Origin of the sequence: Fervidicoccus sp., assembly GCF_049967375.1 — an archaeon.
GTDB classification, from domain to species: domain Archaea; phylum Thermoproteota; class Thermoprotei_A; order Sulfolobales; family Fervidicoccaceae; genus Fervidicoccus; species Fervidicoccus fontis.
This window is the reverse complement of sequence record NZ_JBMFSV010000007.1, coordinates 1-47,743: the sequence shown is the minus strand read 5'-3', so window position 1 is coordinate 47,743 and position 47,743 is coordinate 1. Positions and strand designations below refer to the sequence as shown.

Below are 47,743 nucleotides of genomic sequence, written 5' to 3'. Positions count from 1 at the left end.
GCAACTTTTAACAAATGTCTAATTATGATTGGCGCTGTGCATCCAGCGCACATCGAATGCCCGCCGACAAAGAGCTCTTCCCTTGGTATATCAAATATATTTTTCAGCTGTTTACTTTCAGAACTCAATTCCTTTCACCCCGTAGAAGATTGATTCTTCGTAGAATTTTTTCTCATTCATATTCTTTACGAGCATTCTATATAGCTTGACGAAATCCTCGATAAGCATCCTTCTTTGTCCAATACCTGCAATTATGCTCTGGATAATAGGCTTGTCTTTCTTATATTGCAGAGCTGAAGCGATATCATTTGCAATTGGACCGCTTGGCTTTTGTCCAAAAGCTATTGCTCTGTCAATTACGCCCAATACCTGCAAATCCTTTATCATTGAATAGAGCTCTTCCCTTGGGAAAGGTCTGAAGACTCTTAGCTTTATAGTACCCACCTTTAGACCCTCTTTCCTTGCAAGATCTGTTGCAACTTTCAGATTTGTATAATATGAGCTTGTAGCAAGAAGGGCTACTTCAGCATCTTCTATTTTGTAACCTTCTATTATGCCATAGCTTCTTCCATATAATCTTTCAAATTCTTCATCTGCATTTTTTATAACACTTAATGATTCTTCAAGCGCCCTTTCTTGAGCATATTTAAATTCGTAGTAGTATTCCGGAGACGTTATTGTCCCCATAGTTATAGGGTCTTTTACATTAAGCGTATTCCATGTCACTTTTTTAGGTATATATTCTTCGACTACTGATTTGCCTACAGTTTCAACCCTTTCAATAGTGTGGCTGAGAACATATCCATCGTAAGAGACCATAACGGGCAGTAAGACCTTCGGATTTTCCGCAATTTTGTACGCCTGTAAAATAGAATCATATGCTTCTTGTGCGCTTGAAGCTATTATTGTTATCCATCCAGTATTCCTTTGATTCATTATATCACTTTGGTCATTGAATATGCTAATTGGCGCTGATAAAGCTCTCATGGCAACGCTCATTACAACGGGCAATCTCAACCCGCTTGTTATATGAAGAACTTCATGCATTAGCGCTAAACCTTGGCTAGCAGTTGCAGTGAAAACTCTCGCTCCTACTGCTGATGCGCCTATAACTGCGCTTAATGCGCTATGTTCACTTTCAACATGTATCATTTCAGCATTGAGTTCTCCATTTCCTATCAGCTCGGCCAGAGTCTCCACAACTATAGTCTGTGGGGTTATTGGGTATGCCGCTACAACGTCTACATCAGCATCCTTCACAGCTTCTGCAACAGCTTCGTTTGAATTTAACGGTTTGACTTCTCCTTTTCTTTGTTTGCTATTTAACTTTTTCTCGGAAATCATTTAATAGACACCTCCTCAGGGACCATTTGTATAGCTTTTACCGGACATTCATTTGCGCAGATTCCGCATCCCTTGCAGTGCTGGTAATCTACAGCATATGTCACCTTGTATACTCTCCCAGAAGAAGTTTTGTACTCTTTATCAAGCTCAAGTATTGCTCCTTCAGGGCAATATGTCCAGCAGATCCTACACCTGACACACTTTTCTAAGTCTATTATTGGTCTTTCGCTCCTCCAACCGCTCATGTCATTTTCTATAGAATTACCAGGGTCTTTAATATTCCCTCCAAGCGGAAAATCGCTCCATTTTTCCAATTTCATATTAGGCATAATACTTTTACCTCCAATTTATTTTTTAAAAAAATGCTTATAACCTTCTTCAATAACTTGCGCATTCAGATCTCCTAGCTTTCCCTTAAAAGTCTCTCTTACAGACTCCAGCACTGTTTCCAGCTTTACAATCGGAACTATTGCTATAAATGCCCCGACCATTACCGTGTTATATATAGGCCTTCCTAGTATCCTCATTACTATGCTTTTTGCATCAATGATAAAAAAGTTCTCTTCCTTAACTTTTATTCCCATTACTTTTATGGCCTCATCTTTCGATAGTTGGGTGTTTGCAATCACAACTCCATCATCTTTGAGATCAATATAGTTTTTAGCTTTCGATAACAAGCTGGGATCCAGAAGGACGAATATGTCTGGATTAACAATTGGAGTCTTATGTATTTCTTTCAGCTCTTTAGAAACTCTCGTATAAGCTCTAACTGGAACTCCTCTCCTTTCAGCGCCGAATTCTGGAATCGCTATCGCATTTTTCCCCTCCTTTATTGCAGACATAGCGACTAGCTCAGATGCTGTGACTGCTCCTTGTCCTCCCCTTCCTAGCCATGTCACCTCAATTATATCTTTATTTAGAAGCTCCTCTTGAAAAGGATACATTATTAGTTCGTTTTTACTCAATGTTTTTTCACCAGATTAACACTCTCAAACATTTAAAATTTATTGCTAATTTCATTATAAATGTTTAATAATTACTAAAAATAAATTGAGATTATAACTGTTTGTATATACTTGCATCCATTATGTTTTCTCTTAATTACTTATTACTTAATAGCCTATTTTTTTGAGTTTTCAGAAATCTTAAAAGTTAAAACTATAAAATGCCCTAATTCTTTAAATATTAATAGAAGAAGAGGTGAAATAGCAAATGTTGCTATTCTTAATTTCTCCGTATTTCTTCTTTGGAATGTTGATTGCATCACTACTTACTGCTGGAATTATAGGGATTCTTGCCGTATCAGCAGATAAAATAGTGAGAGGTCCTCCGAAGTCGTTAACAGGACTGAAGACATCCATGGCAGTTACAGCAATAGTGACATTTTTAGGAAGTATATCTCTAATTTATTTGGTAGGAGTGTACTTTTTGGGATATGGCTTTTCCTGGCTGTACTTCACTGTAGGACTGGTAGCAATTTTTATGATTTTACAGTGGCTGCTTTCTCCATACATGATTAAAGCTGTATATAGAGCATCTGAGCCGAAGCCAGAAGAATCATGGGTATCAGAAATGGTTACTAAGATGGCAAAAGATGCAGGTTTAAAAAGCATTCCAAAGGCTGTTATAGCCGAAGTCCCTGCACCGAATGCATTTGCGTTTGGAAGTCCAATTGCTGGTAATTATGTAGCCATAACCAGAGGTCTTCTCCAGCTATTTCCAAAAGAAGAAATCGAGGCAGTTGTCGGACATGAACTAGGACATCTTAAACATAGAGATGTCGCTACTCTTCTCGCAATAAGTTTACTGCCATCAGCAATTTACTTTATAGGAAGAATGTTGTTGGCTTGGGGCTGGCTTGCAGGGGATAGTAGGGAGAGGGGAGGAGGAGCAATGTTTTACGTGTTGATCGGAGCAATACTTTTCGTAGCTGGCTTCCTTTTCCAGTTCTTAGTGACACACTTCAGCAGACTAAGGGAGTACTTTGCAGACTATCACAGCGCAAAACTTACAGGAAATCCAAGAATGTTGCAGAGAGCTTTGGCGAGGTTGACTTTGATCTACGAGTCTAATCCAAATGTGTCAAACCAAATTAACAAATCAGCTGCTATGCTCTTCATTGTCAATTACTTTGTCAGCATGTCTGGAGGGATGGCCTATGAAAATATAGACTACTGGTTCCCTTACTCAAAGAAGCCATACATTCCGAAGGACATTAATATAGATGAGGCAGTTGAAAAAATTATGAACAGAAAAGAAAGCGCGTTTCTCGAGCTTTTCAGCACTCATCCATCAACTCCAAAAAGGCTTAGGTTCCTTGAAAATTTGAGAAATAAAGTCCCCTATTGAGTTAAGGTTCAAGAGTTCTGCATGCATTTTTTGTATATTTTCAGCTTTCCCTTTAAATAATCAATAATAATAGTTCTGGCAGCTTCATCAATTATCGGTTCTTTACTTTTTCTCTCTATCCATCCCCTCTTTTTAGCAAGGGCTTCTAAGAAGGAATAGGGATCTCCGCTCCATTCGATCTTATAAATTTTTGATAGTGCATTCTTAGAGATATTACTGGCTTTTTGTATTAACTCAATAGCTATAGATACAGGATCTTTTAACTTCTCAGGTGGGCTTGATCGTATTGTTTTTTCTATATAATCTCTCGCATCAGGAAAGACACCTGGCGTGTCATATATGTAAATCCCTGAAGATATCTTATATATAGAAGTGGATTTTGTATAGCCGGGCTTTCCCGGCAATGGGCTTATATTGGCGGAGTCCTTCTTTTTCAGCATATTGATAACGCTAGACTTTCCAGTTTTAGGTACCCCTGCTATCATTCCAACAATTTTTTCCTTTCCAAGTTTTTCTTTAATTTCTAAAAGAAAATTGACTACTTCTCCCCTTCCTATGTTCTTTTCTGCGGAAATTGGTATCACAATAATACCTTTGTCTTTAAAGTACTTAATGCATTCGGCGACAACTTCCGCTGGAACTATGTCTATTTTATTGAGTAAGATGGCAAACTGCTTATTCAATTGAAATGCAAGCTTTTCTAACTTAATCGACCTTGTCCCTAGAGAGTTTCTAGCATCTACAGTCTCTAAAACAAAGTCGCTTTCTCTGATCATTTCGAGCATTTTCTCCTTTCTTAGGAACTTCATTGAATCTTTCATATTTACCACAAACTATTATGTATTATTTTTTCTTTTTATGAAAAATTTTTATCATCAAATAAAAAAATCATGATAGAAAAATCCTTCTTTATAATTTTCTTGTATATATTATTTAGTGAATAAATTTGAAAGGTCCTTATTCGACTATACCTTTCACCTCTCTTGGTGGTGGAAGGGACAGGCTCAAGGATAAAAGGTTGGTCCATAAATTGGAGGGGGAAAAAGAGATGCTCAATTGGGAAAGAGATGATTATACTTTCTGAATTTAAAGATATAAATTTTTCTTTTTCTTTTAATTGAACAAAGCCAAATAATTTTTATATATGTAATTATTATATTTTTAAATTGAGTAGATAAAATATGCGAGTAATAGATGAGGCTTTTTTCTTAAAACGTTATGACGTTAATTTGTTAATTGAGCAGATAATGAGGACAGATCCTCCTATAAGGATTTCAAAGATAGCTGAGGATTTGAATGAACCAATTTCTCGAATTCGAAGAAAAATTTCAAAGTTATACAATTTAGGATATGGATTTAAAGGTGATTTTGATTTAAGAAGAATAGGGCTTTCCACGCTTGTATTGGGTTTTAATGAACCAATTGATGATGTTATTAAAAAATTACCGAGAAATCTTTCACAATATCTACCTTTTCTTAGAAGATGGCAGGGAGAAACTTTTTCTCCTAAGCATCTTAGTATTGCTTTAATGTATATTCCATATAATTACGATGTTTTAGCTAATGCTTATGGAATTTTGGAAAAAGCAAATATATCTTTAGAAATTAAACCATTTATAGCTGACATTTCTATTATAGGCAAACCAAGAACAAAGTATTTTGGTTTACCTGACTATTTAACAAATTGGGAACTTCTTTATAATGACCTCAAAAAAGAAGAAGACGAAGAGAATATTAAAGAAATTTTAAAAATAGATCCTATAAATCTTGACCTTATAGATGTTCTGATTTTAGCATCTTACCAAAAAGATGCTTTTACGCCAGTTAGCAAGATCGCATCACATCTAAAACTCTCTATATCAAAAATAAATAGACACCTTAAAACACATATAGAAAAAAGAAAAATATTTAATGGTTGCTCAATTAAACAACTGATTTCAAAATTAGATATTCAAAATAGAATTATGATGTTGCTTATTGGAAAAAATGAAGATTTAAGCACTCTGCTCGAATTTATATCTATTGTGAAAAATTCGCCTGAATTTTATTCGGCACTGGTTGACAGCAACAACAATATGTATATGATGTTATTTAGCATAATGTTTTCCGAAATAGACCTATTTTCAAAATTCATCAAAAATGTGAAAGAATATTTAGGCGAATATAACATATTTATTTTAAATCCTTCTACTATAAAATCCTATACTATTCCGTTTTTAGCATACAATAGAGAAATTAAAAATTGGGACTTTAAAATCTCTGTAATCGATATAATGAAAGAAAAACTTGAAGCCTTGCTAAAAGCCTAAGTTTCTGCGGTCTCCTTTTTTGTTACGATGTTGTCTTCTAGAATAGAGCTTCCTTTTTCGCTCAATTTATAAACTTTGTGTGATCCCTTGCTATATATAAGCTCAACGTATCCAAGCTCCTTTAATATCTGAAATGCTGCTAATACATAATATCTCGGCAGTCCAGTTATTGAAGCTATCTCGCCAGGGTTAGCGGTTCCCTTCTCATCAAGTGTTTTTAACAGCTTTTTTATCGTTCCATCAGCTATATCTTCGCTCATTTTTTCACCTGATTATTTCTTTAATGGAAAATTACCTTTTTAAAAAGAAGAGCACGGGTAAGTCATATTTAAAAAAGCACTTTTAGATAGAAAATTTAAGGGAAAAATATTTAATTTGTTAGGATCTAATCATACGTTAAAGTAAAAATTAATTTAATTTTTAAATATTCAATATAAGTTTATATAAAACAGAAATATCAAAATCAAATAAGAAAAAGTTAACTAATAATGAATGGAGGGTTAAAGATGTCTGAACAGATTAAAAAAATAGTAAAAAATGCCAAAAGCAGCGGGAGAAAGAAGCTTTTAGAGCACGAATCTCTTGCAGTTCTTGAGGCCTATAATATACCAGTCGCGCCATACTTTTTTGCAAAAGATGAAAATGAAGCTCAAAGGAACATCGATAAAATTGGATTTCCTGTGGTTGTTAAAATAGTGTCGCCAGATATAGTTCACAAATCAGATGTTGGAGGAGTAATAGTTAACGTAAATTCAAAGGACGAGCTGGTAAATGCCATAAAAAGTATAAGATCAAACGTTCAAAAAAATGCACCAAGTGCTGAAGTTACAGGCTTTCTTGTACAAAAGATGATGCCAAAGGGAGGACTTGAGGTCATAGTTGGAGGTATAAGGGATCCTGTATTTGATGCAACCGTCATGTTCGGTCTTGGCGGTATATTTGTAGAAGTATTAAAAGACGTCTCATTCAGAATTGCTCCAATTACTAAAGAAGAAGCCTTAGAAATGATAAATGAGATAAAGGCAAGGAAGATTTTAGAAGGATATAGAGGAGAGGCTCCAAGAGATAAAGAAGCAATAGCTGATATAATAGTTAAGGTGTCAAAACTACTGTATGAAAATCAAGAGCTTAAAGAAATGGACGTAAACCCAGTTATCGTTTATGAAAAGGGAGCATATGCCGTTGATGCAAGATTTATCCTCTAGCCGATTCAGAAACTGAAGGTGCATAAATTAGATGGGAGATAGTGTAGGGGAGACTCTCGAAAAGATTAGCGAGGATATATATAATCTTAAGCAGGAAATAGCAACGCTAAAAGAAGAAAGGATAGGACTGATAGAGGATCTCAAAAAAATTAAAGAAGAAAAAAGAAATCTGATAGAGAGTAGCAAATCTGTATTTGAGGAGATAAATAAGAAGAAAGATGAAAAGAATGCAATACTTGAGGAGATAAAAAAGCTCAAGAGCGAAAAGGATGAAATTGCAAAGAAAATTGAAGAGTTAAAACTAGTCATAAAGAGATATGAGGAACTGATCAATAAAACTCCAAATGGTCAGTCGCTTTCCTCTTTGAAAAAAAGGATCGAGCAGCTGACTTGGAAGCAACAGACTACACCTATGAGCATAGATGAAGAAAAGAAACTGATGCAGGAAATAGATAGATTGACGCAACTCTACAATAGATTGAAGGACGCGAGGGATGCAGAGAGCAAATTAATGGAGGCCAAAGCAGAGTATACAAGTCTTAAGATAAAGTTTAAGGATATAAAAAATAGTATGCAAGAAAAGATCAAAAAGTTTGAATCTATTAAAAAAGAAATAAGCTCTCTAAGGGAGAAGATAAACGGAATATCGCAAAAAATCGATCAAGCAAACAAGGAAATTACTGAAATCAGCAATAGACTGAACCAGCTGAAGGCGTCTATCGATGAAAAATACGAGCATCTTAAAAAGCTTCAAGAGGAATCTGCGAAGATAAAAGAAGAAGAAAGCAAGAAAAAAGAGAGTGAAATACTCGAAAAGAAGAAGAAAATTGCCGAAGAAAAGCTTAAGAAAAAGGAAAGGCTAACTTTTGAGGATCTTCTAGCATTATATGGCGAAGAGAAAGATTCTGAAGGATAAAAGTTTTTGATTTTCTTTTTAAACTACTATTTTTAACATATACTTGCTTATTATTATCTGAGGGGTCAAGGTTTGAGTGAAGAAAATAAACTACTTTCTCCAGGAATCTATGTAAGGATAAAAACAAAAGATGGTGCAATAATAGAAGGCTTAATAGTACAGAGATACGAGATTTTCGATCCAGGATTTATAACTTTAAAGCTGAAAAATGGATACAATATTGGTATTTCCATTAAAAAAATTGAGTCGGTTGAACTTTTAAACAAAGAGATAGAGATGAGGAGAGGAGAAGGCGAAATAGTACCAATATTTGAAAAAACAGAATCGAAAGGAAAAGAAATTCACATCATATCTACAGGTGGAACTATTGCAAGCAAAATCGATTACCAGACAGGTGGAGTGAAACCGGTTTTAACTGCCGATGAACTAATTGAAATGATACCGGAGCTCAACAGCATAGCGAAGTTCAAAAGCGAAATACTTATGAGCATTTTCAGCGAGAACATGAATCCTAAATATTGGGAAAAAATAGCAGAAAGAGTTGCAGAAGTTCTAGTGAAAGAACCGGATACAGGAGTCATTATAACTCATGGAACAGACACTTTGGCATATACGTCTTCTGCCCTCAGTTTCGCTTTAAGAAATATCGGATCACCTATAGCTCTTGTCGGGTCTCAAAGAAGCAGCGATAGACCGAGCAGCGATTCTCCATTCAACCTGATTGCGGCATCAATCTATGCGACAAGCGATATATGCGAACCTGCAGTAGTTATGCACGGAGAAACTAGCGACAGCTATGCTTTAGCTCACAGAGGGACAAGGGTAAGAAAAATGCACACAAGCAGGAGAGACGCCTTTCAAAGTATCTCATCTCTACCATTGGCGAAGATATTTCCAGCTGAGAAAAAGATCGAAGTGATAAGAAAAGATGCAAAAATATGCAGTAAAAGCGGAAATCTGGAAGCATATACGAAGTTTTCTGAAAATGTATCTTTGCTTAAATACTACCCTGGCATGCCTGGATGGATTTTTGAAATTCTTGCAGAAAAAGGAATTAAAGGAATCGTTATAGAAGGAAGTGGGTTAGGACACGTATCTACTGAAATTATAGACAGCATAAAAAATGTGATAGATCGAGGTACGATAGTTGTCATGACATCGCAGTGCATCTTTGGGAGGGTCAACATGAATGTTTACAGCACAGGCAGGCTTTTAAAGAAGATCGGCATCATAAGTGGAGAAAATATGCTTTCTGAAACAGCGTTTGTTAAGCTTTCTTGGCTTTTAGGCAATTTTAAAGATGAAGAGGAGATTACAAGGCTCTTTGCTACAAATATTGCGGGAGAATATGAAGGAAGAGAACTATTAAACTACTATCCGAGGTGGAATCATGGAGAGCAGTAATAATGAAATAGACTTTAGGAAAATAGGATTGAAAGTCGGCCTCGAAATTCACCAGCAGTTAAAAACAGAGAGGAAGCTTTTCTGTAACTGTCCAATAAGTTCAGAAGAAGGAAGAGAAGAACTGTTTGAAAGATCTCTTCGTCCAACAACCAGCGAATTTGGAGAAGTCGACATAGCGGCCTATTTTGAATGGAAAAAGGGAAGAAGGTATAGATATCATGCTCCTCATCCTTCAAGCTGTCTAGTTGAGGCTGATGAGGAACCTCCACATGAAATAAATAGAGAAGCGCTGGAAGTAGTCATAGGTATCTCAAAAGCTTTAGGATCTATTCCAGTTGACGAAGTTCATGTGATGAGGAAGATTGTTATAGATGGTTCAAACACATCAGGCTTTCAGAGGACAATGCTTGTATCCATTGGAGGAAGGATTGAAGTTGAGGGAAAAAGCTATAGGATACAAACCATTTGCCTAGAGGAAGATGCGGCAAGGAAAGGAGAAGATGAAGGAAACATATCTCATTATATTATAGATAGACTTGGAATACCGCTTATAGAGATAGCTACAGCACCTGACATCGAAACTCCTGAGGAAGCCCAGAAGGTCGCTTTATATATTGGGCAGCTACTCAGACTCAGCGGAAAAGTGAAAAGAGGCATAGGTACAATAAGACAGGATCTGAATATTTCAATAGAGGGAGGAGAAAAGGTAGAGATAAAAGGGGTTCAGGAGCTGAAAATACTCGCAAAGACAGTTGAGCTCGAAGCTATGAGGCAGTTAAGACTTCTTGAAATTAGGGAGGAGCTCAAGAAAAGAGGGCTTTCAGAACAAGATGTTAAGTTATCTCCTATTGATGTCACTGATATACTGAAAAGGAGTCAGAGCAAAATTGTGAGGGCAAATCTATCAAAGCCAAAAGGAAAGGCATTAGCTCAGATATTGCACAGGTTTAAAGGGATCTTAGGTACCGAGGTTCAACCGAACAGAAGATTCGGTACAGAACTGGCTGATTATGCAAGGTTTTATGGTGATGTAAGGGGACTATTTCACAGCGATGAGTTGCCTAATTACGGAATATCAAAAGAAGAAGTTGAAATGATTTACAATGCGCTAGGGGCAGATAGGGAAAAAGATGCATTTGTGTTAATAGTAGACGAGGAGAGCAAGGCGCTGAAATCTATGGAAGCGGTTATTAATAGAGTGAAATATGCCTTTAAGGGTATTCCAAAAGAAACGAGAGTTGCCATGCCTGATGGAACTACAAAGTTTTTGAGGCCCCAGCCAGGGGCGGCAAGGATGTACCCAGAGACTGATATACCGCCGATAATAATTACAGAGGAAATTATGAAAAGCTCTGAAAAGTACACACCCCAGACTCCTGAAAAGAAAAAGGAATACTACATAAAGGAGTTGGGATTAAGCAAAGCTCTAGCAGAACAAATGGTAATGAACGAATCCTTCGACTTTTTCGATGAGCTTGTCGAAGAGTTCAAAGGATCAATTGAGCCAACTACAATAGCCTCGATTATGCTAGTAACAATGCCGGCATTAAAAAGAGAAGGATTAAATGTAGAATTAATACCTGAACGAAGCATCAGAGAGATATTCTTGTTATTTGCAAGAAGGATGATTACTAGAGAAGGGATTGAGGAGCTTTTGAAGCAACTGAGCAAAAAACCTGAGGAAAAGCCGGAAAAAATCGCAAAAGAGCTTGGTCTTCTTTCGCTAGGAGAGGAAGAGGTAAGAAAAATAATAGAAAAAGTCGTTGAAGAAAACATGAATGTGATAAGAGAAAAAGGAGAAAAGGCTGAAGGAATTTTAATGGGTAAGGCAATGCAAATACTTAGGGGAAAAGCTCCTGGTAGCTTAGTATCAAAATTAATAAGAGAAAAGCTCAGCGAGATTCTTTCGAAAAGCTAGAGTGTCAGATAAATGCCTTTTCTTCATTTTTAGTTCCGTATACGGATCGTCATCATCCATATATAATTTTGTCAGAAAGATAAATATAAGTTAATATACTCACTTTTTAAAAATATCAATTAGTTTACGGAAAAGTATTGAAGGCTGATATATGATGAAGAAATATTTAACACAGCATATAGTAGGTGCCTTTCTGATTGATGAGAAAGGAGAGGTCATAAAGAAAAGCTTTTCAAATAAGGATATTGATGAAAACGTAGAGGAAATGCTCCAATTTGAAAGTGGCAATCTTACAAAGCAAATCATAGGCTTGATAGAAGACATTTCCAGCGGAGATACCGTAGTTGTAGAAACAGATGCTCTGTCTAGAGCCCTTCTCAAGCAGAAGCCCTCTCTCAATGTGGTAGTTGAGAAAAATGCCGAAGTTTTCAGGACATTTAGAGGAAAAATAAGAGAAATAGCAATAAGCGGAGGATTCTTTAAAGGAGAAGACGAATTTCAAATGTATATTCATCAGTTCAATATGGAGTATACTAGGAGAAAACTAAGAAAGGCTGCTCAAAAGAGGGATCAGTTAGCTGCCCAGGCTATAAGAGCTATCGACGACCTTGATAAGACTTATAACCTATTTGTGATTAGATTGAGAGAGTGGTACAGTGTTCATTTTCCAGAATTGGACAATTTGGTTCCTAATCATGAGCAGTATGTAAGATTAGTAGCAGAGCTTGGACACAGAGACAATTTTGAAGTTTCATCTATTGTGAATTTAGGATTTTCTCAGGATAAAGCTGAAAAGCTGACTGATGCTGCAAAGAAAAGCATAGGGGCAGATCTAAGCGATTTTGACATTAAGCCAATTCAAACGCTAGCTAGAATGGCTTGGGATACTTATGTTTTGAGGGAAGACTTGGCAGGATATATCGAGAGCGTCATGAAAGAGGTGGCGCCTAATATAACCGCACTTGTTGGAAGCCTACTTGGTGCGAGGCTTATTAGCCTTGCAGGAAGCTTAGAAAATCTTGCAAAGTTGCCGGCAAGCACTATACAAGTTTTAGGTGCAGAAAAAGCCTTATTTAGGGCATTGAAAACAGGAAGCAGACCTCCAAAGCATGGTATAATCTTTCAGTACCCCGAAATTCATAAGGCTCCAAGATGGCAAAGAGGCAAAATGGCAAGAACTCTCGCTGCAAAATTGGCAATTGCAGCAAAAGTAGATGCATTTACTGGAAGATGGATTGGCGATAAGTTGGTAGAAGACTTGCAGAAGAGGTTAGAAGAAATTAAAAAGATATATGCGAAGCCCCCTGCAAAAAAGCCTACTGAAGCCGTTCAACAGCAGACAAGACCTGAAGCGAAGAGGAGGGAATTTCCAAAGCAAAAAAAGATGAAAGGAAAGAAAAGAGGATTTGGAGGTAAGAGAGAATGAGTGAACCTATTAAAGTAAAACCACTAGAGTTGAATGAAAGGATATTTGAAATAGAATTTGATGACGGTTCAAAAAAGCTTGCAACTATAAATTTAGTCCCAGGCAAAAAAGTCTATGGAGAAAGGCTTTACAGGATAGCAGGTACGGAATATAGAGAGTGGATCCCATATAGAAGCAAATTGGCAGGAGCAATTATGAAAGGAATAAAAGCTGTTCCTATTAAAGAGGGAGAAAAGGTCCTATATTTAGGAGCTGCATCAGGAACTACTCCGAGCCATATAAGTGATATTGTAGGAGAAAAAGGGATTATTTATTCTGTAGAATTTGCGCCAAGAGTAATGAGAGAATTTTTGCTAGTCGCCTCAGATAGGAAGAACCTCATACCGATAATGTCTGATGCTAGAAAGCCTCAGCTATACTCTCATATTGTAGAGCTCGTAGACATTATCTATGCTGATGTTGCTCAACCAGAACAAGCATCAATTGTTGTTGAAAATGCTAAGTGGTTCTTAAAGTCAAGAGGTAAGATATTCCTTGCTATAAAAGCTAGGAGCATAGATGTGACAAAAGAGCCGACAGAGGTATATAAAAAGGAAATATCGATACTTCAGGAGAATAGATTTGAAATAATAGATGTGGTTCATCTAGACCCATATGATAAAGATCATGCGATGGTCTTAGCGAGCTATGAGCCAGGAAAATAATATTGCAGAGACTCTAAGAAAAAAAGTCATCCTTGACTTGTCGGCTATAAATGACCCTGTAGAGGAATATGTTAGACTGAACGAAGTTGGAAACGAAGACGTGCTTTTAAAAACAAAAAGTAAGAGCTTTTTTATTTTAAAAAAAGATGACATCGCAAAGTTGAAAGAAAATCTTCCGAGTTACTTTCATGAAATGCTCGCTCTTCCAATAGAGATAAATATCTTAGTAACGCCAAACAATAAAATTTATATGCTGAATGAAGATTTATGGCAGAGAAGGGCTGTTAGATATATACTCAATAAAAAGCTTGAGTATGAGCCTAAAAAGTATATAACCAATGATGAATTAAATACGCTGATTTCGCTGATGCCTAGTGTATTTAAACTAAAAATTAAAGTAGAGTGGTAAGTATGAAGAACGAGAGCTCTTGGGTAAATGATTACCTACAAGAGCTTTTAGAGTCCACAGTAAAAAACATCATAAAAAGCGGATTTGAGTTTGTAAAAATAGATAGGCCAGATAATTTTAACGAAAGAAGCATTGATATATTAGCATGGTCAAAAGATGAAAAGAAAAAGAAGATACATCTGAAAATCACTCTAGATACAAGCTTTTTGAGCAAAGAAGAAATAAGGGATCTTATAGGTATTACAAAAAGCGCATCGTCCAGACCAATAATAGTAAGCGAATACGATAAAAAAATAGATATTCAGGATGAGGTAATTTATCTAAAGGAAAATGTCCCTACAGTAAATGTTACTACACTACCTAAGCTTCTTTCATGCTCTAAAGATTTATACATCTTTCTAAAAAAGGGAGAATTTGTTGTTAGAATTTCAGGAGAGAAAATGAGAGAAAGGAGGGAAAAGCTGGGATTAAGCCTTGGAGAGCTAGCAAACAGACTTGGCGTGACAAGGAAATCCATATATGAATATGAAAAGAATACTTTTGACGTAAGAATAGATTATGCTGATAAGCTTTTTGACACTTTGGGAGAAGAAATAGTCTCTCCATATAATATATTTTCGGACGAAGTAGTTGAAATGGTTAAGATGAAAAAAGAAGAAATCCCTGACAACCTATTCGAGGAAAAAATCTTCAATATTTTAAATGAGAAGAATATGTTCTTCTATCATGCTAGGAAGACATTTGTAGATATAATTGCAAAAAAAGGAGAAGAAATATTTTTTATTGCTATAGATCATGAGCATATGCCACTTACTTTGGAAGAAAAAGCAGAACAGCTTTCAAAAATCAAGAAGCTTAAAGATGTTGAGAAAATGATAGTCGCCAAAAAGGAGAAGGCCAAAGAATTAAAAAAGGAATATAGCGATGAGATAAGAATAATTCCCGATGACAAGATAAACACCATAAGCAGGATTTTAGATGAAAGAAAATAGGGAATCTGTTAGGATTTTCCTTACTGGTCATCCTGGCATAGGGAAAACAACTCTAGTATTAAAACTAGCAAGTATTCTTACTTTAGAAAAGGTAAAGTTTGCCGGATTTGCAACTCCTGAGAAAAGAGGAAAAAGCGGGAGAGAGGGGTTTGAATTAATTATTTTTCCTTCTAATGAGGTCCATGAGCTTGCATCAAAAAGCATAGAAAAAGGATACAAAATGAAGCTTGGAAGCTATTATGTTAATGAGAACATGGGAGCTATTATCTTAAAAATTATAAATGAATATCTCAATGATGATTCCTTCAAATTTTTTATTGGCGATGAAGTAGGACCTATGGAGTTGATGATACCTGGTATACGTGAAGGAATTTTGAAGTTGCTCAAAGCGGAAGAAAAAAGCATGCTAATGTCCTTCCACATCAACCTGAAACAAAAAGACCCAGAAATTTACGATTTGATTTCAAAAGGAGATGTGTACGTTTTAAGCACTGAGAATAGAAATCAGATATTAAATGATATCATTAACAAGATAAGAAGGAAAATAATCTGAAGGTGGATAGCGTATTGGAAAATATTGAGCTAAAAGAAGGCAGGGCAAAATTTTTCTTGCCAATGTCTAATGAATTTTTTAGGTCTGATGGAAAGCTAGAGCCTGCATGGCTACCTATCTTTTACAATCCTTATTCATCAATTAATAGAGATTTAACTGTTTTAGGGATTAAAGCCTTTTCTTCTTTGTTTAGAAAAATTGAAAATTTTATAGAACCTTTGGCGGGAAGTTGCGTACGCACAATTAGAGTCGTCTTGGAAAATGACGATATTGAAATAAACGGATACGCTAATGATATAAGCAAAGATGCCGTTGAATATTGCGTAAAAAACATTTCTTTAAATGGGTTAGAGGAAAAAATAAAGGTAATGAATGAAGAGGCTAACTTCTTTCTGCATTTTCTACTAAAAAAAGGCATAAAACAGGATGCTGTGGATATTGATCCTTATGGGAGTCCGATAAATTTTCTTGATTCCGCATCCAAAGCGATTTCAAATAATGGTTTATTATTTGTTACGGCTACGGATATAGGAACTCTTATGGGAAAGTACAAGGATACTTCTTTGAGGAGATACGGCTCACATGTATATAAAACAGATTACGGTAGGGAGATCGCAGCTAGAGTATTAATATACTCTGTCATAAGAGCTTTTTCATCGAATGAGAAGAACGCTTATCCTCTATTCACCTATTATCATGAACATTTCTTAAAAACAGGATTTTTAATAAAAAAAGAGAAACAAGCGAACAAAATAGGTTTTTTATGCATTGATTCAAATAGCGGTTATCCTTTTGACAAAGTAATTCTAGGTAAAGATGGCTTTAAAAGTGAATGTAGCAACTATATCGGCCCTATATGGCTTGGCGAGCTTTGGAATAGAGATTTTCTTCTAAAGGTTGAAGATTTCTATAGAAAAGGAAAAGAAAATTATAGCATTAAGCTTGAGAAAGATATTAATACTATGCTTGCAGAGTCAGAAATAGAAAATCCCTTTTACTACCATATAGATAAGATAGCGAGCAAGTTAAAAAAGAATGTGCCAAAGTTTGAAAAAATTGAGGAAGAATTAAAAAAACTAGGTTATGCCTCGTCTAGAACTCACTTTGATGCTAAAGGAATAAAAACAAATGCTCCTTATGATATAGTATTCAATGTAATAAAATCACTTTGAAGCCTGTTCAATCTTATTAGTTTCACTTTCTAGCCAATTTTTAAGAATTTCGCAATTAGCCGGAGACCATTCCCTTCCTATGCCGCACTCTTTAATATATTTGCATGTAAAGCAAGGGATTTTTATAACGGTCGAAAGCTCTATTTTTAATTCTACTGGCTTTATAGTAGATAGCTGTATTTTATAATCTATTTTTCCATCTTCTTTTTTGATCTTTTCTTTTTTAACTATTCCCTTTCTGCTTAGTCTAGCAACTACTAATTTTAGTTTATCTTCCTTTATCTTCAATATCTTTTGCAATTCGCTTAAATTCATGCCACTATTTCCTGAAGATTCTAAAATTTTTATTATAGTGTTTTCAATATCTTTTGGTAGAGTTGTATTCTTAGACTTCAATAAATTCACCAGCAATTATTGCAAGTATCCGTGAGGGATATCAAAAACCTTCTAATAATTTATTTGTTTTACTAGGATATTAAATTTAACAGAGAGCTCTCTACAAAGCTATCTTTCCAATAAAAATTTAACAAAAAGTGAAAATTTATTTTTCAACTAATAATACTTGAGACCTCGTCCGTTAGGACGAGGACTTATGTATAAATAACAGAGAAAGAATAAAAACTTGAGGAATGTTCCCTGAAAGCAGAAGTCTGCCCTTACGGACAGGGTAGTTTACTCACTTTCCAAAATTTCTTCTTCTTTTTTGAAATGACCTAATAGCTCTCCAGAGATCGATTTTTCTAAATTCAGGCCAATATACATCAGTGAAGAAGAGTTCTGAATAAGCACTCTGCCATAAAAGAAAATTGCTTATCCTTTCTTCTCCACTAGTCCTTATTATAAGGTCCGGATCTGGAGAGTCCGAGGTAAACAAATAACTGCTCACTTTATTTTCGTCTATTTCGTTTAAAGATATTACGCCCTTTTTATAGTCAGATGCTATCTTTTTTATCGCTTCAATTATTTCATGTCTGCCTCCGTAACATACAGCTATATTTAGAATTCTCAACTCATTCTTTTCGGTTTTTTCTTCTACTTCTTTAGCTTTTTTGATTATCCAGTCAGGAATGAGCTCAAAATTGCCAATAATTTTTACTTTTACCTTTGAATCATATATTCTTCTATCATTTTCTAGCTGTTCCAGTCCCATATAAAGAAGTTGAAATATGTTTTGCTTTTCCTCCTCACTCCTCTTTAGACAATTCTCGGTTGAAAGTACATAAAGAGTTACAGCTTTAACATTTAAATTCCAAATCCAATCCAAAACTTGGCTGACTTTTTCATATCCCATTTTATGTCCAAAGGTATATTCATACCCATGTCTTTTCGCCCATCTTCTATTTCCGTCTGGAATTATTCCTATATGTTGTGGCATCTGATTATCTTTTATCTGATTCCATAAATAATGCTCATATAGCTTATATACTGGCTTCAGTATTTCTTCTTCGAATCTTTCAAATACTTTTGTCAAAAATTGCATCCTCCTTATAGTATAAGCTATAAGCCTATGGTTTAAAATATGTTGTTGTTTATTTAGAATCAATTTAAATAAAAATCTTCAAAATATAAAAATTTTTAATAAAGCAGTCAATTTATGAAACAACATATTTTTGGGAAATTAATTCTTTCTTTGGGAATAATAAAACATATAAACACTGATGATAATAACAAGAATAAAGAATGACAATTAATAACACCCTTTTAGTAAAGAAATTTTATGCAATACTAAAGGTGATAAAGTTTGGGGATATACCAAGAAAATGACTTAAAAAAGCCAAGCGGTGGAAAGAAAACAAGACCGTATAAGGTAAAAAGAAAAGCTCTCTTTGGAGGATACTTCACTGAAACAAAAGTTCATTCAGAAGATGAGAAGGAAATAATCAAAGTTAGAGGAGGTAACATAAAAATTAAGCTGAAAAAGGCAAGCAAAGCAGTTATTATGAGTAAAGACGGAAAAACTGTTAAAGTGGAAAAAATATCAAGAGTAGTGGAAACGCCTAGCAATAAAGAATTTGCACGAAGAGGCATAATTACAAAAGGAAGCATAATAGAAGTTGAGTCAGGAAAGGCTCTAGTAGTATCTAGACCTGGGCAGGATGGAGTTATAAACGCAGTTTTAATTGAGAAATAAAATTGCTGGTATATAGAGTTGAGCTCGAGAGGATTTAAGGGTAAAAAAATAGTAATTTATCCTTCTTATCTCGATTGTACTTCTTCTAGAACACATGGAAGAAAGATCCCAAAATCCTTATGCGTCCAGAAGCCCAGTATTAGTGAAATTTTAGAAGTTGCAAAAGGGTTAAGTTTGAATCCAATTTTGGAGGACAAGAAATTTCCTAAAAAATGGTGGGAAATAAAACAGAGAGTAATTGTTGATAAAAGATGGGGAAAAATTGAGACTTTAAAGAGAATTTGCATTGCAATAAATGATATGAGAAAGAAAGGGAAAAAAGAATAAGAAAAATTTACTTCGTCATAAGAACAAAAATTTCCTCCTCAGTATCTAAAATTTCAAAGTCAGATATTGTACCATTTGCCTTTAATTTATTTGAAAGCCTTAAAAGGAAAGCTTTTTCTTTTTTAGAAATATCGTTCTTTTTTACAAGGCTGAATTTTGGTTCAGATATTAGTAAATATTTTGAACCTATTTTTTCAACAAACTCCACTAGGTTCAATCTCTTAGTTCTATATAACGTATGGAGAATTCTCAATAGTAGTGTCAATGATTTATCGTAATTATTTATATTCTTATAAATCTCTTCGAGAGAATCAGTGTCAGCATCTGCTAATATTGGAGTCAAAAGCATTTTACTCTTTTTGCTATATATCAAGAGCGATTCGTATATTTTTTTGTTTTTTTCTATAGCATAATATCTGAGCTTGGGAGACGCCTCACTCAAAAAGGCGTCAAAATAAATAGGAAACGTTCCTGAACCTATGTCAACAATTGTATTTATATTTTTTTCTATCATTAGCTTTTTCAGAAACTCTAAAATAGCAGTGAGGTTTTTTCCTCTTTCTAATATACTAACATGTTCACCTTCAGCACTATAAAAAACTCTTGAGGAGTAGTAAATCCTCTTTTTGATTTTTTTAATCAATTTTTTAACTTCTGAAGCATCATCAAGCTTCCCTTTTCTTTCAAGCGATTCCGCAATTTTTTTATTTAAAAGAGCTTTATTGATTTCTTCAGATATAATGTCAGAAAACCTTTCATATGAATTTTGTCCTATCTTTTTCTTTACTAACTCTGCCAACTTTTGCTTAAGTTCTTCACTCATTTTTTCTCAATTAAAAAATATTCTTATTGTCGTTATAAATTCATAGCATTTTTTGGACAAGATTTTATCTTTTTTCCATTCTTTATATAAAAAATTTACAAAATTTTGAGAAAAATTTATATGTTTTTTATTATAATTATTTCTTCATTAAAATTTTTTTAAAGTGATAACAATGAAGATTGAAGAGTTGAAAAATATTATTGAAGATAATAAGTTGAAATGGATAAACTTACAACTAACCGATCTCCTCGGAATTTTCAGGCAAGTGGTAATTTCGAGCAAAATGTTTGATGAAGATGCTATTAATTTAGGGATAGGCAAGTTGGATGGAAGTAGCGTCTATGGTTTTAAGGAAATATATGAAAGCGATTTAACACTTAGACCAGTTTTAGATACTTTGAGGACAAATCCCTTTGAAATCAATACCGCTGATATCATTACAGAAGTTTTTGATACATTTGGAACGAAAAGGTTGGAAACCGATCCTAGATATGTAGCACAAAAAACAATCGCCTATACTTCAAGCTTTGGCTATAATTCACTTACAGCTGCTGAACTTGAATTTTACATTTTTGATGAAATAAGGTCTTGGTTGCGACCCCTCTTTTCAGGTTTCGAGATAAAGTCAAGTTCAGCAGGATATGATGAAAAAACAAATCATTCTCTAACAGTAAAAGGCGGGTATTATGTTCCTCCTCCGTTCGATGAATCAATAAAAATTAGAAGCGAAATAAGTGACTTGCTACAAGATTTTTACAAGATAACCATAGAATCTCATCATCATGAAGTGGGGGGTGCAGGTCAAGGAGAAATTAATATGCAAGCTCTTGACCCTGTTTCTACGTCTGACAATATTCAAAGGATAAAATACGTCTCAAGATTTGTTGCTCATAAATATGGAAAAATCATTACTTTTATGCCTAAACCTATAAGTGATGATGCAGGTAATGGAATGCACGTGCATGTAAGTTTATGGAATAATGGTAAGAACGCCTTTTACGATATAAATGATGATTATGCTGGGATAAGTCAAGAAGCAAGATATTTTATCGGGGGGCTTCTTTCACATGGAAAGGCTCTTTCAGCCATAGTTTCTCCAACAGTAAATAGTTATAAGAGGCTTTTACCACATTATGAAGCTCCAATCTTTCTTACTTGGAGTAAAGGTAATAGAAGCGCAGCGGTTAGGATACCTTCATACCATAAGAACTATGAAAGAAGGAAAAGGGTTGAGTATAGACCACCAGATCCTTCATGCAATCCCTATTTGGCAATATCGGCTATAATTTTAGCTGGAATTGATGGTATAGTTAAAAAGATAGACCCAGGCGATCCTATTGACGAGAATATATATAAAATGGCAGAAAGTAAATTGAGGGAGTTAAAAATAGAAAGGCTTCCAAGTTCACTAGACAAAGCTCTAGATGAGCTGTTAAATGATAATGAATTTCTAAGACCAGCTTTTTCTCAATCATTAATCGAACTTTATATTGAGTTGAAAAGAAAAGAAATAGAAAAAATAAATAGGACAATATCTCCGGCTGAATTTTATTATTATGCAAATATCTAAAATCAAATATTTATATGTGCATCTTTTAAATGTATATAGCAGGTACTATCGTTTATTATAGTTTTTACATATGACAAAGAATAAACAATAGCTGATGCCATTTTTAGAGAGAGAGAGCTTAAAGATCCATTTGCAAGGAATTCCGATATATTGTTGCTAATGTTAGTAAAAAGCTTATTTGCATACTCTATTCTTTTGAGACTTTCGTTGGTAATAGCTCCAGCAACTTCCCAAATTAGAGATAGGTATAAACCGAAGATATTTTTAAAATATTCAACTTCATTTTTGCTTATATCTTCCTCTCCTATTTCTATTAGCACTAATAACGTATCCAATAGGTTTCTTAATATATTGTAAATTGAGTAGTAAATAGTCATTTTCAGTTTAGCCTTTTTCTCTAAGATCGGATCTTCAGCACTAAGGTCACCTATATTAAAAAAATGCTTTATATTTGAAGCTCGTAATTCAAAAGCTTCTTTAACTTTTTTCAATTCATCGAAACTCTTTTCATTAAACGATGTCAAAGATTCTAGCAATTTATTAATAGCGCCTTCAAACGATATTAAACTCTCTCTTAGAATTGCATCAATATCTTCATCGGTCATTTTGCTAACTAATTTGAATGAAATACTAAAAGAATCGACCTTTTTTATTTCGTAATCCTTATTTTCATCTTTTACTGACATGACTTCTCTTGCTATATCATCAGTTATAAGCTCGTTGCTCTTTAATATAAAATAAGGGATCCCAGCGTACATTAAACATTTTGCTTTATTTTTTATTTCTTCTATTGGCTGATTTTTCTCAAATTCTACAACTGCATAGACTTCTTCATTTTCAAAAGCAATTATTCTAAGTTCCTTCTCTCTTTCAATTATATAAACAGAGTCGCCGGCTTTTATTCCAACCTTATTGACCCATGATTTCGGAAGAGTAATAATGAGGGAGGAGCTACCAAGCCTCTGAACTTTTCTGACTTCCAAATTTTCGCACCAAATTTTTATTTGTTAAAATATGAATATTAATTTTCAAATTGATCTATTTATCAGTTTTCAATTCCTATATCAATTTTCTTTTTTAGTATTAGTTTGATGTACTAAAAGTTTTTTATTTATTGTTGGAATAAAGGTTCAAACATATTTTTAGAGTTTCATTTAATAACACTTGAGCTCCCATCCTTTAGGACGAGAAGGAGGTCAGTCTAAGGAGTGAAATCATTATCAAGAGATTTCAAATCATAAATTAACTTCTATATATAATTTGTCAATAATTTCTCTATATCTGTTTCTGATCGCAACATCAGTAAAATTACCTAAAGCTGATGCAATATCTTTTTGGTTCTTTTTTTCGCCAAAGATAGATGAAGCGATATATGCTGTAGCAGCTGCAAGGGCTATTGGGGACTTCCCGTGATCCATGTTAAGCTTTTCTATAGCATTCGCGAGTCTGTACATTAGGTTTTCAGACTGCATTGATAGTCCTAACTTGGAAGTTATCATTGGAATATAATCTTTTGGCTTAGTGACTTTTGCATTAATTTTTCCTCCCTGTATTTCAACTATTTTTCTCTGTGCGTACCTTACTTTTTCTTCATCAGCCCCTACGCTGATAATTACAGAATAAAACGTTCTCGGTACCTTCATAAGTCTACATGCCATAAACAACGAAGCTGCAACATATGCTCTTATCATCTCTCCTCTTCCAAGACCCTTTTCCACAACTTTTTTTATGTAATAGGCTGCAGTTTCTGTTACTTTTTGAGGAAGCCCCAACTTTCTAGCTTCATCATTCAAAATTTGAAGCGCCTTTACCATTCGTTTATTTTTACTCATCCTTATCGCTGTATTTTTCCTTTTCAACTCAATAAATTTCCTTCTTTTTCTGAATGGTAGCTTTTTTATGTCACTTTCGCTAGTGTAAGTAGTTAGTCCGTGATCGTGCATCCTAAATGTTAATGGTGTGCCTGCTCTTGACCTAGATCTTTCTGCTTGAGAGCTGAAATCCCTCCATTCTGGTCCAGAATCAATTATAGTACTTATCACTTCACCTGTATCAAGACAAATTAATTCTCCTCTTTCCATATCAGCTATTGTATGTTGACAGTTTATTTTATTCTCGCTACTTTCGTCTGACATCTTTCTTACTCCCTATTTTTTCTTTCTAGAAGTGAAGGTCCGTTCATCTACTAGAAGAACTTGTCCTATGTATTTGGAAAGATCTTCCTCTTTTTTGAAAGGTTTTATAACAGCATATGGATTATTTACATTTCCTATAACATCCATAACTTTTCCAAATCCTCTAAAGTCCGGTAAAAGGACTCTATTTCCTATATTAGGAATATTTTTGCTATCTGTGATTTTTACTAGTAATAAATTATTAGTAGCAACTTTTTCAATAACTCCAAGTTTTTTCAATAGAACCTTCACCATTGTAATATATTTTTAAACAGAAATTCTTATTTAAATGGCATTACTTGTATTACCGATAAAAATACTGCTTTAATTTTAAAAATAATCATGCTAAAAACAATTTTTCATATTTAAAGTATTATCGTATTACCCAAATATATTTTTAAAAAGAAAAAAGTATTACTGGCTTCATAGGTATTGGTCTTTTCCCCCTCATCACTAATCCTTCCTCATATTCGGAAAATTTTACTTTTAATGAAAGTTTGTTTTGTAATAAAGGAATAATGCTAAGCATCAATTCCCGCTCGTTGATATCTTCGCTCTTCAAAATGAAATCTGAAATGTCTTCAGGAATCGATTGATAAAATTCATTAAATTGCTCTGCAACCTGGTAAGGATTAGCATATCCGCCTATTTCTTTGGAAATAGCAGATGTAAGTTCTTTTACAGAATGCCCCTCTTTTAGTATTAATAGTGCATTCTTAAACAATTTCCACAGCTTTTCGTTTGAAATTATAATGTGTATTTCATTCGGAGTCTTTTTTAAAGCCTTCTTTATTCCCTCAATATCACTTATTATCCTTTCCATGTATATAATTGCAAGTTCTTCAAACGAATATGACGAAATTTCATTGTAGTCAGGCCATTTATTATTGAAAACGCTCTTTTCTATAGGGTCTTTAGTTACTAGATGCCAGAGATCTTCTGCAAATGAAGGAACAAAAGGACTCATCATTATGATCCACTCGTGAATGATCTCATTTAGTATTTTCGAATTGGGATTCTGCTTTATTGAAATATATTCTTCAATGCTTTGCTCTGTTTCAAAAAATATTTGGACCACAGCGTCTCTGAGAACATATCCTTCTAAATCATCGGTAACCCTTTTTACGATCCGTTTGAATTTGCTTATGAACCATTTGTCGATAATGTCTAGCTCCGCAGCACTTCCTTCTTGAGGAGTTTTTAAATATTTATCAGAAATTTCTGCAATTAAGCTATAAATTCTAGCAAGCTTATCCTGAACAACTCTAACTAACTCTTTGCTATAATTCGCATCATTACCTATTTCTGCGGAATACAAGAGCGAAACTCTTAGTGTGTTTGGACCTACATCTCTTATTGCCTTAAACATAGGAATAAAGTTTCCCAGGCTTTTACTCATTTTTACTCCTTCAACCATGATATGCCCGTTAACTACTATTCTCTTAGGCCATAAATTTTCTGGAAATATAGCAATGTGGTTGAAAAGCATAAATGAGAGGTGATTGGGTACGAGATCCTTTCCACTATGTCTATTGTCAAGTGGGTACCAATATAGAAACTCATTTCTGATGCTCTTTAATACTTCTGTATCAATTTTTAATTTTTCAGATATCTCTTTTTCGTCACCATAGCCTAAAAAAACGTAATCCCAGAACTCTTCAGTCAGCTTTTCAGAGGTTATCTTATAATCTCTAATCTTTTTGATAACTGTATAAAAAGCCATATAAATTGTTGAATCACTGAGGCTTTCTATTATCCAGTTTTTGTCCCATGGAAGGGAAGTTCCTAAACCTCTACTTCTAGCACAAGCTCTTTTTTTCAGCCATTCTATTGTATTAAAGAACCACTCTTTATACTCTTCCGGTACAATTTCAATTCTATTTTCTAGCGCCTTTCTAACTCTATCTTTCCACTTTTGATTTTCATAGTCTATGAACCACTGATTCTCCAAAAGCTTTACAACGATCTCTGTTCCGCATCTGCAATATACAGGCTTGTTTGCAATTTCATAAAACATATCGCCGATTTTGTTCGATAGTAAAAACGATATCACATTCTTTTTAACATCTTTAACGTTTTTCCCTCTAATTCCCTCTATGAGCTCAATAACTTTCCTATCTGCAACATCTACGGCTATCGTTTTTATGAGGTCTTCTCTAATTACACCGTTAGAAAACTCTTCTAAGTAAAGTTCTTTTGTAGCCTTGTCTAAATTCTCCTTCTCTTTAACAGATTTTATTTTGTACTTCTGAACTACGTCTTCTGCAGGATTGGGAGAATATCCTTTAAGGTAAATTACAGGTACCGGTTTTAATTTTTCTTCATCTAGACCAAATTTCTTCACTTCGTTGCTAGATATAATTTCTTTTAATGCTACATAATCATATGGGGCATGAGAAGGTACACTCATTACTACTCCAGTGCCTGTAGAAGGATCAACAAAGCTTGAAGGGAGTATGCTAACAACTTTTCCAGTTATGGGATTTCTGACTTTTTTCCCTAAGACGTTTACTCCTTTTCCTGCATCTTTAATCAGTTGCACATTCTTTTTCTGAAAGGTGATTTTGTAGAATGCCTGTTTTGAAAGGAAGTACTTTTTTCCGTCAATATTTGCAATCACGTATTCTGCATCTTCATTAACCCATAGATTCGTAACGCCAAATATCGTTTCAGGTCTTAATGTCGCAGTGGGGTAGATCGTACCATCTTCTCCTTCAAACAGTATTAAAGTATACTCTTGAATCTCGGGCTCCACATCTCCCTTTGTATCATGCATCCCTACAGGCATTTGGTGATACGGACACCATCCAACTGGATGCGTGCCTTGAACTATATACCCTCTCTCTTTTAGCTTTAAAAACTGCCATGTAATGAAAGAGCTATATTCCGGATCTATTGTTGTAAATTCTCTCCTCCAGTCAATAGAAAGCATATAATCTTTCATGTCTTTTTTAGCCCTTTCTTTGAAGTAATTTGCCATGCCAAGAGGAGTCTTTAATTTTTCAAGATCTTCCTCAGAAACTTCATAAAGTTCTCTAAATTCTTTTATTAAATGCTCTTCACCCCTTGCTATTGCTTCTGAAGAGCTGAGGATAGGAGTACCGGTAAAATGAAATGCCATTGGAAATAGAACATTGTATCCCTGAAGCCTTTTATATCTTGCAATGACATCTGGTATTAAATACGTTCTTGCATGTCCTAAATGAAGAGGTCCGTTAGGATAGGGATATGCCGCCGTTAGGTAAAACTTTTTTCTGGAAGGTTCGGGATCAGCTTCATTTATTTTTATCTTTTCCCATACTTCATTCCATTTTTTTGATATGCTTTTATCGAATTCGGTAAAGTTGGCAAATTTTTCCAAATTTCTACACCTTTACGTTAAATTCAAAAAGCCTCAATTATAAAATGTTTGCAAAAACTAATTTTTAAACTTAAATTTTTTATTGCAAAAATCTAATTATTTAGAGTTTGTTCTCTATTTAATTATAAGTTAAAATAGGTATAATGCTAAGAAAAATTTATAGATCGGAGGGAGGCAATAGGTACGATAAAGGTTGAGGGAACTTATTTATATATAGGAAAAATTACGGCAAAGCAACTAGCGGATCAGTATGGAACCCCGATTTATGTATATGATAAAGAAGTGCTTCTTAACAATTATGAAAGGCTCAAGAAATCAATTAAGTACAGAGATTTAGAAGTTCTTTATTCATGTAAAGCCAATAATAATATTGATATTCTGAAAGTGTTAAAGGAGGAAGGTAGCGGATTAGATGTTGTATCGCCGTTTGAAGCGCTTTTAGGTGTAAAGCTAGGTTTTCAGAAAGATAAAATTTTGTTCACCGGCAACAATGTTTCTAATGAGGAAATGAAGTTTCTAAAAGAGCTAGGTATATTGATCAATATAGATTCCATTTCTCAATTGAAGAGATATGGTATTATGTTTCCAGGCACTGATATATCTATTAGAATAAATCCTGGCATAGGATACGGACATCACGAATATGCGAAAACTGGCGGATTAACTAAATTTGGAATATATCTGAATGAAATAGAAGCAGCGAAAGAATATGTAATGAAATACAATTTAAGAATAAGAGGCATTCATATTCATATAGGTTCTGGCATCTTGCAGACAGATCCTTATATTTCAGCACTGAACATTTTATTAAAAATAGCGAACGAATTTAAGGATTTAGAATTTATAGATTTAGGCGGAGGATTAGGAATACCATACAGACCTGGAGAAGAAAAATTTGATCTTGGAGATTTCGGTGAAAAAGTGTCTTCCATCCTTGAAGATTTTTCTAGAAAGCACGGTCATGTAAAGCTTCGAATTGAGCCTGGAAGGTATATAGTTGGAAGTTGCGGGGTTCTCTTAGTGAGGGTAGTTAGCATTAAAGATGTTTCTTTAAATGGAAAAAGAAAAATATTCATTGGCGTAGATTCAGGAATGAACCATCTGATAAGACCTTCACTTTACGGTTCATATCATGAAATTATCGATGTTACAAAAGCTTCAGACGAAAAGGAGATTGTTGCAGATATAGTTGGGAATATATGCGAAACTGGCGACTTTTTAGCTTTGGACAGACCAATGCCGAAAGTCGAAGAAGGAGATGTTTTGGCTGTGATGGACGCTGGTGCTTATGGCTATTCTATGAGCTCAAATTATAATCTAAGACCCAGACCTGCTGAAATTTTTGTTGACGGAAGTACTGCTAAAGTATCAAGAAGAAGAGAAACATTTGAAGATTTGTTAAGCACCTTCGCAGTTTAATTTTTCTAATGGTTTTATGAGGAAGAATCTTAAGATTCCACATTGTATACATTATTTAAATATATCTAACATGTTAGGATTTAGATAGCTAATGAGATCGCTAGTTTTTACCTTATATAGCTTATTCTTGCTTCCTCCGCCACAAAGTATATACTCTTCTTCTAAAATCTTCGGGTCTAGAAAAATTTTCAGTTTTTTAATTTGTCTGTCTATAGGACTCACAGCACCCGGTTCAGTGCCGAGAATTCTTTTCACATCTTCTGGAGAAGCAAGCTGAGGCTTTGTACCAAGAATATCATTAGCCTTTATATAGTCTACTTTTCTATCACCTCTAACTATGAAAACAACATATTCATTATTGAGCTTGAAAAGTAACGTTTTTGCTATCTTTTCTCTCGGTTCACCGCTCAACAAAGACGCCTTTTCAACAGTCTCAACAGTTCCTGAGAACTCTAAAACTTCTACTTTTAAGTTATCAATTACTTCATAGTTCATTGCTAATAACCTATTAATAATTATTGTACTTATATTTTTATTAAGTTATCTATGTCTATTATTCTATGTGCAGAATATTCCTTTTTAAATATCTCCCTGTTCCAACCTTTTTTCTTAGCTTCCCGATCGTACTTAATGATCAGTTCAAAGACTTTCATCGCATGAGGATATTCAGCTGGAAATGATGACTTCGGATCGCTGGTTTCTAAATCATTAATATGATTTTTAACGACTTCGCAATCAGCACTCACTCGTAAAGTGAAATCATCCAATCCTATTATCAATGGAAACATCTTACAAGAAAGAGGCTTTGAATTATGTATTGTACATCTGCCTTCTCTATTTAAAAAAGGGCATCTTCCTTCAATTTTCCATCTGTACATTAAAACCCCAATTTCCTCATTGTTAATTTTATAAATGATGTAAGGCTCAAACATGCTAGATTTGTTAAGTCTTTCTAACCTCCTTTTCTCCCACGGAAAGACCAGAGGAGATTCCTCCTCGCTTTTAAACGTGCAGCAAACAGCTCCGCATAATAAACAATTAAATTTAAACATATTATTTCCTCTTTTTAAAATAATCAATAAAATTTATTTAAAAAATTTAAAATATTGATAATAGCTTAAGAATAGGATAAGGGATTTTTAATTCCCTAAAATTTAAACTTAAGATATTTGCAGTATATAATAATTCGTATCTATTATGGATACTTCATAAAAATAAAGGTGAGTCGTAAAAATGGAAGTTAAGATTCCGATTTCAAAGCCTATAATAGAACAGGATGAAATTGATGCAGTTATAGAAGTTTTAAAAAGCGGCATGCTCACGAGAGGTAAGAATACTGAACTTTTTGAAAAGGAATTTGCATCGTATATTGGAACGAAATACGCAGTTACTGTGACCAATGGTACTGTCGCATTGGAAGCAGCTTTAAAAGCTCTTGGCGTCGGAGAAGGGGATGAGGTCATAGTTCCCGATTTTACTTTTATTGCGACTGCTAACGCTGTAGTTAATGTTGGTGGTAGGCCAGTTTTTGCGGACATAGATGAAAGAACTTACTGTATAGATCCCGAATCTGTCAACGAAAAGATAACTAACAGGACAAGGGCAATTATTCCAGTCCACTTATTTGGTCACATGGCTGATATGAATTCAATAAACGAGATAGCTATTGATAACAAGTTGGTCGTGCTGGAAGATAGTGCGCAAGCTCATGGTGCTGAAATGAATGGAGTAAAAGCAGGAAGCATAGGGCATGCATCCGCATTTAGCTTCTATGCAACAAAGAACATGATGACCGGAGAGGGCGGAATGGTAACTACAAATTTAGATGCAGTCTATGAATTTTTAGTAAAATGGAAAAAACATGGAGAAGCTAAGAGATACTTGAGCGATACTTTAGGAACAAATCTTTCAATGACCGAGATGCAGGCAGCTATCGGTAGAGTTCAACTTAAAAAGCTAGATAGATTTAATGAGATAAGAAGGCAGAATGCCGCATACTTCACAAAAGAACTTTCAAAGGTTAAGGAAATAAAAACGCCTGTGGAGTTACCTGGATATAAACATGTCTATCATCAATATGTAATTAGAGTTCCAGCTGAGGATAGAGACAAGCTAATAGAACACTTAAATAAACTAGGCATAGGAACCGCAATCCACTATCCTTATCCGCTTCACATACAACCAATCTATAAAGCAATGGGATATCCGGAAAAACAAAATCCGGTATCGCTTGAAGTATCAAAAGAAGTTCTCAGCATCCCAGTCCATCCGCTTCTAAGCAAGAGCGATCTCGAGTATATTGTAAAAGGAATACTGAGCTATTTCAACCAAGCTTAATTTTTATTCAATTACTTAATAATGAAAATACTTTCAAAACATTTTATCATATCTTTTTCTAATTAGAATTAAAGACCAAAGCGATGATCTCTTACAATAAAATTCTTATATATAAGAAGGATAAATGTTAGCATACAATATAAAATTGTTTTCAAATATTTTAGGAGGAAGGAGCAATTAATGAGCAATGAAAAATCATTTTCTTTATTTGAAAAAGAAACAATTCCAGTTGCCTCCAGCCCGAAATTCAAAAGACCAAGAGCTCCCTTTTATATGGAAAGCTGGTGCCCATGGATAAGAGTTCATGCTCAGCCGGTATTTTACTTGTACGATCCAAGAATCTCTCAATCTCCCTCGCCGAAAATAGGTAGCAGTTTGTCCACGAAAATTAGGAAAAAATTAGGTCAGGCAGGATTCTATCACAGCTTTTTAGTTAGAAGTATATGGAGTCAAGCTTGGAAAAAAATTGTGTCATATAGTGGAAATCCCGAATTACCAAATATAGATTCTGAATATGAAAATACGGAGATCGAAGAAGTAAAAAAGGATTTTCTTATTCTGGGAGATGAGGGAGACGCGATAACTTTTGCAAACTTTTTGTATGATGAAGCTAAAGGTAGCATTCTCATGATTTCTTCTAAAAGTAGAAAAGAGCTAGAAAATGAGTCTAAAGAGGCATTAAACGATTCAGTTGAATTTTACACTGGGCTCTATTTAGGTAAGTTCGATGACGGGTTTGTATTTTTAAACAAAGAGAAGAAAAAGATACTCAAAATAGATGCAAAGAGCTTTGTAATTTATCCCGGATTTAGGGATTCATTCCCGATTTTTGAGAACAATGACCTTCCAGGAATAATAGGCTCTTCATTAGCAATAAAGCTTTTAGTGAATAAAGGTCTATTGAAAGAGATAAAGAAGGTAACGGTTTTAATTGGCAATGATGAAAGAGGATATGAAGTTGCTAATGAAATATCAAAATATAAAGATACTACTATCGTTGATGTGAAAAATAACGTTAAAGAAATAAAAGCTTTTGGTTATCCAAAAATAGAAGGAATAATTGTTGATTTGCCATCTGGAATAGAAAAAATTAATACAGATCTTCTCGTTTCAGCTGTTTCATTTATACCCAATATAGAACCAGCCTTGCAGTTAGGCGGGAATATCGTTTATTCTTCGAATCTAAATACAATTACTGTGTATACAAAAAACGGAGAAATTGTAGGTAATAATAATATGTATTTTCTTGGACAGGCGTCCGGAACTCCAAAAAATTTGGTAAAGGAAGAGGCTGAAATTGCCGCAAAGTTAGCTTCGGGAAAGAGTTTATCGACCACAGAGTCGTCTAAATTGGCTGAAATTCAAAAAGAGAAGAATCTTATTGATCCAAATGAAGTTATTGTAAAGGAAAGGCCAGTGTTCATCTTAACTAGCAATACAAAAGGAATGAAATTTGTATGTCCATGCCAAGATGTTACTCTAGAAGATTTAATAAAAGCTTTCGATATGGGATTTTCAAACCTAGAAGAAATTAAAAGGTTTACAGCGCTGGGAACAGGAACCTGCCAAGGAAGAATATGCAGAATTGCTGCATTGCATGCTCTCTCATACTTCAGGAATGTACCTATAGGATCCATTGGCAACTTTAGACAAAGGGCTCCTTTGGTCCCTGTTGAAATAGAATATTTGAGGTGATATATTTGAATTGCAAAAATTCAATAATAGGCGGGGGAGTTGTAGGACTTTCGGTCGCTATGAATCTAGCAATAGCTAATGGAAAAGGAAATGATATATGCCTGTTCGAATCGAAGTATCTCGGTTATGGATCTTCGCTTAGAAACGCGGGAAGGTTCAGAGTTCATTTCGGCGATGAAAACAATTTAGAATTTGCCGTAGAATCTTCGAAATATTTAAACTCGCTATCGAAAATTACAGGCATGAATGTCCTATTTGCAAAAACAGGCTATTTGTGGATAGCTTCTGATGAAGCTTCTTATAATATATTGAAAAATGCTAACTCTACCTTCAAGAAGTGGGGAGTTCCTTTAACAGAAATCCCTTCTGAAGAATTGTATAAAAAGTATAAATTCTTGAGGAAAAGAAATGAGATAATTTCAGGTTTTCTCGGAAAAGAGGACGGAACAATACACCCAGATTCTGTAATTTTCGGCATGGCTAGAAAGTGCAAATCTTTGAAAGTGAACATATTTGAGCATAGCAATGTAGAAGATATAAGCATAAGATCCGGAAAGGTTGAATCAATTAAGGTTAATGGATCCAAGGTTGAAACAGAACGAGTAATTATAGCGAATGGTGCTTGGATGACTTTTTTCTCAGAAAAATTAGGACTGAATTTGCCTATAGAGCCTGTGAGAAAAGAAATATCAGTTACTGAGCCTTTCGCGTATAGGATAGAACCCTTTATTGTTGATTCATCTTTGCATACATATGTTTCCCAAACATTAAAAGGAGAAATAATAGGTTCCACATCAACTGGTGCTGAGCCTAAAGGACTAGTAGAATTAGGGAACTCATTTTTGTGGCTTAAAAAATATGCAGAAAGACTATCGAGAATCCTGGCAGGAGCAGAGAGGATAAGAATAATACGTGCATGGAGTGGCTATTATGAGATGACACCTGATAGATCGCACGTTGTTGGAAGAAGTAATGATTGGCCTGAAGAGCTTTATGTAATTGGAGGGTTCAGCGGCCATGGTTTTATGCTTGGACCATTGGCTGGAAAACTTATGGCTGAATATATATTTACTGGAACAATGCCAAGATTACTTAGGCCATATTCTCCAGAGAGATTCAAAACTGGAAAGCTGATAAATGAAACTTTTGTTATCGGCTGAGAGGTCCTGTTACAATGTTAAGGTTTTTTATCGGAAAATTTTGATAATAGGAATAAAATTTCCCCGCATAATTTCCTTGGATGAGAATTTTTCAGAAGTAACTTTTTCATTTTTTCTTCTAGAACAGAATCGTTGACTTTTAAACCTTCGATTCCTTCACACTTAACTCCTTTAACGATCAATTCTCCGTCGTATGTTAATCCATAATACCTGTTAGGAGCAGCACTTTTAATTGGGTTCAGTGCTTTAGGAAAAATTATCCATTTGTATCTTTGCTCTTCTTTTATTTTCAGTCCTGTACCTTTTTCTATTTCGCCAAGTAATCTATTTGCATCCATATCGTTTATCAATTCTTTAGAGAATTTTTGAAGAAATAGACTGTCTACTATATAATGAAGAACATTAAAACCGTTTTTCAGAGAGATTTCTATTGCTTTGTTCATAACTTTTTTAGAGATAAATATGACCAGTTCATAAGCACCAACATTTCCAAATCTTGCATTTCTGTAACCGAGGTATCCAAAGCTAGCTACCATTATCCATTTTACCGCTTTTTCCATCGTCTTGCTAAATGGTCCGTTTATTTCTTTTATTTTACTTCTAAGATCAATTAGTTTTTTCAGTGTGGATGAAACTAAACCATCGAAGTCTACACATACTTCGTGCGGTGCATCATTTAAGTGAAGTCTGTTTCTACAATTCGGTCTATCAATAGTTTCGGGAGAGATGTTAAATTTAGAGATTATTGATGGATAGAGACTTGAAAAATCGATCTGTAAGACATTTTCATATACTCCAGCTTCCGGAATGCCTATTAGTCCACCTGAGTCATACGTCAGTAACTCATCGACATTTCTCCAACCCTCATTGTATATCCTTATATTAGGAACCACCATTTTTCTTCTGTACGCCTCTATGGCTTCTATTTCTGTTAAAAGTTTCCCTATACTACTTGAAGCTACTTCATTAAGGTTAGTAAAGGAAATCCTTCCTATAATCATCCATCCAGGTATGCTGTCAATAGGATTTCTGACGTCAATTATTAAAATCTTGTTGCGCATATTCTTAGCATTGTCGATGATCATTTCACTTAGGTTTTTTGGAAGAATGATTATGTTGCACTCATTTAGGTATCCTACAAGATCGCGCTCATCATGGAGCTCCATCTCAATAAAGTTTGTTGCTCTATTTCTACTACAGCTTAGTGCATAAAAATTCAGTTTAACCCTTTTTTCATCGTATGTTATGCTTGCAATTTTTAGCTCTGGAAATGAGAGACGCGGAGACCAAGGATCGCTGACTTCACTATCCCATTCAAAAAGAACGACGCCATTTTCTATTAATGAGATGGTTTTAGAAGAAGGCTGAACATTGACTCTTTCTAAATATCCTTCAAGCTCCCAGCGCTTCAGAAGAGGATTTAGAGCTAAATAGTACTCCAGCTCTACTCTAATTATATCCGCTTTTTTATCATACCATGGCGGTAATGACCAGCTTTCTACCTTAATGTCAGAGACTTTCGGATCTCTTTTGATATTGTCTATAACTTCATCTGTGCTTAGCTTTTTAGCGATAAGATACATTGGATATTTAGTGTAGACTTCTTTAACCCTTTCTTCTCCATATTCATTTATCTGTACCAACTCAATTTGATTTGGGAAAAAATTAGCTTTTATGTTCCACCATCTGCTCAATTTCATCTATCCTCTTCAAAGCCTTTATTAATCCTGAAAGCAGTATAGCATAGGGATAGTCGTAGGGTGGAACAGCCTTAAATACAGGCGCGAGCTCCTTATAGCTTGCAATAATTTCATTCATAACTTTTCTGATTTCCGGGTCATGTATATATTCCATCATCTTCTCCAGTCGCTTAATTTCGTAATCTACAACCATTCTAACAGAGGGAGTTGTCCTTCCCATTTATCTCTCACCGATAGAATTTCATTTATACTTCTTACTAGGCTTTTTTCAGGCCTTGAAGGGTGTTTAATTAGCGTAGCTCTATAACTCCTTCTATCAACAATTTCTAATCTAACAATCATGTATGCGCTATGGTGGCTTAGATTTCCCCCTTCAGGAAGGAATCTGCCAAACTTACTTACTCTGTTGAATAAAAGAACTCTCTTGCCTTCAGCTGAAAGTGCCCTCATCATTGCAATTAGCCTAGCAAGTTTCCAATAATTTCTTGGCTCTGAAGGAGAATGAATATACGGATCGATGATTGCAATGTTTTCTGCATCAATATTGCTTGCGCTCTTAAGCATATTTATGGCATCTTCTAATCTAAATGCCCTTGAAACTAGCATGTCGTTTGTATTGCAACCAAAGCTTCTTGCATACATTCTCAGCATATAGAAGTCGTAATTTATGAGCTCATTCTGCATAATGCCTACGGCTGTTCCATCTATGCAGTGAAAGTTTGCTATTACCTTATAAGAGGTTTGAAGAACAAGCTGAAAATCTCCGTAAAACTCTGCAATGATGCCTTTCGGAATACATCCTACTAATTCATCAATACCTTCTATTCCGCTCTTTTCGCATTGCTTCACATCATATGAACGACTATCCTTGGAAGAAACCTGAATACTAAAAGACTTCATTATCATATCACTTTGTTCAATATGTTTTTGTTTCCTTTGAGATCCTTCTATTTCGATAATATAGAAAAGAACATATGTACCAGGAATAGGTAGAGAGTGAAAACCGAAAGTAATCTATCTTATAAAAATGATAAGATGTTTTAAAGATAGGAGCCCTTTTTCCCTTTTATGTGGTGGGCCCGGGGGGATTTGAACCCCCGACCTTCGGGTCTCTCCCTATTTCACATTTCCAGTCACATTTCATCGCCTTCGGGGCTCATCAGACCCGTAAGCATTGTGCATATTACGGAGTCTGCCAGCCGGAGAGCCAGCAACGTTCGCTGACTGGAGCTTCAGCCTTTGGGTCATTTTCTACCCAAAGACCGCTGCTCTGCCTGGCTGAGCTACGGGCCCTCCAACGTTCATCTATTTATTTATTAAAAATACTGCCTATTTTTATTTTTTCTTTTTGTTTTGAGATCAATTTTTATAAGAGAATGCTTTATAATATTATTTGAAAGTTTCTTAATCGGTGAATGGATTGGCAAGCGTAAAAATTGTCTACCCAGATGCAAAAATATTCAAAAGTTTATTTGAATCGATGTCAAAGCTTATCGATGAAATTAGGCTTGAAATAAATGAAAATGGATTGGAAATAAGAGCAATAGATTCAGCAAACGTCGCTCTCATGAGCGTTTCATTTCCTAAGGAATCATTTTCAGAGTTCATAATCAACGAGAAAAAAAGCGTCGGTCTAAATCTGAGCACGTTAGTCAAAATGATGAAGAGAGTGAGAAAGGAAGATAGATTCGAAATTGAAATTAATGAAGATGAAATCTCATTAAGGCTCATCGGGACAACGAAAAGAGAGTTTAAGGTAAATAACTTAGAGGTTGCAATCCCTGAAATTCCTGAAGGAGGGATAGAATTTTCCACTAGGCTGAAAGTAATAAGTGAGCCACTGAAGCATGCCCTAAAGGATTTGGAACTTGTAGGTAATCAAGCAATTTTTGAATTTGATGGTAATGAAAAACTAATGATATCTTCAGTAGGCGAGGGAAAATATGAAATGCAATTGACCAAAAGTAGCGGGTCAATTATAGAAGTAATTTCCGGTAATCCCGCAAAAAGCACATATAGTGTGGAGTACCTCTTGAATTTACTATCATTAACGAAAATCGCCGACACAATTTCAATATCCTTTTCCTCGCAGATGCCCATAAAGCTTGAGATAGATCTTCCGACTGGAGGAAATATATCCTATCTTTTAGCTCCTGCAATTGTTTGAATTAGTGAAATTAAAAATTAGCAATCTTCCTTAAAACCGTACAATTTGGTTTATTATTTATTGTAAAACTTTTGTGGTGCCTGTTAAATGCTAACCAAAGCAGGCGATGAAATTAAGGAAATGAGCTCTGAGCAGGCTGCAGAATACTTCCTTTCACTGCTTTCTGCTTCAGGACTAAGCGAAAAAACCATAAGAAGCTATAGAGCTGCTATATATGATTTTCTAAATTTTTCAAAAGTGAAAAGATTAAATGAAATATCTCAAAATCTAATTTTGAACTGGATAAATTACAGGCTTAAAAACGGATTTGAAAAAAGGGGAGGTAAAGAAGAAAAAAGGAAAATTCAATCAACCATGCATTATTACACTTTATTTTTAAGAAAATGGCTAACTTGGGCTGGATTCGACAGCAAGATCGTTCCTATAGTTAAAAAACCTCAGAGCGGAGAAATTTCAGCGCTTACCAAAGAGGAAATAGACAAACTTTTCAGCTCAAGCAGAGACCTTCTTGACATGTTAATAATATCCCTTTTATTTGAAACTGGAATGCGAGCCAATGAATTGCTTTCTATAACTGCTGATGATGTTGATTTAACAGATGGGGAAATAAGTGTAAAAAACGCTAAATACGGAAAAGTGAGGACTGTTTTCTTAGGAGAAAATTCGAAGTTCTTGCTTGCTGAAAGAGTGAAAAATATAAGCTCAGGAGAAAGGGTTATACCGCTTTCATATAACGGACTATATAAAAGAATAAAATCATTGGCAAAAAGAGCTGGTATTCCATTAGAAAAAGTTAGACCTCATATATTGAGGCACACTTTTGCAACTGAAGCTGTCAGAAGCGGAATGAGCCTTCCTGCACTTCAAAAAATATTGGGCCATTCTGATATTAAGGTTACGCAAATATATACGCATTTACTAAAAGACGATCTTAAGAAAGAGTATTACTCGAAGTTCACTTCGTCGAGAGAAAAAACAATGTCAAAGAACGACGAGAGTTCCGCATTCAATGATGAAAACATTCACGAAGACATAAAATTTTGTCCAAATTGTGGAAAAAAATTGCCGCCAGGATCAAAATTTTGTCCTTTCTGCGGCTATAGACTTCCTTTAGTTGGTTCAGATGGAAGTAATCAAATAGAAACTTAAATTTTAGAAATGCATAACTTTTATAAACAATATTGAAAAAGCTAATTGTATGTTTTTTGTATAAAAGTTTTGATTTATATGTTTTGAGAGTGAGAAAAATGTTGATAGGTATATATCCACCGCGGTATACGGTAAAGCTTGATATGACTTTTAAAGACGCAATTTTTGGATTAAATTTTAGAAGAATACGTTATCCTCCTGTAATTGAAGAGGACGGAAGATATATGGGTCTGCTTAGACTTCAAAATATTATTGAAAAGACATATGAATATTACGAAAAAAATACCTTCGCTGAGCTTCAAAATATTAAAGCATTAGAGTTAAGCGACAATACTGTACCTCCGGTAACGTTGATGAAACCTAGCATTGATGAATTAATAGATCTCATGACTTCGCATAAGGTTGGCGCTTTAGCGGTAGTAAATAAGAATGAAGAAGTGATAGGAGAGATAACCGAAAAAAACTTGATAGATACTATTGACATTAGAAAGCCATTCGGAATTTTGATAGGAGACATCATATCTGGAAAAGAAATTATAAAAGTTGAAGCTACAGACATTCTGATAAGTGCCGTAGAGCTTATGAGAAAACATAAGGTAAAGAGGCTTCCTGTGGTTTTTCAAGGAGAGCTTATTGGAATCATAACCATTAGAGATGTTTTAAAATATTTTGCACTCCAACTTAGAAGCTATGGAAGCATTCGTGAAGACTCTCTGAAGGTACCAATTTGGAGTATCTCGACGCCTAAGCCGATAACAATAGGCATCGACGATGACATCGTAAAAGCAATTGAACTTTTTAAAACGGAAGATGTCGGCTCTTTAATAGTCGTAGATGAGAATTACAACTTACGCGGCATGCTTACGGAGATTGATATATTAAGGCACTACGATCTGCTTTCAAAAAACTAAAATTTGTTTATTTATAAATTGTAGATTTAATGATAACAAAGAGGAGGGTTCTACGTTCAGTTTAAAAACGCGAGGCAAGCAGAGCTTTTTCGTTTTTATTTTAGATACCAGCTGTGTTACCGACCCAAGATATAGAAAAGAGTTCTCTACAGATTCTTTGAATGATGTTATTATCAAGCTCACGCAGCTGATTTCCAAGCTTAAATTAAGTCTTGGAGTATCTTTTTTCGTTACCAACTCCATTGCGAAAGAAATGAAAAATTACATGTTAGCTAACGGAGTGGAGGAAAGTACAATAAATGAATTCTTTATGTGGGTTACAGTTAAAATGCCGGAAAAGCTTTCTATCAAAATTCCAGCAGTAATTTTTAGCGAGTACTTAAAAGAAATGAGAATGAGAGAAATAAAAGCATTAAAAATTTCGGAAGACTTTATAAAAAAAGCATATGATTTAAATTATGATGAAAAAAACATATCCGAGTTAATTCATGATTTGCGAGAAAAGTTTAGAGAAGCAATGAGAAAGGGTATAATTGATAGTCCTGAGGATTTCGATGCTGTCCTTTTATCTTATGAGTTAAAGGGTGTTCTTGTTACGAATGATGAAGGGATGAGGAAAGTTAGCGAGATTATGGGCGTGATAACTATTGATCCTTTGGCATTTTTAGAAAATCTCAGAAGGTTGATGATATATTTAAATAACGAGGAAAAGACGTAAAATAATGAATGATGAAACGATGGTGAACCGAACGAAAGTAATGAGGAAAAATCCCCTAACTGAGCAGTTTTTTGAAAAATGTTCAGCTTTATAGAAATTATCTAAATTTATTAACATAAATACGTTTATCGTTTAAAACAAGTTTTGATCTATAGCTTATTTGGCATTCTTTTCTCTATTCAGATATATTTTTAAAGTGATCGCAATTTTTTTGTATCTATTCCGGCTTACATCTTTTAGCTACGGAAAAGACAGAAATATCAAAAATCTCTCTCTTGCTTTTATCGGTGATGCCTATTCCTTGCAACTGAAAGTCCAGCCATTTATAGTGGGGATGAAAAACTATATATTTCTTAAGGTATTATATCATATTTAAGCTTAGTGATCGGCTTGCAAGGTAATTAAGGATTTACAACCTTAACCATTGAAGTAGAATTAGCCCTGAGACCAAAACAATAGAGCTCTTTCAGTGATCAAGGGGTGATCTATGAACACCTAACTCCCCTGCAAATGTAAAAACGAATAGATGCAGAGGACCTATCGCACTTTAGGCATGGAGAAAGCTAGAAATAAGAGCTATATAAATTTTCATACCTTAGTGGGAATATGTATCCAAGGTGGAATCTTATAGAATGGGGAACTTCATGATAAGCTCAAGTCTAATGGCGGATGTGCTCAATATTTCCGAAAATGAGGCAAGAAAAATCTTAAACTCAAAAAATGTGAGATTTTTAAATTATAATGACATAGAGTACTTGACTTTTAGAAGGACGATAGGGAGAATACCTGAAGGCAGTGTGATCATCTATTCAAAAAACAAAAAAGCTCTTTTCGTTCCAGGCTATCCTCAGATTAAGAGAGCTTTGATTCTTAGCACCGCAATTTCGAGACATTTCTTAGATTATATAGTTGTCGAAGAGAAGCTAAATGGATATAACGTAAGGATAGTTAGATATTACGGAAAGATTTTAACGATAACAAGGGGCGGATATATTTGTCCTTATACAACGCAGAAAATAAAGGAATTGCTTGAAAAACTTGGTGGAAAAATTAACAGAGGAGAAGTAGTTTTTGTTGAAGTGGTTGGCGACGAAAACCCTTATACTAGATACAAATATCCAAATTGTAATGGATTTTGCTTCTTTGTAATAGATGTGTTAAAGGGTAAGAAATGGCTTGATGTAAAACAAAAGGAAAGATTCTGTAGAGAAAGAAATCTCCCGTGTGTTAAGCAATATGGAATAGTAAAAAAAGATGAGACAGCCAAGTTATGGGAAATTATAAGAAAATTGGAAAAAGATGAGAGAGAAGGAATAGTGCTTAAGGATATAAAAAATAGAGTTTCCCCGCTTAAATATACCACATCTTATTGCAATATAGGAGATATTAGAGATGGGATGAAGTTTTTCTTCGATGAAGGTAAAGGTTATATTTTTCCAAGAATTTTAAGGGAGATGTTTAAAATTGAGGAAGAAAATCTCGATAAGAGTGAATTAGAAAAGAGAGAGATTGAACTTGGAAAGGCTTTATTAGAAAGTGCAATAGAGTCCATTAATTCTTTCAAGAAGAACGGTTATTTAGGTGAAGAATTTTCTTTGAGGTTTAAAAATATTAATGAGATGAATGAGTTTGTAAGCTTTATGAAAAAGCAGGGAGGATTAATTGAGATTCGAGAAGTAAAAAAAGAAAACGGAGAAATAATAGCAAAATTCTTGAAAAGAAAAAGAACTGAAAAAATTATAGAAGATATCATAAAAAGGGGTATATCTCCTTTAGATTAGACTTGTTGCGTAGGAGTTTGTGCTTGTTCAGGAAGCTTATCAGGTAGAGAGAAAAATGCGACTACCATGAAAATTATTCCGATCAGTAGGATTATGAAGCCTACAAGAATTATAGTTAGTAGCGCTCCCCAAAAATAAAATTTCCCTGCGGTAGAAAAGAGATTTACATTTGTTTTTTCTTTTATTTGTTCAAAGCTTCTCCTCAAATAAGTGCTGGCTATAGTAAAAGTCACCCAAACGATTATTAATGCAACTATAAAAGTGAGAATAGCGGAAAAGAACATTCTTCTTATTGTTATAGCTCCAAGTAAAAATGTTCCCAGTCCTAAAATGATCGCAACTATACTACCAATTATCGTTATCAATATAAAATACATGAAGTTATTAAATATGGTGCTGTCTTTGGTCTCATCCGAAATGTATTTTACTGCTACTCCTATGAGGACCAAACCAATCAATAATAAAATTGATCCTGTGAAATGAAATCCTGTAAAGAAAGATGCTAGATAAAAGAGAGATCCGATACCTCCAATAAGTCTAGCATCGTTGAGTCTGGTCATAAATGTTACCATATCTAAATTATAAAAACTGAAAATAATAAATATTCCGAGAATAATTTTTAGCATCTGTTTACAACTGTTTTCGGCAACTTTCCCTCCTTGGCAAATTCAACAATAGATCTTGCGACATATTCTGAGGTTTCTTTCGTTGCCTCCCAAGAATATCCGCCTATATGCGGAGTGAGTATGACGTTTTTCATGCTTAACAATGGGCTACTAGTAGGTAATGGTTCTGTTTCGTAAACATCTAGTGCCGCATAAATTTCCCCGCTTTTTAGCCTTTCTATTAAAGCCTGCTCATCAATAATGCTCCCTCGCGACGTATTAACAATTAATGCGCCTTTCTTAACTTTGAGTATTCTTTCTTTATTTAAAAGATGCTTTGTTTCTGGAGTTAATGCGATAGTAACGGCTATAATATCGCTTTCTTCTAAAAGCTTATCAAGTTCAATCCTGTTAATATTTATAAGATGTTCTACTTCCGGTTTCACTTTTCTGTCCCAGTAAGATACCTCAGCACCAAAAGCTATCATTCTTTTTGCAAGTTCAGCACCAATCCTTCCCATTCCGATAATCCCAATTTTTTTGCCATGTATCGTGTGACCGATAAGTTCTGAGGGTATCCTGCCTACCCATTTACCGCTTCTTAAGTACTCTTCACCTTTAATTATATTCCTATAATGTGCTAAAATTAAAGCAATTATGTGATCTGCAACAGCTTCGGCTATTGAATCAGGAGCATTGGCAACATATATTCCTCTCTTGCTTGCTTCTTCGATGTCAATCTTATCTAATCCAGAACCGCTAACCATAATAAGCTTCAAGCTTTTTGCTTTTCCTATAAACTCTTTTCCAAATGGATGAGCTGGAGGCACAACTATGATGTCAGCATTAATAATTTCTTTTTCGAGCCATTCTTCATAAGTTTGCTGAGGATGTTGATGGAATGAAACTTCTAAACCCTCTTTTTTTAGAAATTCTAACTCTACTTCATTCGGTTTGTGGATATAGAGAACCTTTATTTGGATCACCATAATTTTTCGAAAAATTTTTAAAAACAAATATCTATCGTATTTATTAAAACTTTTATAATTATAAAAAAATAACCTTTGGTGATTTTTATGAATAACAATTCTTATTATGAGCTTTACGAAAAAGAAACACCCACATCTTCTGGTGAGTATGTAAGGATAAAAGAAGAAGAGCTAAGGGCTTTAGTTGAGAACATTTTTGAGAATAATGGTCTCTCCAAGGAGCACTCAAAAATTGTAACAGATGTTTTGGTATCTGCAGATCTTATGGGAATTTCAAGTCATGGAGTTCAGAGAGTTAATAGGTACATTATGGGGTTGAAAAAATGTTGTGTAAATCCGAGACCCGAAATAAAGGTTGTTAGAGAAATAGGCGCAACAGCAGTGATAGATGCAGATGCTGGCTTAGGACATATTGCTGGATTAAAAGCGATGGACTTGGCAATTGAAAAGGCAAAGACTTACGGAACTTCACTTGTATTAGTTAAAAATAGCCAGCACTTTGGAATTGCAGGATATTATGCCTTAAAGGCAATAGAAAAGAAATTGATCGGCGTAGCCATGACTAACTCTGAGAGCCTGGTTTCATATGTTAATACTGTTGGAAAAACACTAGGTACAAATCCTATCGCAATTGCTATTCCTAAAGCTTCCTTACCACCTATCTTGTTCGATGCCGCCACTTCTATTATCCCAGTTGGAAAGGTCGAGATATATGCCAAAGAGGAAAAGGAATTACCGCATGGATGGGTTCTCGGTGATGATGGAAAAGTCATAAGCAAGGACTCAAAAAAAGCTTTAGAAATGATAAAAAATAACAGGGCATCGCTTCTTCCTTTGGGAGGAATAGGAGAGGAATTTGGAGGACATAAAGGCTCTGGGTTGGCTTTTATAATAGATATCATAACAGGAGTCCTCTCAGGTGCTGCATGGGGAATCCATGTGGGATATACCGTAGGAGAAAAGCCTGCCAATGTGGGGCATGCTTTTGCGGCAGTAAATATAGAATCTTTCATGGAGTTAGCAGAGTTTGAAAAAAGATTGGAAAAATATATAGAAGAGATAAAAAGCTTGAGAAAAATTCCAAATGCAGATAGCATTTGGATCCCTGGGGAAAAAGCATGGTATACTATGCAAACAAGGAAAAAAATTGGAATACCGCTACATAAAAATGTTTGCAATGAGTTAAATAAAATAGCTCTAGATTCTGGAATTAATGAGAGGCTGAATTGCTTATAAAGTATCAATGATTGTTGAGCACATGTTCATATCCAATTATTTCATATCCAATTATAATATAAGAAGATTAATCCTGGATCTCTGCTTAAAATCGAGATCTTCCAGTATAAGTATGTAGTTTCAGTTATTAAGGAAGAATTATTTTCTTAATCTAGCTTTTCGGCTCAAATGATAAAAAATTCAGCTGTAAAGATGTTTTTTCCCTTTCAGTAGAAAACATATTGAATTTTAAATATAAGAATTTAACAAAAAAACGTTTATTTTTTATAAAGAAAAAATTTAAGTGAGGTTAAATAAAATGGAAGTTAACGTAGAAGTGCCCAGATTAGTTGTTGGAAAATATGATTTAGAAAAAACATATATATATATTACTTTGGCGCTTGAAGGTCCTATCTCTAACGCATCTTTTGATAAAGAAAATAGAATTTTAGAGTATGATTGCAGATGTTCGATAAACGAAGATAAAATCTTATCGAGAATTCCAAATGCAAGCGAAAAAACAATAAAATTTATTAAAAAGGTTTCAGAGGAAGATCCAAGCGCATGTATTTCTTGTGACATAGCTATCGCATCTTCTTTATTGTATGCTTTATACAATGGTGAAAGATTGGACGATATTCCTGTTGATGCGGAGCTGAAAATTGGAATAAACAGTTTAATATTAGGCGGTTTGCAGGTGCATATGTTAAAAAGCAACAAACCTATACTGCTGGAATACTTCTATCCGATTGAAAAACTAAAAGTGATTTACGCGTATACAAATAAAACTGAAAGTGAAGGAAATATAATTTTTCCTAAGGAAGCTTTTTTCCACTTATTAGCTGGGATAAGGTTAGCCCAGAACGATTTAGTTGACGAAGGGTTAAATTATCTAAGAGATGCGAGCAAATTAGTATTAAAAGCAAACGATATTCATAACTTGTTAGAACTCAATGAGATTCCTGCATTTCCCGTCTCTGACGGATTTGTCATTTTTTTACCTGTCACCGAAAAATGTTATTCTCCGTTGTATGATTTTAATACTAAAGTTTCAGAAACACTTAAGAAAATGTCGCTTGTTCCAATAATTACAAGAATATCTCGCGGAGGTCAGGTTTTTATCGGATAATTTAGGTACCTTCTTCTTCTACGACCCATCCTTCATTTTCTACATACATGACTTTCCCTTCTTCAAGAAGTCTTTTGAACAAAATTGCCATTTTTTCGCTCAGCATTTTAGATACTTTATCCGCGTTTCTCTCGTTTATTTTTGATAGTTCATTTTTGAAATCCTCCCAAAAAGTTCTGTCTATTGCTACATACTCATTTCCAAGCGTCATCACGACAGCTCCATCTTTTCTTAATCTTTCAAAAAAAGCCCTAGGAGTATTCAGCCAAGATAAGTCCTTTTGGAAAACTACTCCTTCGCTTTTTAGCCTTTCAATGGCTTTTGGCTTAACTTTTTGAGACTGCGTTTCTTTAGCTTGGAACTTCTGTTTCGGCAATTCTTTACGAGTTTCAACTTCACCGATTTTAGACTCAATCCTTTCCATTTCTTCTTTTAGTTCAGCAAAGGATCTGGTAAGTTCGTCGATCTTTGCAGTAAACGGATTTATAAGGTCCTGTATCGTTCGTATTAAGTTTTGAAACTGATCTCTTTCAAGCTGAATTTTTTCTTGTGCCGTTTTTACTTCTTGTTGCGTCAAAGGGAGCTTAGAAGGTTGGAGATTAAATATGTTTTGCTTTACAAATTCCCCTACATCAGAATATCCCATAGAATTTGCTAAATTTTGAAGCTTTTTATACTGCTCCTCCGTAAGACTGAAACAAAGCATTGGAGACATAATGACTCACCTATGGCGGCGAAGGAAGCCTGTTCTTCTCTCTTGTTTTTGCAACTTCTTCCGCTTCCTTCAGGATTGCTTCAACATCCTCATTCATTCCTTCAGACATTGGGATTTGCGGATTGTTTAATAATTCACTGGAGTCAATTTCTAAACCAATCTGATTAAGTTTTTCTTCAAAATCGTTAAACATAATAGAAAGATCTGGATATGCCTTTACGATGCTCTTCTTAAGATCATTAACTAAGGGCACTACATCTTTAAGCATTTCAACACTGCCGTTAAGATCCATTACAGTTTCAAACCTAATTCTAACTCTCTCAACAGAGGTTCTCATATTCCTAATATTAAACAGCACTTTCTTCTGTTCTGCGATTTCTCCCGCAATCATTTTTGCCGCATCGACTCCATATAATTGGTTGTACTTGAGTAGCTCATTCATTTTGCTGTCTATTGAGTTTTGCAACCTATCTTCTATCATTCTCAGCTTGTTCTCCATTAACCTCAGTTGCGTTATTGCCTTCGCCATTTTCGTTTTATCAATCTTTTTTCCGAACAAAGCTGTAGCACCTTTTTATAATATAAAAAATATCATTTAACAATTATATTTATGCAAAAAGAGTTTTAAAAGGAATTTGATTTGCTTACTTCATTTCTTCCTTGAAAGTATTGGCCTTGAAGAAATTATCCTTTCACCACTGAACCACTTAGTTCCAATATACAGAATAATTGCGATGTAGAGGATGTTTGCAATAAAGCTTGTTAGGAGATAGATATAGTTACCCAGAAACACAGATTTTATTGCTATAATCGGCGTAGAAGCTGGCAGAATGGAAACTATAAAAGCTCCAAAGCTTCCAAGCTGAGATATATTTACATAAATGAGCAGCATGTAAGGTATCAAGAATGGAAGCCATATATATGAGGCAATGATCTGTGCTTCTCTTATATTATTCGCAAGAGATG

Annotated in this window: 49 protein-coding genes and 1 tRNA gene; 27 read left to right on the top strand and 23 right to left on the bottom strand. The window is 34.6% G+C overall.

Features of this window, described 5'->3' with window-relative positions; all coding sequences use genetic code 11:
• Positions 1-117: 117 nt before the first annotated feature.
• The 3 genes from ACP5SL_RS02385 to ACP5SL_RS02375 are packed head-to-tail and all read right to left on the bottom strand — an operon-like array spanning position 118 to position 2,309.
• The gene (locus ACP5SL_RS02385; protein ID WP_193803251.1) at positions 118-1,344 is read right to left on the bottom strand and encodes a ferredoxin oxidoreductase; all 1,227 of its coding nucleotides are present in this window, start codon (positions 1,342-1,344) and stop codon (positions 118-120) included.
• Positions 1,341-1,664: a 4Fe-4S binding protein gene (locus tag ACP5SL_RS02380; RefSeq protein WP_014558343.1), complete on the bottom strand. Its 324-nt coding sequence runs from the start codon at positions 1,662-1,664 to the stop codon at positions 1,341-1,343. The genes ACP5SL_RS02385 and ACP5SL_RS02380 overlap by 4 nt, the downstream gene beginning before the upstream one ends.
• 27 nt (positions 1,665-1,691) lie before the next feature.
• The gene (locus tag ACP5SL_RS02375) at positions 1,692-2,309 is read right to left on the bottom strand and encodes a 2-oxoacid:acceptor oxidoreductase family protein (protein WP_428228127.1); all 618 of its coding nucleotides are present in this window, start codon (positions 2,307-2,309) and stop codon (positions 1,692-1,694) included.
• Between the two features lie 247 nt (positions 2,310-2,556).
• On the opposite strand from ACP5SL_RS02375, the gene ACP5SL_RS02370 reads away from it, so the two are divergent.
• Complete coding sequence (locus ACP5SL_RS02370; RefSeq protein ID WP_014558345.1) at positions 2,557-3,693, top strand: zinc metalloprotease HtpX; 1,137 nt, start codon at positions 2,557-2,559, stop codon at positions 3,691-3,693.
• Between the two features lie 8 nt (positions 3,694-3,701).
• Here ACP5SL_RS02370 and ACP5SL_RS02365 read toward each other — a convergent pair whose 3' ends face one another.
• On the bottom strand, positions 3,702-4,514 hold the full coding sequence (locus tag ACP5SL_RS02365; protein WP_428228126.1) for a GTPase: 813 nt from the start codon (positions 4,512-4,514) through the stop codon (positions 3,702-3,704).
• A 125-nt stretch (positions 4,515-4,639) separates the two neighbouring features.
• Here ACP5SL_RS02365 and ACP5SL_RS02360 point away from each other — a divergent pair, with 125 nt between their 5' ends.
• On the top strand, positions 4,640-4,777 hold the full coding sequence (locus ACP5SL_RS02360; RefSeq protein WP_428228125.1) for a hypothetical protein: 138 nt from the start codon (positions 4,640-4,642) through the stop codon (positions 4,775-4,777).
• Between the two features lie 208 nt (positions 4,778-4,985).
• Positions 4,986-6,002: a winged helix-turn-helix transcriptional regulator gene (locus tag ACP5SL_RS02355; RefSeq protein WP_428228124.1), complete on the top strand. Its 1,017-nt coding sequence runs from the start codon at positions 4,986-4,988 to the stop codon at positions 6,000-6,002.
• Here the strand turns inward: ACP5SL_RS02355 and ACP5SL_RS02350 are convergent.
• A complete protein-coding gene (locus ACP5SL_RS02350) occupies positions 5,999-6,262 on the bottom strand; it encodes a hypothetical protein (protein ID WP_193803254.1) in 264 nt (87 codons plus the stop codon). The two genes, ACP5SL_RS02355 and ACP5SL_RS02350, sit on opposite strands and share 4 nt — an antisense overlap.
• A 246-nt stretch (positions 6,263-6,508) precedes the next feature.
• On the opposite strand from ACP5SL_RS02350, the gene ACP5SL_RS02345 reads away from it, so the two are divergent.
• The 10 genes from ACP5SL_RS02345 (at position 6,509) to ACP5SL_RS02300 (ending at position 16,701) form a co-directional block, all read left to right on the top strand.
• Positions 6,509-7,207: an acetate--CoA ligase family protein gene (locus ACP5SL_RS02345; RefSeq protein WP_428228123.1), complete on the top strand. Its 699-nt coding sequence runs from the start codon at positions 6,509-6,511 to the stop codon at positions 7,205-7,207.
• A gap of 31 nt (positions 7,208-7,238) precedes the next feature.
• The gene (locus tag ACP5SL_RS02340) at positions 7,239-8,123 is read left to right on the top strand and encodes a coiled-coil protein (protein WP_193803255.1); all 885 of its coding nucleotides are present in this window, start codon (positions 7,239-7,241) and stop codon (positions 8,121-8,123) included.
• A gap of 72 nt (positions 8,124-8,195) precedes the next feature.
• Complete coding sequence (gene gatD / locus ACP5SL_RS02335; RefSeq protein WP_014558352.1) at positions 8,196-9,527, top strand: Glu-tRNA(Gln) amidotransferase subunit GatD; 1,332 nt, start codon at positions 8,196-8,198, stop codon at positions 9,525-9,527.
• Positions 9,514-11,445, top strand: coding sequence for a Glu-tRNA(Gln) amidotransferase subunit GatE (gene gatE / locus ACP5SL_RS02330; protein ID WP_428228122.1), 1,932 nt, complete (start codon positions 9,514-9,516; stop codon positions 11,443-11,445). Before gatD ends, gatE begins: the two co-directional genes overlap by 14 nt.
• A 151-nt stretch (positions 11,446-11,596) precedes the next feature.
• Positions 11,597-12,871, top strand: a complete 1,275-nt coding sequence (locus ACP5SL_RS02325) for a C/D box methylation guide ribonucleoprotein complex aNOP56 subunit (RefSeq protein WP_428228121.1) — start codon at positions 11,597-11,599, stop codon at positions 12,869-12,871.
• Positions 12,868-13,575, top strand: coding sequence for a fibrillarin-like rRNA/tRNA 2'-O-methyltransferase (locus tag ACP5SL_RS02320; RefSeq protein WP_014558355.1), 708 nt, complete (start codon positions 12,868-12,870; stop codon positions 13,573-13,575). The genes ACP5SL_RS02325 and ACP5SL_RS02320 overlap by 4 nt, the downstream gene beginning before the upstream one ends.
• Complete coding sequence (locus ACP5SL_RS02315; RefSeq protein WP_014558356.1) at positions 13,559-13,984, top strand: DUF61 family protein; 426 nt, start codon at positions 13,559-13,561, stop codon at positions 13,982-13,984. Before ACP5SL_RS02320 ends, ACP5SL_RS02315 begins: the two co-directional genes overlap by 17 nt.
• 2 nt (positions 13,985-13,986) lie before the next feature.
• Positions 13,987-14,976, top strand: coding sequence for a helix-turn-helix domain-containing protein (locus ACP5SL_RS02310; RefSeq protein ID WP_014558357.1), 990 nt, complete (start codon positions 13,987-13,989; stop codon positions 14,974-14,976).
• Positions 14,963-15,529, top strand: a complete 567-nt coding sequence (locus ACP5SL_RS02305; RefSeq protein WP_014558358.1) for a nucleoside-triphosphatase — start codon at positions 14,963-14,965, stop codon at positions 15,527-15,529. The genes ACP5SL_RS02310 and ACP5SL_RS02305 overlap by 14 nt, the downstream gene beginning before the upstream one ends.
• Before the next feature lie 14 nt (positions 15,530-15,543).
• On the top strand, positions 15,544-16,701 hold the full coding sequence (locus ACP5SL_RS02300) for a hypothetical protein (RefSeq protein ID WP_148683748.1): 1,158 nt from the start codon (positions 15,544-15,546) through the stop codon (positions 16,699-16,701).
• Here ACP5SL_RS02300 and ACP5SL_RS02295 read toward each other — a convergent pair.
• Complete coding sequence (locus ACP5SL_RS02295; protein WP_148683749.1) at positions 16,693-17,097, bottom strand: hypothetical protein; 405 nt, start codon at positions 17,095-17,097, stop codon at positions 16,693-16,695. The two genes, ACP5SL_RS02300 and ACP5SL_RS02295, sit on opposite strands and share 9 nt — an antisense overlap.
• A gap of 280 nt (positions 17,098-17,377) precedes the next feature.
• On the bottom strand, positions 17,378-18,181 hold the full coding sequence (uppS, locus tag ACP5SL_RS02290; protein ID WP_014558361.1) for a polyprenyl diphosphate synthase: 804 nt from the start codon (positions 18,179-18,181) through the stop codon (positions 17,378-17,380).
• Between the two features lie 261 nt (positions 18,182-18,442).
• Between uppS and ACP5SL_RS02285 the strand changes: the two genes are divergently transcribed.
• On the top strand, positions 18,443-18,832 hold the full coding sequence (locus tag ACP5SL_RS02285; protein ID WP_193803259.1) for a 30S ribosomal protein S8e: 390 nt from the start codon (positions 18,443-18,445) through the stop codon (positions 18,830-18,832).
• An 18-nt stretch (positions 18,833-18,850) separates the two neighbouring features.
• The gene (locus tag ACP5SL_RS02280) at positions 18,851-19,159 is read left to right on the top strand and encodes a signal recognition particle subunit SRP19/SEC65 family protein (protein ID WP_014558363.1); all 309 of its coding nucleotides are present in this window, start codon (positions 18,851-18,853) and stop codon (positions 19,157-19,159) included.
• A 7-nt stretch (positions 19,160-19,166) separates the two neighbouring features.
• Here the strand turns inward: ACP5SL_RS02280 and ACP5SL_RS02275 are convergent, their stop codons facing one another.
• On the bottom strand, positions 19,167-19,982 hold the full coding sequence (locus ACP5SL_RS02275; protein ID WP_428228120.1) for a hypothetical protein: 816 nt from the start codon (positions 19,980-19,982) through the stop codon (positions 19,167-19,169).
• A 172-nt stretch (positions 19,983-20,154) separates the two neighbouring features.
• On the opposite strand from ACP5SL_RS02275, the gene glnA reads away from it, so the two are divergent.
• A complete protein-coding gene (glnA, locus tag ACP5SL_RS02270) occupies positions 20,155-21,552 on the top strand; it encodes a type I glutamate--ammonia ligase (protein ID WP_428228119.1) in 1,398 nt (465 codons plus the stop codon).
• Between the two features lie 2 nt (positions 21,553-21,554).
• Here the strand turns inward: glnA and ACP5SL_RS02265 are convergent, their stop codons facing one another.
• From ACP5SL_RS02265 to leuS, 4 genes are all read right to left on the bottom strand, one after another.
• Entirely contained in the window at positions 21,555-22,535 is a 981-nt protein-coding gene (locus tag ACP5SL_RS02265; protein ID WP_428228118.1) for an AbrB/MazE/SpoVT family DNA-binding domain-containing protein, read from the bottom strand.
• Positions 22,536-22,787: 252 nt separating this feature from the next.
• The gene (locus tag ACP5SL_RS02260) at positions 22,788-23,687 is read right to left on the bottom strand and encodes a transcription initiation factor IIB (RefSeq protein ID WP_014558367.1); all 900 of its coding nucleotides are present in this window, start codon (positions 23,685-23,687) and stop codon (positions 22,788-22,790) included.
• 12 nt (positions 23,688-23,699) lie between these two features.
• Positions 23,700-23,966 (bottom strand): H/ACA ribonucleoprotein complex subunit GAR1, encoded by a 267-nt coding sequence (locus ACP5SL_RS02255; protein ID WP_158308328.1) that lies wholly within the window; start codon positions 23,964-23,966, stop codon positions 23,700-23,702.
• 157 nt (positions 23,967-24,123) lie between these two features.
• Positions 24,124-27,087, bottom strand: a complete 2,964-nt coding sequence (gene leuS, locus ACP5SL_RS02250; protein ID WP_272984775.1) for a leucine--tRNA ligase — start codon at positions 27,085-27,087, stop codon at positions 24,124-24,126.
• A 159-nt stretch (positions 27,088-27,246) separates the two neighbouring features.
• Between leuS and lysA the strand changes: the two genes are divergently transcribed.
• Entirely contained in the window at positions 27,247-28,506 is a 1,260-nt protein-coding gene (gene lysA, locus ACP5SL_RS02245) for a diaminopimelate decarboxylase (RefSeq protein ID WP_148683751.1), read from the top strand.
• Positions 28,507-28,557: 51 nt separating this feature from the next.
• Here the strand turns inward: lysA and ACP5SL_RS02240 are convergent, their stop codons facing one another.
• Positions 28,558-29,001 (bottom strand): aminoacyl-tRNA deacylase, encoded by a 444-nt coding sequence (locus ACP5SL_RS02240; protein ID WP_014558371.1) that lies wholly within the window; start codon positions 28,999-29,001, stop codon positions 28,558-28,560.
• A 29-nt stretch (positions 29,002-29,030) separates the two neighbouring features.
• Entirely contained in the window at positions 29,031-29,558 is a 528-nt protein-coding gene (locus tag ACP5SL_RS02235; protein ID WP_428228117.1) for a YkgJ family cysteine cluster protein, read from the bottom strand.
• A 181-nt stretch (positions 29,559-29,739) separates the two neighbouring features.
• On the opposite strand from ACP5SL_RS02235, the gene ACP5SL_RS02230 reads away from it, so the two are divergent.
• From ACP5SL_RS02230 to ACP5SL_RS02220, 3 genes are all read left to right on the top strand, one after another.
• Positions 29,740-30,843, top strand: coding sequence for a DegT/DnrJ/EryC1/StrS family aminotransferase (locus ACP5SL_RS02230; protein WP_014558373.1), 1,104 nt, complete (start codon positions 29,740-29,742; stop codon positions 30,841-30,843).
• A 180-nt stretch (positions 30,844-31,023) separates the two neighbouring features.
• Complete coding sequence (locus tag ACP5SL_RS02225) at positions 31,024-32,538, top strand: (2Fe-2S)-binding protein (RefSeq protein WP_428228116.1); 1,515 nt, start codon at positions 31,024-31,026, stop codon at positions 32,536-32,538.
• A gap of 5 nt (positions 32,539-32,543) precedes the next feature.
• Complete coding sequence (locus ACP5SL_RS02220; protein WP_148683752.1) at positions 32,544-33,698, top strand: NAD(P)/FAD-dependent oxidoreductase; 1,155 nt, start codon at positions 32,544-32,546, stop codon at positions 33,696-33,698.
• A gap of 17 nt (positions 33,699-33,715) precedes the next feature.
• On the opposite strand, the gene ACP5SL_RS02215 is transcribed toward ACP5SL_RS02220, so the two are convergent.
• The 4 genes from ACP5SL_RS02215 to ACP5SL_RS02200 all read right to left on the bottom strand — a co-directional run bounded on the left by ACP5SL_RS02215 (position 33,716) and on the right by ACP5SL_RS02200 (position 36,691).
• Positions 33,716-35,398, bottom strand: coding sequence for a DNA polymerase domain-containing protein (locus ACP5SL_RS02215; RefSeq protein ID WP_148683753.1), 1,683 nt, complete (start codon positions 35,396-35,398; stop codon positions 33,716-33,718).
• Entirely contained in the window at positions 35,364-35,618 is a 255-nt protein-coding gene (locus ACP5SL_RS02210; RefSeq protein ID WP_148683754.1) for a hypothetical protein, read from the bottom strand. The genes ACP5SL_RS02215 and ACP5SL_RS02210 overlap by 35 nt, the downstream gene beginning before the upstream one ends.
• Positions 35,582-36,298 (bottom strand): hypothetical protein, encoded by a 717-nt coding sequence (locus tag ACP5SL_RS02205; RefSeq protein WP_148683755.1) that lies wholly within the window; start codon positions 36,296-36,298, stop codon positions 35,582-35,584. Before ACP5SL_RS02205 ends, ACP5SL_RS02210 begins: the two co-directional genes overlap by 37 nt.
• Positions 36,299-36,469: 171 nt before the next feature.
• Positions 36,470-36,691, bottom strand: a tRNA-Trp gene (locus ACP5SL_RS02200).
• Between the two features lie 127 nt (positions 36,692-36,818).
• Between ACP5SL_RS02200 and ACP5SL_RS02195 the strand changes: the two genes are divergently transcribed.
• From ACP5SL_RS02195 to ACP5SL_RS02175, 5 genes are all read left to right on the top strand, one after another.
• On the top strand, positions 36,819-37,565 hold the full coding sequence (locus ACP5SL_RS02195; RefSeq protein ID WP_193803267.1) for a DNA polymerase sliding clamp: 747 nt from the start codon (positions 36,819-36,821) through the stop codon (positions 37,563-37,565).
• 87 nt (positions 37,566-37,652) lie between these two features.
• The gene (locus ACP5SL_RS02190; protein WP_014558380.1) at positions 37,653-38,714 is read left to right on the top strand and encodes a tyrosine-type recombinase/integrase; all 1,062 of its coding nucleotides are present in this window, start codon (positions 37,653-37,655) and stop codon (positions 38,712-38,714) included.
• 98 nt (positions 38,715-38,812) lie between these two features.
• On the top strand, positions 38,813-39,625 hold the full coding sequence (locus tag ACP5SL_RS02185) for a CBS domain-containing protein (RefSeq protein WP_148683756.1): 813 nt from the start codon (positions 38,813-38,815) through the stop codon (positions 39,623-39,625).
• Complete coding sequence (locus ACP5SL_RS02180) at positions 39,606-40,343, top strand: RNA ligase partner protein (protein ID WP_148683757.1); 738 nt, start codon at positions 39,606-39,608, stop codon at positions 40,341-40,343. Before ACP5SL_RS02185 ends, ACP5SL_RS02180 begins: the two co-directional genes overlap by 20 nt.
• Positions 40,344-40,987: 644 nt before the next feature.
• On the top strand, positions 40,988-42,124 hold the full coding sequence (locus ACP5SL_RS02175; protein WP_193803269.1) for an RNA ligase: 1,137 nt from the start codon (positions 40,988-40,990) through the stop codon (positions 42,122-42,124).
• On the opposite strand, the gene ACP5SL_RS02170 is transcribed toward ACP5SL_RS02175, so the two are convergent.
• Together ACP5SL_RS02170 and ACP5SL_RS02165 are read right to left on the bottom strand one after the other, a co-directional pair.
• Positions 42,121-42,684, bottom strand: coding sequence for a DUF996 domain-containing protein (locus ACP5SL_RS02170; protein ID WP_158308331.1), 564 nt, complete (start codon positions 42,682-42,684; stop codon positions 42,121-42,123). The two genes, ACP5SL_RS02175 and ACP5SL_RS02170, sit on opposite strands and share 4 nt — an antisense overlap.
• Positions 42,685-42,743: 59 nt before the next feature.
• A complete protein-coding gene (locus ACP5SL_RS02165; protein ID WP_193803270.1) occupies positions 42,744-43,718 on the bottom strand; it encodes a 2-hydroxyacid dehydrogenase in 975 nt (324 codons plus the stop codon).
• Between the two features lie 87 nt (positions 43,719-43,805).
• On the opposite strand from ACP5SL_RS02165, the gene ACP5SL_RS02160 reads away from it, so the two are divergent.
• Both ACP5SL_RS02160 and ACP5SL_RS02155 read left to right on the top strand, forming a co-directional pair.
• Positions 43,806-44,954, top strand: coding sequence for an Ldh family oxidoreductase (locus ACP5SL_RS02160; protein ID WP_193803271.1), 1,149 nt, complete (start codon positions 43,806-43,808; stop codon positions 44,952-44,954).
• Between the two features lie 298 nt (positions 44,955-45,252).
• Entirely contained in the window at positions 45,253-46,062 is an 810-nt protein-coding gene (locus ACP5SL_RS02155; protein ID WP_014558387.1) for a hypothetical protein, read from the top strand.
• Between the two features lies 1 nt (position 46,063).
• Here the strand turns inward: ACP5SL_RS02155 and ACP5SL_RS02150 are convergent, their stop codons facing one another.
• The 3 genes from ACP5SL_RS02150 to ACP5SL_RS02140 form a co-directional block, all read right to left on the bottom strand.
• Positions 46,064-46,777: a hypothetical protein gene (locus ACP5SL_RS02150; RefSeq protein WP_193803273.1), complete on the bottom strand. Its 714-nt coding sequence runs from the start codon at positions 46,775-46,777 to the stop codon at positions 46,064-46,066.
• Positions 46,778-46,787: 10 nt separating this feature from the next.
• Positions 46,788-47,336, bottom strand: coding sequence for a hypothetical protein (locus ACP5SL_RS02145; protein ID WP_014558389.1), 549 nt, complete (start codon positions 47,334-47,336; stop codon positions 46,788-46,790).
• 90 nt (positions 47,337-47,426) lie between these two features.
• Positions 47,427-47,743, bottom strand: a 317-nt coding sequence (locus tag ACP5SL_RS02140; protein WP_428228115.1) for a hypothetical protein, incomplete at its 5' end; no start/stop codon positions are given.

Excerpts from the sequence above, each read along its gene's own strand:
- ACP5SL_RS02385 (WP_193803251.1), bottom strand. The coding sequence starts at position 1,344 with ATGATTTCCGAGAAAAAGTTAAATAGCAAACAAAGAAAAGGAGAAGTC.
- ACP5SL_RS02380 (WP_014558343.1), bottom strand. The coding sequence starts at position 1,664 with ATGAAATTGGAAAAATGGAGCGATTTTCCGCTTGGAGGGAATATTAAA.
- ACP5SL_RS02370 (WP_014558345.1), top strand. The coding sequence starts at position 2,557 with ATGTTGCTATTCTTAATTTCTCCGTATTTCTTCTTTGGAATGTTGATT.
- ACP5SL_RS02365 (WP_428228126.1), bottom strand. The coding sequence starts at position 4,514 with ATGAAAGATTCAATGAAGTTCCTAAGAAAGGAGAAAATGCTCGAAATG.
- ACP5SL_RS02350 (WP_193803254.1), bottom strand. The coding sequence starts at position 6,262 with ATGAGCGAAGATATAGCTGATGGAACGATAAAAAAGCTGTTAAAAACA.
- ACP5SL_RS02345 (WP_428228123.1), top strand. The coding sequence starts at position 6,509 with ATGTCTGAACAGATTAAAAAAATAGTAAAAAATGCCAAAAGCAGCGGG.
- ACP5SL_RS02340 (WP_193803255.1), top strand. The coding sequence starts at position 7,239 with ATGGGAGATAGTGTAGGGGAGACTCTCGAAAAGATTAGCGAGGATATA.
- gatE (WP_428228122.1), top strand. The coding sequence starts at position 9,514 with ATGGAGAGCAGTAATAATGAAATAGACTTTAGGAAAATAGGATTGAAA.
- ACP5SL_RS02325 (WP_428228121.1), top strand. The coding sequence starts at position 11,597 with ATGATGAAGAAATATTTAACACAGCATATAGTAGGTGCCTTTCTGATT.
- ACP5SL_RS02320 (WP_014558355.1), top strand. The coding sequence starts at position 12,868 with ATGAGTGAACCTATTAAAGTAAAACCACTAGAGTTGAATGAAAGGATA.
- ACP5SL_RS02315 (WP_014558356.1), top strand. The coding sequence starts at position 13,559 with ATGAGCCAGGAAAATAATATTGCAGAGACTCTAAGAAAAAAAGTCATC.
- ACP5SL_RS02310 (WP_014558357.1), top strand. The coding sequence starts at position 13,987 with ATGAAGAACGAGAGCTCTTGGGTAAATGATTACCTACAAGAGCTTTTA.
- ACP5SL_RS02305 (WP_014558358.1), top strand. The coding sequence starts at position 14,963 with ATGAAAGAAAATAGGGAATCTGTTAGGATTTTCCTTACTGGTCATCCT.
- uppS (WP_014558361.1), bottom strand. The coding sequence starts at position 18,181 with ATGCAATTTTTGACAAAAGTATTTGAAAGATTCGAAGAAGAAATACTG.
- ACP5SL_RS02275 (WP_428228120.1), bottom strand. The coding sequence starts at position 19,982 with ATGAGTGAAGAACTTAAGCAAAAGTTGGCAGAGTTAGTAAAGAAAAAG.
- glnA (WP_428228119.1), top strand. The coding sequence starts at position 20,155 with ATGAAGATTGAAGAGTTGAAAAATATTATTGAAGATAATAAGTTGAAA.
- ACP5SL_RS02260 (WP_014558367.1), bottom strand. The coding sequence starts at position 23,687 with ATGTCAGACGAAAGTAGCGAGAATAAAATAAACTGTCAACATACAATA.
- ACP5SL_RS02240 (WP_014558371.1), bottom strand. The coding sequence starts at position 29,001 with ATGAACTATGAAGTAATTGATAACTTAAAAGTAGAAGTTTTAGAGTTC.
- ACP5SL_RS02235 (WP_428228117.1), bottom strand. The coding sequence starts at position 29,558 with ATGTTTAAATTTAATTGTTTATTATGCGGAGCTGTTTGCTGCACGTTT.
- ACP5SL_RS02230 (WP_014558373.1), top strand. The coding sequence starts at position 29,740 with ATGGAAGTTAAGATTCCGATTTCAAAGCCTATAATAGAACAGGATGAA.
- ACP5SL_RS02225 (WP_428228116.1), top strand. The coding sequence starts at position 31,024 with ATGAGCAATGAAAAATCATTTTCTTTATTTGAAAAAGAAACAATTCCA.
- ACP5SL_RS02215 (WP_148683753.1), bottom strand. The coding sequence starts at position 35,398 with ATGAAATTGAGCAGATGGTGGAACATAAAAGCTAATTTTTTCCCAAAT.
- ACP5SL_RS02210 (WP_148683754.1), bottom strand. The coding sequence starts at position 35,618 with ATGGGAAGGACAACTCCCTCTGTTAGAATGGTTGTAGATTACGAAATT.
- ACP5SL_RS02205 (WP_148683755.1), bottom strand. The coding sequence starts at position 36,298 with ATGAAGTCTTTTAGTATTCAGGTTTCTTCCAAGGATAGTCGTTCATAT.
- ACP5SL_RS02190 (WP_014558380.1), top strand. The coding sequence starts at position 37,653 with ATGCTAACCAAAGCAGGCGATGAAATTAAGGAAATGAGCTCTGAGCAG.
- ACP5SL_RS02185 (WP_148683756.1), top strand. The coding sequence starts at position 38,813 with ATGTTGATAGGTATATATCCACCGCGGTATACGGTAAAGCTTGATATG.
- ACP5SL_RS02175 (WP_193803269.1), top strand. The coding sequence starts at position 40,988 with ATGATAAGCTCAAGTCTAATGGCGGATGTGCTCAATATTTCCGAAAAT.
- ACP5SL_RS02170 (WP_158308331.1), bottom strand. The coding sequence starts at position 42,684 with ATGACCAGACTCAACGATGCTAGACTTATTGGAGGTATCGGATCTCTC.
- ACP5SL_RS02165 (WP_193803270.1), bottom strand. The coding sequence starts at position 43,718 with ATGGTGATCCAAATAAAGGTTCTCTATATCCACAAACCGAATGAAGTA.
- ACP5SL_RS02160 (WP_193803271.1), top strand. The coding sequence starts at position 43,806 with ATGAATAACAATTCTTATTATGAGCTTTACGAAAAAGAAACACCCACA.
- ACP5SL_RS02155 (WP_014558387.1), top strand. The coding sequence starts at position 45,253 with ATGGAAGTTAACGTAGAAGTGCCCAGATTAGTTGTTGGAAAATATGAT.
- ACP5SL_RS02150 (WP_193803273.1), bottom strand. The coding sequence starts at position 46,777 with ATGTCTCCAATGCTTTGTTTCAGTCTTACGGAGGAGCAGTATAAAAAG.